Source organism: Streptomyces sp. NPDC043854, from assembly GCF_056436005.1.
Genome location: NZ_JBWKDK010000026.1, coordinates 38,525 through 96,195, shown reverse-complemented (window position 1 = coordinate 96,195; position 57,671 = coordinate 38,525). Strand labels below are relative to the sequence as shown.

Genomic DNA, 57,671 nt, shown 5'->3' with positions numbered 1-57,671 from the left:
GCGCGCGTCGCCGGGAAAACGAATCCGAATATGCGTTCGAATTCCTGGGGCCGGGTTCCGATTCGCCCATATCCTGATCCGAAGAGTCACAAAAAAAGTCGGTGATATCAGCCGGTTCGTGCGACACACCGGCCCAATTGGCGGATCCCCCCGGCCGTATCCCTCTACGGTGTGAGGTGTGAGCAGCAGCGGCCTCATCTACGCAGTCATCGTGGGGGCCTGGGCCGCCTACTTGGTGCCCATGTGGCTCCGGAGGCAGGACGAGCTGAACGAGGCCCGTCCGACGGAACGCTTCTCCACCGCCATCCGGCTGCTTTCCGGCCGGGCGGGAATGGAGCGCCGTTACGCCAAGGGGCTGCGTGAGCGCGCCGACCAGGAGGCGGAACCCCAGTACCTGGCGGATCCGGACGCCGCGACGGAAACGGTGAATTCCGTGGACGCCGACGCCCGGCCCGTCGGCCTGCCCGCAACCAGGACGGAACCGAGGTCGGCCGCGATGGAGCGGCAGGCCGTGGCGGAGCGGCAGCGGCGCCAGCAGCGCCTCCAGGTGCTCGCCCGGCGCCGGCGCACCACCGCGCTCCTCTTCCTGGTGTTCACGCTGGGCGCCGTCGTCGCCGCCGTCGGCGGCGTCGCGTACCTGTGGGCCCCGGGCCTGCCGGCCGTCCTGCTGAGCGCGTACATCGCGTACCTGCGCGCCCAGGAGCGGCGGCGCTACGAGTTCACCATGGACCGCCGGCGCGCCGAGGCGGCCGCCCGCCGGCTGCGCGAGAGCCGCCCGGGCCGCCGCGAGACCGAGGAGGCCCCGGGCGCCGAACCGGAGCCCGCACCGCCGGTCTCCCCGCAGGAGGCCGGACGGCGCGCCCTGGTCGAGCAGACCGACCACGCCGAGTGGGTGGACCAGCAGCGCGAACGCGGCCCCGGGCGCGGCGACAGCTGGGAGCCGGTCCCCGTCCCGCTGCCCACCTACGTGACGGCCCCGGTCGCCCCGCGCGCCACCGGCCCGGCGGTCCCGGACGCCTGGAGCGCCTCCCGCTCCAGCACGGCCGAGCCGACCGACCCCCGCCTGCGCGCCCAGCCCGCGGCCCCGGCCAAGCCGGACGCCGCCGCGCCCCAGCAGGCCGCCCGTCCGCGCGGCCGCGACCGCGGCCGCACGCCGCTGTTCGACCAGTACGAGAGCGACGACCGCCCCCGCGCGGCCAACGAATGACCGCCACGAGGCCGCTCAGGGAAGGGATTTTGGTGCAGCGACGCGGGGATGCTAATGTTTCACACGTCGCAAGGGCCTGTGGCGCAGTCTGGTAGCGCACCTCGTTCGCATCGAGGGGGTCTGGGGTTCAAATCCCCACAGGTCCACAAACGACAGTTCTCGGATAGCTACCGGGAATCGTCACGAGATCCCGTTCAGCCGAAAGGCTGGGCGGGATATCGGCGTTTCCGGGGCGTTTTCGAGGCGGTGTCCGACGTGGGAAGGGCCTTGGCGGTTGTCCGGCGGAGCCGCGGCCAGGTTCTCGGGGTGGTTCAGGTGCGTGGGGAATGCCGGGACTGCCGTGGGACGTGCGTGAGCCCGTTGAGTGGTGCTGGACCGTCAGCTGCTCGTGTCGACCGTCGCCGGCCGGGGCGGGGAATCTCGGCGGATGGGGGCCAGTGAGCAGCCGAAGGCCGGTGGAGTGGTCGGGTCGGGGTCAGTGCCGGCGGAGTTTCAGGCGGAACGACGGACAGGTGTCGGGGTCGAAGTCGTGGTAGAGGAAGACCCGCTTCGCGTCGATGCCTATGGAGAGCCGGTCGAGGGTATCGCTCGGGACGGCCTCGGCCTGGTCGTCGAACTCCAGCCGGAGCACGGCCCTGTCCCGGGGCGAGCGGCCGTTCTCCACCTGCCAGGTGCCGGAGCCGGTGAAGGGCTTGCCCGGCCGGGGGCCCCGGTGGTTCCCGGTGGGCCAGTTCTCCGCGGTGAGGGTGCCGCCGGTGGGTTCGCCGGGGGTGGGGGTGAGGGTGAGGCGGACGCCCTCGGCGTCGCGGGAGCCCACGTAGGTGCCGGCGAGTTCGCCGTCGGTCGCCGAGGCGGCGGCCACCGGGACGCAGCGTTCGAAGGCGTCCGAGCCGCAGGCGGTCAGCGAGCCGCCGAGCACGGCGAGGGCCGCCGCGGCGCGGGCGGTGCGGTGGGAGCGGTGGAGCACGGGATTTCTCTCCGTCCGTCGGAGGGCATCGCAGAGGATCCCGCCCGGTCGTCGGCCGGGCGGGATCCTGGAATGCGGCGGGCCGTCAGGTGAGGGGCTTGGCCATGCAGCGGCTGGACGCGTAGTCGCGGTAGTAGCCGAACTTCTCCGTCATGGCGTAGCCCGAGGAGAGGTAGAGGGCGATGGCCTCCGGCTGCTTGTCACCGGTCTCCAGGACCATGCGGGTGCGGCCGGCCGCGCGGGCGTCGGCCTCCAGCTCCGCCAGGATCCGGCGGGCGAGGCCGAGGCCGCGGGCCTCGGGGACGACGTACATGCGCTTCAGCTCGGCGTCGCCGTCCGAGTAGCCGTCGTCGTTCTCGTCCTGGGTGCGCCAGCCGCCGGTGGCCACCGGCGTTCCCGACGTGTCGTACGCCACGAGGTACAGGCCCCGCGGCGGGAGGAACATCGCCGGGTCGAGGTACGTGGCGTCGCCGTCGCCGTCGTACCGCAGCTGGTATTCGAGCTGTACCTGGTCGTTGAGCCTGATCGCGTCCGGGTGGTCGTACGGCACCGCGTGCAGGTCTATCCCGTGAGACATCAGGACATCGTACGGAAGGGTCCGGCTATGGTGCTGGGATGCTCACCGTGACCTCCGTGAATGTGAATGGGATCCGGGCCGCCGCCAAGAAGGGCTTCACCCCGTGGCTGGCCGACTCGGAGGCGGACGTCGTGTGCCTGCAGGAGGTACGGGCGGAGGAGGCGCAGATCCCGGACGAGGTGCGCGAGCCCGAGGGCTGGCACACCGTCTTCGCGCCGTCCGCCGCCAAGGGGCGGGCCGGGGTCGCCGTGTACGCGCGGCGGGAGCCCGAGCGGGTGCAGGTCGGGTTCGGGAGCGACGAGTTCGACGGCTCCGGGCGGTACCTGGAGGTCGACCTGCCCGGCGTGGTCGTCGCCAGCCTCTACCTGCCCTCCGGGGAGGCCGGGACCGAGAAGCAGGACGAGAAGTACCGGTTCATGGACGAGTTCCTGCCCTACCTGGCGGCCCTGAAGGAGAAGGCCGCGGCCGACGGGCGCGAGGTCGTCGTGTGCGGCGACTGGAACATCTGCCACCGGGAAGCGGACCTGAAGAACTGGCGGACCAACCGCAAGAGCGCCGGCTTCCTCCCCGAGGAGCGGGAGTGGCTCGGCAAGGTCTACTCCGAGGCCGGCTACGTGGACGTCGTACGGGAGCTGAACCCCGACGCGGAGGGGCCGTACTCCTGGTGGTCCTACCGGGGGCGGGCCTTCGACAACGACTCCGGCTGGCGGATCGACCTCCAGGTCGCGACACCGGGGCTGGCGGCGCGGGCCGTGAAGGCGTTCGTGGAGCGGGCCGGGACGCATCCGGAGCGGTGGTCCGACCACGCGCCGGTGACCGTCGTCTACGAGGCCGGTGTCTGAGCCTGCGGACCCTCCGCCGCCTCGGGCCGTGCCGGAGCGGACGCCGCGGCCAGGAGGCGGTCCATGGCCATGGAGAGCTCGGCCTCGACCACGCTCTTGGCCAGCGGCCGCAGGCGGGTGACCGCCTCCTCGCCCTCCTTGTCCCCCTTGCCCAGGTGCTCCGTGATCAGCCCGGCGAACAGCGCCGCCAGGGCGTCGGCGTGCTCGCGGACCCGGCGCCCGGTCTCCAGGACGGCGGCGAGCGGGACGCCCTCGCGCACCAGGGCCGAGGAGACGTCCAGCAGGCGGCGGCTGACGTGGACGATCTCGTCGCCGTCGGTGGCCACGTAGCCGAGGTCGAGGGAGGCCGCCAGGTTCTCCGGGGTGACCTCGCCCTCGAAGTAGTCGGCCAGCGCCTCCGGGGTCAGGCGTACGGGGGTCTCCTCGGACCAGCCGATGCCGAGCAGCTCGCCGAGCTGGCCGACGTCGCGGCCGCTCTCGAAGGCGGCGGTGAGCTCGGCGATGCCGCCGAGGGTGTGGCCGCGTTCGAGGAGGGCGGCGATGGTGCGCAGCCGGGCCAGGTGGTGGTCGTCGTACCAGGCGATCCGGCCCTCGCGGCGCGGCGGCGGCAGGAGTTTGCGCTCGCGGTAGAAGCGCAGAGTGCGGACGGGGATGCCGGCGGCCTCGGCCAGCTCCTCCGTGCGGTATTCGCGCACCGTCGTCCCCCTTCCCGTGTCTGCCACAGCCGAAGCCTATGGCGTACCGGCAGCAACTTTCCGGGTGCGACCCCTACCCAGCAGTACGGAGCTGCTCTACCCTCCCGATTGTGCCAGTGATTGCTGGCAGCGTGGCGCGATGGTGTGTTGGGGCGGCTGGGAGGCGGCATGGGCGGCACGGACAGGCACGAGGGCGGGCACGGACAGGAGAGCCGCGCGCAGCGGCGCGAGCATGTCCGGGTGGCGGTGATCGGGTCCGGCTTCGGCGGGCTCGGGGCGGCCGTCCGGCTGCGCCGCGAGGGGATCACGGACTTCGTCGTACTGGAGCGGGCCGACTCCGTCGGCGGGACCTGGCGGGACAACAGCTATCCGGGCTGCGCCTGCGACGTGCCGTCCCACCTGTACTCGTTCTCCTTCGCGCCCAACCCCGACTGGCCGCGGACCTTCTCGGGCCAGCCGCACATCCGGGCGTACCTGGAGCACGTCGCCGACACCTTCGGGCTGCGCCCGCACATCCGGCTGAACGCAGAGCTGCTGACGGCCCGCTGGGACAACGCCGAGCTGCGCTGGGAGCTCGAGACGTCCGCCGGCGCGCTCACCGCCGACGTCGTCGTCTCCGCGACCGGTGCGCTGTCCGACCCGAAGATGCCCGAGATCCCCGGGCTCGCCGGGTTCCCCGGCACCGTCTTCCACTCCGCGCGCTGGGACCACGGCTACGACCTGCGCGGCAAGCGGGTCGCCGTGGTCGGCACCGGCGCCTCCGCCATCCAGATCGTCCCGGCCGTCGCGCCCGACGTGGAGCGGCTCACCCTCTTCCAGCGCACCCCGCCGTGGGTGCTGCCCCGCACCGACCGGGCCATCAGCGCCGCCGAGCGCTGGCTGCACCGGCAGCTGCCGTTCACCGGGGCCGCGCGCCGCGGGCTGCTGTGGGGGATCCGGGAGCTCCAGGTCAGCGCCTTCACCAAGCGGCCGAACCAGCTCGGACTGATCGAGTCCCTGGCCAAGGCCAACATGGCGCGCTCGATCAAGGACCCGGCGCTGCTGGCCGAGCTGACGCCCTCGTACCGGATCGGCTGCAAGCGGATCCTGCTCTCCAGCGACTACTACCCGGCGCTCGCCCGCCCCAACGTGGACCTGGTCGCCTCCGGGCTGAAGGAGATCCGGGGCAGCGTCCTCGTCGCCGCCGACGGCACCGAGACCGAAGCCGACGCGATCGTCTTCGGCACCGGCTTCCACATCACGGACCTGCCGATCGCGGACCGCGTGGTGGGCGCGGAGGGGCGCACCCTCGCGGACCACTGGAAGGACGGGATGCAGGCGCTGCGCGGCACGACCGCCGCCGGCTTCCCGAACTGGATGACGATCATCGGGCCGAACACCGGGCTCGGGAACAGCTCGATGATCCTGATGATCGAGTCGCAGCTGAACTACCTGGCCGACTACCTGCGCCAGCTGAACGTCCTCGGCGGACGCGTCGCCCTCGCGGCCCGGCCCTCGGCCGTGAACCGCTGGAACCGGCAGATCCAGACCCGGATGGAGCGGACCGTGTGGAACACCGGCGGCTGCACCAGCTGGTACCTGGACGCGCAGGGCCGCAACACCACCGTCTGGCCGGGCACCACGGGGGAGTTCCGCAGGCTGACGCGGACCGTGGACCTGAGCGAGTACGAGGTCGTCCGCCTCCGGGAGCCCGGGCCCGGACGGGTCCCGGTCCCCGTCCCGGCCGCCGCTGCTGCCGAGACGGCTGCCGCCTCCGCCTCCGCCTCCGCCTCCGCCGAGGAGGGTGCCGCGTGAGCCGCCTGACGCACGTCGCCGGCGGCCGGTACGCGCCGCCCGCCGCCCGCCGCGAACTGGTCGCCGTATCCGCCGACGGGGCGCGGCTGCACGTGGAGGAGCACGGCGAGCCGGACGCGCCGCCCGTCGTGCTCGCCCACGGCTGGACCTGCTCCACCGCCTTCTGGGCCGCCCAGATCCGCGACCTCGCGGCCGACCACCGGGTCATCGCCTACGACCAGCGCGGCCACGGCCGCAGCCCCGCCGCCTCCGGCTACTCCACCACCGCCCTCGCCGACGACCTGGCCGCCGTGCTGCGGGCCGTCCTCGCCCCCGGCGAGCGGGCCGTGCTGGCCGGGCACTCCATGGGCGGCATGACGATCATGGCCGCCGCCGGGCGGCCCGAACTCGCCGAGCACGCCGCCGCCGTCCTGCTGTGCAGCACCGGCAGCTCCCGGCTGGCCGCCGAGGCGCTCGTGGTGCCGCTGCGCCCCGGACCCCTGCGGACCCGGCTGACCCGCGCGCTCCTCGGCTCCCGTGCGCCGCTCGGCCCGGTCACCCCGCCCGCCAAACGCGTGCTCAAGTACGCCACCATGGGCCCCGGTTCGGCGCCCGACAGGGTCGAGGCCTGCGCCCGGATCGTGCACGCCTGCCCCACCCCGGTCCGCCACGCCTGGTCGCAGGTCCTGGCCGAGCTCGACGTGGACGCCAACCTGGCCGCCCTCACCGCCCCCACCGCTGTCCTCGGCGGCACGGCCGACCGGCTGGCCCCGATCGTGCACGCCCGGCGCATCGCCGCCGCGCTGCCGCACTGCGTCGGGCTGACCGAGCTGACCGGGATGGGGCACATGACCCCGATCGAGGCCCCCGAGGCCGTCGCGGGCGCGGTGCGCGAGCTGACCGCCGCGTACCTCGGCGCCGGCACACCAGCCCCCGCCACCGGCGCCCCCGCCAGTGACACCGGCACCGGCACGCCCGCCACCGACACCGGCACCCCCGCGAAGGAGAAGACGCCGTGAGCCCGCGCAGGAGTCTGGAAGGCCAGGTCGCCGTCGTCACCGGCGCCGCCCGCGGCGTCGGCGAGCTGCTCGCCCGCAAACTGTCCGCGCGCGGCGCGCGGATCGCGCTGGTGGGACTGGAGCCGGAGGCCCTCAAGGAGGTCTCCGAGCGCCTGCACACCGACAGCGACCACTGGCACGCCGACGTCACCGACCACGAGGCCATGGCCCGGGTGGCGCAGGAGGTCAAGCAGCGCTTCGGCAAGGCCGACATCGTCGTCGCCAACGCGGGGGTGGCCGCGGGCGGCCCGTTCGCCGACTCCGACCCCGACGCCTGGCGCCGCGTGATCGAGGTCAACCTGATCGGCAGCGCCGTCACGGGCCGGGCCTTCCTCCCCGTCCTCACCGAAAGCCGCGGCTACTTCCTCCAGATCGCCTCGCTCGCCGCGATCACCCCGGCGCCGATGATGACCGCGTACTGCGCCTCCAAGTCCGGGGTCGAGGCCTTCGCCCACTGCCTGCGGGCCGAGGTCGCCCACAAGGGCGTCGGGGTGGGCGTCGGCTACCTGTCCTGGACCGACACCGACATGGTGCGCGGCGCCGACCGGGACGACGTGATGCGGGAGCTGCGGCAGCGGCTGCCGTGGCCGGCGAACCGCACCTACCCGCTGGGCCCGGCCGTGGACCGGATCGTCGCCGGGATCGAGCGGCGCTCGGCGCACGTGTACGCCCAGGGGTGGCTGCGCGGCATGCAGGGCGTACGGGGCTGGCTGCCGGGGCTGATCGCGGTCGGCGGCCGGCGGGACATGCAGCGGTTCGAGCCGCGGCTGGCCGGCGTCTCCAAGGGGCTCGTCGGGGCCGGCGGAGCCGCCGACGAGCGGGAGCGCGGCGGCAGTACGCCGGCCTGACGCCCGGACCGCCGTCCGGGGCCGCCCGGCGGCCCCGGACCCCGCGACCCGGCCCCAGCGCTCCGCTGGACGTCCGGTCATGAAACCGCGGGCCGGCGGGGGCTGGTCGCGCAGTTCCCCGCGCCCCTTGCGGGGCGCGGTACCCGCTCAGCGCGGCGGCAGCTTCGGCCGCCGCAGGTCGGGGACGTCCTCGTAGCCCGGCGGTACCGCGGCCGGCTCCTGCTCCAGGAGCTCCAGCGCCAGGTGCACGGCGTCGTCGAGCTCCCCGTGGCGTCCCTCCGCCCAGTCCAGCGGGGTCCGCAGGATCGCGAAGTCCGGCTCCACGCCGTGGTTCTCCACCGACCAGCCGTACTCCGGGAACCAGGCGGCGTTCATGGGCACCGTGATGACCGTGCCGTCGCCCAGGGTGTGCCGGCCGGTCATGCCGACGACGCCGCCCCAGGTGCGCTGGCCGACGACCGGGCCCAGGCCCAGCAGTTTGAAGGCCGCCGTGATCATGTCGCCGTCGGAGGAGGTGGCCTCGTCGGCCAGCGCCACGATCGGGCCGCGGGGCGCGTTGGAGGCGTAGCTCACCGGCTGGGCGTTGCGGGTGAGGTCCCAGCCCAGGATCGAGCGGGTGAGCTTCTCCACCACCAGCTCGCTGATGTGCCCGCCCGCGTTGCCGCGTACGTCCACGATCAGCGCGGGCCGGGACATCTCCATCCTGAGGTCCCGGTTGAACTGCGCCCAGCCCGAGCCGCCCATGTCGGGGATGTGCAGGTAGCCGCACTTGCCGCCGCTGACCTCGCGGACCACGGCGCGGCGCTTGGACACCCAGTGCTGGTAGCGCAGCGGCCGGTCGTCGATCAGCGGGACCACCGCCACCCGGCGGGCCGCGCCCTCGCCTTCCGCCGGCGTGAAGGTCAGCTCGACGGTGGTGCCGCCGGCCGCCGCCAGCAGCGGGTAGGGCCCGGTGACCGGGTCGACCGGGCGCCCGTCGACGTGGGTGAGCACCGCGCCCTCCCGGATGCCGCTGCCGGCCAGCGGGGAGCGGGCCTTGGAGTCGGAGGACTCGCCGGGCAGGATCCGCCGGACGACCCAGCCCCCGTCGCGGGGCACGAGGTCGGCGCCGAGCAGTCCGATGGGCCGCTGGTAGTGCGGCGGGCCCTCGTTGCGGCGGGCGGGGGAGACGTACGCGTGCGAGGTGCCGAGCTCGCCGAGGACCTCGCGCAGCAGGTCCGCGAACTCGTCGGGGGAGGCGACCCGTTCGACGAGCGGCCGGTACTGGCGCAGCACGCCGTCCCAGTCGATGCCGCACATGTCCGGCTCCCAGAAGTAGGCGCGGATCAGCCGGCCGGCCTCCTCGAAGGCCTGCCGCCACTCGGCCGCCGGGTCCGCCTCGTGGTGGATGCGCCGCAGGTCCAGGTATACGGTGGAGTCGCCGTCGCCGGCCTCGGTGGCCGGGACGGCCCGCAGGTCGCCGTCGTCGTTGAGGACGAGCCGGGTGCCGTCGCCGCTGACCGCGAACCAGTCCAGTCCGGAGGCCAGTTCCGTCTTGCGCGCCTTGGTGATGTCGAAGTGCTCCAGGGTGGGCTTGCCGCTGGTGTCGGCGGGGTTGGCGAAGGTCTCGCCGAGCGCGCCCGAGATGGGCCAGCGCAGCCACACCAGGCCGCCGCCGTGCACCGGGTACAGGGCCGAGTACTTGGACGCCGTCACCGGGAACGGGGTGACGCGGCTCTCCAGGCCCTCCACCTCCACGGTCACCGAGCCGTCGCCCTCCTCGCCGGTCTCCCCCTCCACCGGGTCGAGACCGCCCGCCGCGGGGCGGCCGTCGGGGGTGAACGCGAAGGGCGAGGGGGTCGCCGAGGACAGCGGCACCAGGTACGGGCGGCAGCCCAGCGGGAAGGACAGGTCGCCGGTGTGCACGTCGTAGACCGGGTCGAAGCCGCGCCACGACAGGAAGGCCAGGTAGCGGCCGTCGCGGGTGAAGACCGGGTTCTCGTCCACGAAGCGGCCGCTGGTGACGTCCACGATGTTCCGCGCGCCGGGACCGAAGATCCGGGCCATCTTGATCTGCCGCAGCGCGTGCCCGACGCCCGGGTGCGACCAGGTCAGGAACGACCCGTCCGGGGAGAACGCCAGGTCGGTGACGGGCCCGTTGACGGACCGGATCAGCTCGGTGACCTCGCCGGCCGAGTCCTCCGTCGCGTCGACGAGCAGCAGCCGGCCGTCCTGGGAGGCGATCGCGAGCCGCTCCCCGGCCGGGTCGGCCACCATCTCCAGTACGCGGCCCAGCTGCCCGGAGGCCAGCCGGCGCGGCTCCCGGTCGCCGGACGCCCGCGGCAGGTAGGCGATCTCGACCGCGTCCTCGCCCTCCGCGTCCGTGACGTACGCGACCTGCCCGCCCGTGCCGAGCATCTCGGGCTGCCGCACCCGTACGCCCGGGGTGTCGGCGATCGTCCGGGCGGGCCCGTCGCGGTGGGTGAGCCAGTACAGGCTGCCGCGCACGACGACGGCGCTGGCCCGGCCGGTGGTGTCGACGGACAGCGAGTCGACGTGGCTGCCGGCCGGCACCTGGTAGGTGCGCCGGCCCGCCCGCGGGCCGGCCAGGCGCACGTCGAGCCTGCGCGGGGCGGAGCCGGGGGCCAGCGACTCGACGAGCCAGAGCTCCCCGGCGCACTGGTAGACGACCCGGGAGCCGTCGCTGGAGGCGTGCCGGGCGTAGAACTCCTCGTGGTCGGTGTGGCGGCGCAGGTCGGTGCCGTCGGGCAGGCAGGAGTACAGGTTGCCGATGCCCTCGTGGTCGCAGAGAAAGGCGATCCGGCCGGCGACGAACATGGGCGCGTCGAGGTGGCCGCCGATGTCCTCCAGCAGCCGCTTGCCGTGCAGCCAGAGCCGTCCGGTGGCGCCGCCGCGGTAGCGCTTCCAGGCGGCGGGCTCGTGCGGGGGCTTGCCGGTCAGCAGCAGGGTGCGCCGCTCGCCGGGGCCGTCGCCGTCGTGCTCCTCCTCGTGCACGGCGATGTCCGAGACCGGGCCCCAGGGGAGTTTGCCGCCGGGGGAGCCGTCGGTGGGCAGCCTGTAGGCCCACGCGAAGTGGGAGAACGGCTGCCCGTGCGAGGAGACGGCCAGGATGTCGCTGTGGCCGTCCTTGTCGGGCGGGGTCCAGCCGCAGACCCGGGTGTCGGTGGCGCCCCAGTAGGTGAGCCGGCGGGCCGGGCCGCCTTCGACGGGGGCGAGGTGGACCTCGGGGTCGAGGCTGCGCCAGGTGGTGTAGGCGATGTGGCGGCCGTCGGGGGAGAAGCGGGGGTGGCCGATGCGGGTGCGGTCGACGGTGATCCGCCAGGCCCGGCCGGGGCTCTGCCCCTCGGGGACCAGCGGTGCGATCCACAGGTCGTCCTCGGCGGCGAAGCACAGCAGGTCGCCGTGGAGGTGCGGGAAACGGAGGTATGCGAGGTCGTGGCTCACCCCACAATGCTTTCCGCGCCAGGGGGGCCCGGCAACTCGTACAGGTGATCCACGCCACCCAGAAAGCGAAACGGAACGGTTTCGTTTCGCTCGCGCCGGGGGTATCGTCGTCCTTGTACGACGTGAAGTACGAAACGGTTTCGTTCGAAGGGAGGCGCCGTGGTGTCCGACGAGGTCTCGTCGCGGCGCAGCCGCATCACCCCCGAACGGGAGGCCGAACTCCACGGAGCGGTCCTCGACCTGCTGCGCGAAGTCGGCTACGACGCACTGACCATGGACGCGGTCGCCGCCCGCACCAAGTCCAGCAAGGCCACCCTCTACCGCCAGTGGGGGAGCAAGCCCGAGCTGGTCGCCCGGGCCCTGCGCTGCACGCAGCCGGTCTCCCTGGAGGAGATCGACACCGGCAGCCTGCGCGGGGACTTCGGACTCATGGTCCAGCACTCCGACGACGCGCAGATGGCCAAGGACACCGCCCTGATCCGGGGCCTGGCCCATGCCGTCCACACGAGCCCGGAACTCCACCAGGCTCTGCGGGAGCTGCTGATCGACCCGGAGATCACCGGACTCCAGGTGATGCTCCTGCGGGCCGTCGACCGGGGTGAGATCGCCCCGGACTGTCCGGCCCTGGATTTCGTACCGCACATGCTCATCGGGGCCTTCATCGCGCTCCCCCTCATCGAGGACCGGTCCGTCGACCGGGCCTTCCTCGGTGAGTTCATCGACGCCGTGGTCTTCCCCGCCCTCGGCGTCTGAGTCACCCGCGCACCGTTCCTGCTGCTCCTGACACGCCGCTCTCGTCGTCGGGCCGGCTCCCCACGCCCTGATCCGTACTCGGATACATCCCACGACCAGAACGGGAGACCGCCTCCGTGGCCACCTTCCTCTACCGTCTCGGCCGGGGCGCCTTCCGGCGCCGCGGCCTCGTCGCCCTCATATGGGTGGCGCTGCTGTTCGCCGCCGGCTTCGGCGCGGCGTCGGCCGGCGCGCCCACCTCCGGCTCGTTCTCGATGCCCGGCACGGAGGCCCAGAAGGCCTTCGACCTGCTCGACGAGAAGTTCCCGGGCATGTCCGCCGACGGCGCCTCCGCCCGTATCGTCATCAAGGCGCCGCAGGGCGCCAAGATCACCGACGAGGCGAACAAGGCCCAGGTCGAGAAGATCGTCTCCGGCCTCCAGGAAGGCCCGGGCAAGACCCAGATCGCCTCGGTCGCCGACCCCTTCCAGGTGCAGGCCGTCAGCCAGGACGGCTCCACCGCCTACGTGAGCGTCAAGTACACCGTCAGCGGCATGGAGCTGAAGGACGACACGCGCGAGGCGCTCACCGAGTCCGGCACCGCGGCCAAGGCCGCCGGGCTGACCGTCGAGATCGGCGGCGACGCCCTGATGGCGGCCCCCGAGACCGGCTCCGGCGAGGTCATCGGCATCGTGGTCGCCGCGATCGTGCTGGTCATCACCTTCGGCTCGCTGGTCGCGGCCGGGCTGCCGCTGCTGACCGCGCTGATCGGCGTCGGCATCGGCGTCTCCACCATCACCGCGCTCGCCAACGTGCTGGACCTCGGCACCACCACCTCCACCCTCGCGATGATGATCGGCCTCGCCGTCGGCATCGACTACGCCCTCTTCATCGTCTCCCGCTACCGCGTGGAGCTCGCCGAGGGCCACGAGCGGGACGAGGCCGCGGGCCGGGCCGTCGGCACCGCCGGCTCCGCCGTCGTCTTCGCCGGCCTGACCGTGGTCATCGCCCTGGTGGGCCTCGCCGTGGCCGACATCCCGATGCTGACCAAGATGGGCCTCGCGGCCGCGGGCACCGTGGTCATCGCCGTCCTCGTCGCCCTGACGCTGGTCCCGTCCATCCTGGGCTTCGCCGGCAGGAAGGTGCTGCCCGCGGGCACGAAGAGCAGGCTGTTCGGCAAGGGCCGCCCGGCCGGCGCCGAGCCCAAGGCGAACGTCGGCACCCGCTGGGCCCGCTTCGTGCTGCGCCGCCCGGTGATCGTCCTCCTCCTCGGCGTGATCGGGCTCGGCGCGATCGCGGTCCCGGCGGGCAAGCTGGAGATGGGCCTGCCCGACGACGGCTCCCAGCCGGTCTCCACCACCCAGCGCAGGGCGTACGACCTGCTGTCGGAGGGCTTCGGCCCCGGCTTCAACGGGCCGCTCCTGGTGGTCGTCGACGGCGGCAGGAAGCTCGCCGACGAGACCGGGGAGCGGATCAAGGGCCTGGAGGGCGTGGCCGTGGTCACCCCGCCGACGCCCAACCAGGACGGCACCGCCGCCGTGATCACCGTCATCCCGAAGGACCGCCCGTCCTCCACGCAGACCGAGGCCCTCGTCCGCGAGATCCGCGACAGCAGTGGGGACGACGTCCTCGTCACCGGCGCGACCGCGATGAACATCGACTTCTCGCAGAAGATGGACGAGGCGCTGCCGCCCTACCTGGCGCTCGTCGTCGGCCTCGCCTTCCTGCTGCTGATGGTCGTCTTCCGCTCCGTCCTGGTCCCGCTCAAGGCGGCCCTCGGCTTCCTGCTGTCCGTCGTCGCAGCCCTCGGCGCCGTCGTCGCGGTCTTCCAGTGGGGCTGGCTCGGCTCGGTCTTCGGGGTGGAGCAGACCGGCCCGATCATGAGCATGATGCCGATCTTCATGGTGGGCGTCGTCTTCGGCCTGGCCATGGACTACGAGGTCTTCCTCGTCACCCGGATGCGTGAGGCGTACGTCCACGGCGAGCGCCCGGGCCAGGCCGTCGTGACCGGCTTCCAGTACAGCGCCCGGGTGGTCGTCGCCGCCGCGGTGATCATGATCGCGGTGTTTGCCGGGTTCATCGGCGCCAGCGAGCAGATGGTGAAGATGATCGGCTTCGGCCTGGCCGTCGCCGTCTTCTTCGACGCCTTCATCGTCCGCATGGCCATCGTCCCGGCGGTGCTCGCCCTGCTCGGCCACCGGGCCTGGTGGCTGCCGCGCTGGCTGGACCGGCTGCTGCCGAACGTGGACGTGGAGGGCGAGACCCTGCGCAAGCACCTCGAGGCCGCCGGCTCCGCGGAGGGCCCGGGCAGGGACCGCGACCTGGTCAACGCCTGACTGCGAGCCGGTCAACGCCCGACCGGCGCCGAACACCGGTACGGGTACTGCTACCGGCACCGCGAGGCCCGGCACCGCACCCGGTCGATCCGATGGGATCGCCGGGAGCGGGGCCGGGCCTCCGCGCGTTCCGGCCCGGGGCGGCCCGTTACGCCGACCGGGTGGCGGGGGCGTACGTACGGCGCAGGAAGCGGCGCAGCGCGGCGCTGTCGAACTGGATGACCGCCACCCCCTCCGGGGAGTGGAACTCCACGACCGCCTGGACGCGGCCGCAGGGCCAGACGCGCACGTCGCCGGTCCCGCTCGGGGCTTGGAGCCCGGCCTCCAGCAGGGCCCGCGGGAAGACCCACTCGTTGTCGGTGCCCTCGGGGGAGAGGCCCGCGGGGAAGACGATCCGCACGGCGAGCGGCTCGGCGGGGGCGAACCGCAGGGCGACGGGGATCTTCCGGTAGAGCGGATCGTCGCTGATCACGCGGGCGGTGACGCGCTCCTCGACGGCAGCGACGGCGACAGCGGCGGTCGTGGTGGCGGTGCCGGCCGTGGCGGTGGCGGGCCCGGAGGGATTCTCGGCGGTGGCAGACATCGACAAGACTCCTCGAATCGGAACGAAGCAGTCCGTATTCCCTTCAGCCTCGCACATTCCGACGAAGCTGCGAACAAGTATCTGTGGTGACGCCGCTCTTGCCAGCGGTTTGCAACTAGGCCCTATTCTTGAGCGGATAAAGATTTTGTCAGCTCAAGGACCGCAGGAAGCGGAGCCAGCCTCATGCACGTGCCCGACGGATTCATCGACGCCCCCGTCTCCCTCGCCGCCGGCGCCGCCGCCGCCGGCGCGGTCGCCGTCAGCCTCCGCGGCGCCCGCCGCGAGCTCGACGAGCGCACCGCCCCGCTCGCCGGACTCGTCGCCGCCTTCATCTTCGCCGTCCAGATGCTGAACTTCCCCGTCGCCGCCGGCACCAGCGGGCACCTGCTGGGCGGGGCGCTCGCCGCGATACTCGTCGGGCCCTGGACCGGCGTGCTCTGCGTGTCCGTCGTCCTGCTCATGCAGAGCGTCCTGTTCGCCGACGGCGGGCTCACCGCCCTCGGCGTGAACGTCGTCAACATGGCCGTCGTGACCGTCCTCGTCGCCTACGCCGTCTTCCGCGGCCTGGCCCGGCTCCTGCCCCGCACCCGGCGCTCCGTCACCGTCGCCGCCTTCGCCGGGGCACTCGTCTCGGTCCCCGCCTCCGCCGCCGCCTTCACCCTCATGTACGCCGTCGGCGGCACCACCGACGTCCCGATCGGCAAGGTGCTCACCGCCATGCTGGGCGTGCACGTCCTCATCGGCATCGGCGAGGCGGCCATCACCGCCGCGACCGTGGGCGCCGTCCTCGCCGTACGGCCGGACCTGGTCCACGGGGCGCGCGGGCTGACGGTGCCGCTGAAGCTGCGCGTCGGCGGCGAGCTCGTTGACGCCCCGGCGCAGACCACCGCCGCCCCGGCCGCGCCCGCTGCCGCCGCCGCCCGTTCGACGAAGAAGGTGTGGGGCGCGGGCCTCGCCACCGCCCTCGTCCTGGCCGGCGTCGTCTCCTTCTACGCCTCCGCCGACCCCGACGGCCTGGAGAAGGTCGCCGCCGACCAGGGCATCGACCAGAACGTCCGCGAGCACGCCGCAGCCGGCTCCCCCCTCGCCGACTACGGCGTCAAGGACGTCGGGAACGCCCGCCTCTCCGGCGGCCTCGCCGGCGTGATCGGCGTCGGCGCCACCGTCGCCGTCGGCACCGGCGTCTTCTGGGCCGTGCGCCGGCGCCGCGCCGACGCCCCCGCGCAGGCCGCCGCCCCCACCCCCTCGGCCGGCTGACATGGGAGCGGGCCACGCCCACCGGCTCTACCGGCACGCGGACTCGCCCGTCCACGCGCTGCCGCCGCACTGCAAGATCGCCGGGGTCTTCGCGTTCGTCCTGGTCGTCGTGTCCACACCGCGCGAGGCGGTGTGGGCCTTCGGCCTGTACGCGGTCCTCGTCGCGGCCGTCGCCGCCGCGGCCCGGATCCCGGCGGGCGTCCTGCTGCGCCGGATGCTGATCGAGGTCCCGTTCGTCCTCTTCGCCGTGCTCATGCCGTTCGTGGCGGAGGGCGAGCGGACCGAGGTGTTCGGGCTGTCCCTGAGCGTCTCCGGCCTGTGGGGCGCCTGGAACGTGCTCGCCAAGGGCACCCTCGGCGTCGCCGCGTCCGTCATCCTCGCCTCGACCACCGAACTGCGGGAGCTGCTGCTCGGCCTCCAGCGGCTGAAGCTGCCGCCGCTGCTGGTGCAGATCGCCTCCTTCATGATCCGCTACGGCGACGTGGTCACCGAGGAACTGCGGCGCATGTCCGTCGCCCGGCGCTCCCGCGGCTTCGAAGCCCGCGGCGTCCGGCACTGGGGAGTGCTGGCCAAGACGGCCGGGGCCCTGTTCATCCGCTCCTACGAGCGCGGCGAACGGGTCCACCTCGCGATGGTCAGCCGCGGCTACACCGGATCCATGCCGGTGATCGACGAAGTCGTGGCCACCCGCGGCCAATGGGCGCGGGCGGCCGTACTCCCGGCGGCGGCCCTCGCCGTCTGTGTGATCGGATGGACCGTATGACCGCTTCCCCCGCCTCGACGGCAGCTCCTTCCCTGGAGGTCCTCGGCCTCGCCTACGCCTACCCCGACGGCCACCAGGCCCTCTTCGGCGTGGACCTGACCGTCGGCCGCGGCGAGCGGGTCGCCCTGCTCGGGCCCAACGGCGCCGGCAAGACCACCCTGGTCCTCCACCTCAACGGCATCCTCGGCGGCGGCGTCGGCACCGTGGCCGTCGCCGGCCTGCCCGTGGAGAAGCGGAACTTCGCCGAGATCCGGCGCCGGGTCGGCATCGTCTTCCAGGACCCCGACGACCAGCTGTTCATGCCGACCGTCCGGGAGGACGTGGCCTTCGGCCCGGCCGCGGCCGGAATGCGCGGACCGGAGCTGGAACAGCGGGTCCAGGACGCCCTGGAGCAGGTCGGGATGGCCGGCTTCGCCGACCGGCCGCCGCACCACCTGTCCTTCGGGCAGCGGCGGCGCGTCGCGGTGGCCACCGTCCTCGCGATGCGGCCCGAGATCCTCGTCCTCGACGAGCCCTCCTCCAACCTGGACCCGGCATCGCGGCGCGAGCTCGCCGACATCCTGCGCTCGCTCGACGTGACCGTGCTGATGGTCACCCACGACCTGCCGTACGCGCTCGAGCTGTGCCCCCGCTCCGTCGTCCTCAGCGAGGGCGTCATCGCCGCCGACGGACGCACCCGGGACCTGCTGTGCGACGAGGAGCTGATGCGCGAGCACCGCCTGGAGCTGCCCTTCGGCTTCGACCCGCGCTCGGTGCCGGTGGCATAACCGCAAGCCCGTGGTGGTTGCACCGCTCGTGAACATCCAGGGTCAGGTGGCGGAGGGCTTCGAGGCCGTCCGGGACGCCTTCATACGCAATTTCGAGGTGCTCGGCGACCGGGGCGCGGCGGTGGCCGTGTACCGGGACGGCCGGCGGGTCGTCGACCTGTGGGCCGGCGTGCGGGACGTGGACGCCGGCCTGGACGGCGGCCCGGACGCCGGTGCCGGTGCCGAAGCCGCGCCGTGGAGCGAGGGCACGGCGCAGGTCGTCCGCTCGGCCACCAAGGGTGTGGCCGCCGTCGTACCGCTGCTGCTGCACCAGCGCGGGCTGCTGGACCTGGATGCGCCGGTGGGCGCGTATTGGCCGGAGTTCAAGGCCGGCGGCAAGGAGCGGGCCCTGGTCCGGGACCTCCTCGCGCACCGGGCCGGCGTACCGGCGCTGGACGTGCCGCTCACACCGCAGCAGGCCGCGGACGGGCTGACCGGGGCGCGGGCCGTCGCCGAACAGCAGGCGTTCTGGGCGCCGGGCACGGCACACGGCTACCACGCGCAGACCTACAGCTGGCTGCTGTCCGAGCTGGTGCTGCGGGTCACCGGCGCCTCGCTCGGCAAATGGCTCGCCCAGGAGGTCACCGGGCCGCTCGGGCTCGACTTCTGGATCGGGCTGCCGGCGGCCGAGGCGGCGTCCGGGCGGGTCGGCCGGGTCGGCGCCGTCGAGCCGCCCGAGTCGGCGGGGGCGCTGCGGACGCGGCCGCGGCGAAACGTTTCCGAGGCCTACGCCGACCCGGAGTCGCTGACCCGCCGCGCCTTCCTCGCGATCACCCCGCTCGCCGACGAGAACGCCCCCGAATACCGGGCCGCCGAACTCCCCGCCTCCGCGGGCATCGGCACAGCCCGTGCCCTTGCCGGGCTGTACGCGGCGCTGCTCGACGACACCGAGGACGGGGCGCGCCTGTTCACGCCGCAGACGGTGGCCCTGGCAGGCGGGGAACTCTCGGCCGGCGCCGACCGGGTGCTGGTGGTGAACACCCGCTTCGGGCCGGGGTACATGCTGCACAGCCCGGCCTCGCCGATGCTCTCCCCGGCCTCGTTCGGCCACCCGGGCCGCGGCGGATCCCTGGCCTTCGCGGACCCCGAAGCCGGCATCGGCTTCGGCTACGTCACCAACGCCCTGGCCAAGTCGGTCACCGCCGACCCCCGGGCCCAGGCGCTGGTCCGCGCCCTCCGTACCTGCCTGTAACCCCCGTCGGGCCGCCTGCCCACGACGGCGCCGGGGCGCCGCTGCCCCGCGGCACGGCCGAGAGCGCCGGGCCCGCGTGATGCCGGGGGCGGGTGATCCCGAGGCCGGGCGCCCGCGGCCGAAGCCGGCGGGGCGGGAGCCCGCCGTGCCGGGCGGTGTGCGCGGCCCTGCGGGGCTGCTCCCCTGCCCGCCCTTCCCCCGTTCCCCGGGCTCTGCCCGGACCCGTCCCGGGCGGGGCCGAGGCCCGTGCTCGGCGGGCTCGGCCGGTACATGGAGCCTTGCCCAGAGTCTCGCCGGCGTTCGAGGCACGGGGGCGGGGGCGGGGCGGAGCCCCCCGGTCAGGGGAGAGCGGTGGCGCCGGGGGCGGGGCTCGTGGTGGTGCGGGTGGCTCGGCAGGTGCCCGAGGCTTCCAGGGCCGCGGCCACCTTGGCCGCCGCCTCCTCGTCCCGTACCAGGAACGCCGTCGTCGGGCCGGAGCCCGAGACCAGGCTCGCCAGGGCGCCGGCCTCCACCCCGGTGGCCAGGGTGCGCGCCAGGTCCGGGCGGAGGGACAGCGCCGCCGGCTGGAGGTCGTTGGCCAGGGCCGCGGCCAGCGCGTCCGGGTCGCCGGAGGCGAGGGCCGCCAGCAGGGCGGGGGAGGCCTGCGGCTCGGGGATGTCCCGTCCCTCGGCCAGCCGGTCGAACTCGCGGAACACCGCCGGGGTGGACAGCCCGCCCTCGGCGACCGCGAAGACCCAGTGGAACGCGCCCGCCTCGACCGGGGTCAGCAGCTCGCCGCGCCCGGTGCCGAGCGCCGCCCCGCCGATCAGGCTGAACGGCACGTCGCTGCCCAGCTCCGCGCAGATGTCCAGGAGTTCCCCGGTCGGCGTGTTCAGCCCCCACAGCAGGTCGCAGGCCAGCAGTGCGCCGGCGCCGTCCGCGCTGCCGCCGGCCATGCCGCCCGCCACCGGGATGTTCTTCGCGATGTGGATGTGGACGGCGTCGGAGCGGCCGGCGCGGGCCGCGAGGATCTGTGCCGCCCGCGCCGCGAGGTTGGTGCGGTCGAGGGGGACCTGGTCCGCGTCGGGGCCCGAGCAGGTCACGGTCAGCTCGTCGGCCGGGGTGACCGTCACCTCGTCGAACAGCGACACCGCGAGGAAGACGTTCGCCAGGTCGTGGAACCCGTCGGGCCGGGCCGCGCCCACCGCCAGCTGTACGTTCACCTTCGCCGGGACGCGTACCGTCACGCCCGCGCTCACAGGGCCGGCCGTTCGGCGTCGGCCGGCTTGTGTTCGGCGATCGCGGCGAACTCCTCCACCGTCAGCGACTCGCCGCGCGCCTGCGGCGAGACCCCCGCGGCGACGAGCGCGGCCTCGGCTCCCGCCGCCGAGCCGGCCCAGCCCGACAGGGCGGCCCGCAGCGTCTTGCGGCGCTGCGCGAACGCCGCGTCCACGACCGCGAACACCTCCGCCTTCGAGGCGGTCGTCTTGACCGGCTCGGTGCGGCGGACGAGCGACACCAGGCCCGAGTCCACGTTCGGGGCGGGCCAGAACACGTTGCGGCCGATGGCCCCGGCCCGCTTCACGTCCGCGTACCAGTTCGCCTTGACCGAGGGGACGCCGTACACCTTGCTGCCGGGCCGGGCGGCCAGCCGGTCGGCGACCTCGGACTGCACCATGACCAGGGTCCGCTCGATGCTGGGGAAGCGGTCCAGCATCGTCAGCAGCACCGGCACGGCCACGTTGTACGGCAGGTTCGCGACGAGCGCGGTGGGCGGCGGGCCCGGCAGTTCCTCGACGAGGAGGGCGTCGGAGTGGACGAGCGCGAAGCGGTCCCTGCGCTCCGGCATGCGCGCCGCGATCGTGGCGGGCAGCGCCGCGGCGAGGACGTCGTCGATCTCGACGGCGGTGACCCGGTCGGCGGCCTCCAGCAGCGCGAGCGTCAGCGAGCCCAGGCCGGGCCCGACCTCGACGACCACGTCGTCGGGCCGGACGTCGGCGGTGCGCACGATGCGCCGCACCGTGTTGGCGTCGATGACGAAGTTCTGGCCCTTCTGCTTGGTCGGGCGCACGCCGAGGGCGTCGGCCAGCTCGCGGATGTCGGCCGCGCCGAGGAGGGCGTCAGGGGTTCTGTCGGGCTGCTGCTCTGCGGTGCTCACCGGTAAAGCCTACGGCCGCAGTGCGGCCACGGACTCGCCCCCCGCTGCACGTACAGCTTCTTGGCCCGGTACGTCTGCTCCGCACCCGAGGCGTCCTGCGGGCGCCCGCTGCCGCCGAGGGCCTGCCAGGTGCGGACGTCGAACTGGTACAGGCCGCCGTAGGTGCCCGACGGGTCGGTCGCGTCGGGCCGGCCGCCCGACTCGCACTGGGCCAGCGCCGGCCAGTCGAGGCCGTCCGCGCCGGCGACGGAGGCCGGCAACGGCTTCGTACCGACCTTGACGAGCTGGGTGACGGGCTCGCGGACGGTCTCCTCGGCGACCTCGCGCGGTCTCTGCCGGACGCCGTTGACGGTGCGCAGGACGTACGTGACGCGCCGGGTGCCGGTGCGGCCGGGCCGTTCGACGACCTCGGCGCCGGCGAACAGGGAGTCGTCCTCGACGCGTTCGGTCTCGAACGGGATGCGCTCCTCGTGGACCTCGCGGGTGCCGGTGATGCGGAGCACGGTGACGGTCTGGCCGTCGCGGGGGAAGGAGTCGGGCGGGACGGAGGTGGTGTCCTGGCCGCTCAGGGTGATGCCGGCCTGGCCGAGGGCCTCCTGGACGGTGGCGGCGTTGGTGCGGATGGTGGTCTCGCCGCCGTCGGCCATGAAGGTGATGCTGCGTTCGGTGCGGACGGCGAGGGTGAGGCCGGCGCGGGGGACGGACGCGGTGCGGGGGGCGGAGAGGTAGGCGCCCTCGACGCGGATCCCGAACTGGCGCAGGGCCCCCTCGACGGTGTCGGCGGTGGTCCACACCTGGCGGCTCTGCCCGTCGAGGGTGAGCTGCAGGGGGCGGCCGTACCGGACGACGACCTCGTCGCCGTCGTCGAGGGCGGCCCCGCGGGCCGGGGCGACGAGGTCGTGGGCGCCGACGCCGAGGCCTTCGGAGGCGAGGAGCTCGCCGACGTCGCCGGCGAAGGTGTGGAGGGTGCGGGACTGCCCGTCGACGGTGAGGCGGACGGACTTGTCGGCGGCGACGAACGCGGAGGTGCCGCCGGCGAGGAAGGCGACGACCAGCGCCTGCGGAACGATCCGCCGCCAGGAGGCGGGTGCCGCGACGCGGCCGGGCACGGGGCCGGGGCAGGGTGCGGGCCCGAAGCCGGGGCCTGCGGTGGCGGGCTCGTCCCGGCCGTCCCGCTCGTCCCGATGGTCCGGCGAGGGGGCGCGGCGCCGGCGGCCGGTGCCGGGGGCGGCGGGGCCGGGGATGCCGGGCCCGGGCGGGCCGTCGGGCGGCGCGCCCGCGCGGCGGCGGCCGGTACCGGGCGCGGCCACGGCCAGGGCGGCCAGGGCCGCGGGGACGGCGGCCTCCGCCGCCCCGGCGCGCCCGCGGGCCCGCCGCCCCGGGACGGCCGCCTCCGGCGGCTTCCGCCGGCGTCCCGCTCGCTGCGGCCCCGGAAGGCCGCCCTCCATCGTCGCCGCCCCCGCCGGACCGGCGCCGCCGCCCGGGGCCGCTCTGGGGTCCCGTCCGGGGCCGCCGCCCGGATCCGCTCCGGCTGCGGGGTTCCACCAGGGGGCTGTGGCCGTGCCGTGGCGCGGGGCCGGATCCGGGCGCGGCCACGGATCGGCCAGCCAGGCCGGGCCCCCGTCCAGGATCGGCCCGGCCGGCGTCGCGAGGGCGGTTCCTCCGGGCCCGGGAGCCAGGGCGACGGCCGGCTCCGCGGCCGGGTCCGCGAGCCGGGCCGCGTAGGGCGGCCAGGGGAGGCGGGGGTCGGCGGCGGGCCCGTAGACCCCGGTGTAAGGACTCTCGCTCACGACGCTCGCTCCACTGGTCCGGCCCGCCTTCGGTTTCGGGCACGGCACCCTAGCGGAGCCGTCGTGACTCTCCCAATTCGTGCAGCTACCCAGCGTGTCGGAGCGGAGGAGGGGGTGCAGGGGCGGAGGGGCGGAGGAGGTGCAGGGGCGGAGGGAGGCTCAGTAGGCGAAGGCGCGGGCCGTGTTCGCCGCCAGGGCGGTGGCCATCGCGTCCTCGTCGATGCCCCGCACCGCGGCCATCGCCCGTACCGTCAGCGGAATGAGGTACGGCGCGTTGGGCCGTCCGCGGTACGGCGCCGGCGTGAGGTACGGGGCGTCGGTCTCGACCAGGACCAGCTCCAGCGGGGCCACGGCGAGGGCGTCCCGCAGCGGCTGGGCGTTCTTGAAGGTGACGGTCCCGGCGAAGGACATGTAGTAGCCGGCGGCCGCGCACTCCCGGGCCATGTCGGCGTCGCCGGAGTAGCAGTGGAAGATCGTCCGCTCCGGTGCGCCCTCCTCGCGGAGCACGCGCAGCACGTCCGCGTGGGCGTCGCGGTCGTGGATGACCAGTGCCTTGCCCTGCCGCTTGGCGATCTCGATGTGGGCGCGGAAGGAGCGCTCCTGCGCCGCCATGCCCTCGGGCCCGGTGCGGAAGTAGTCCAGCCCGGTCTCGCCGACGGCCTTGACGTGGTCGAGCTTGGCGAGCGCCTCGATCTCGGCCAGTGCCTCGTCGAGCGCGGCCTCGCCGCCCCCGGGCCGGGCGCCCTGGCGCGACCAGCCGTCGGGGTCGCCGAGGACGATGCGGGGGGCCTCGTTCGGGTGCAGGGCCACCGCCGCGTGGACGTTCTCGTACGCGGCGGCGGTCTCGGCGGCCCAGCGGGACCCCTTCACGTCGCAGCCCACCTGCACGACGGCGGTCACCCCGACCGAGGCGGCCTTGGCGAGTCCCTCCTCGACGGTGCCGGACTGCATGTCCAGGTGGGTGTGCGAATCCGCCACCGCCACGCGGAGCGGTTCCGGCAGCGGCGGCGGGGTGTCCCGGGCGTCCCGGTCGTTCCGGGTGCCCGTGGCGGAGGCGGAGGGGCTGGCAGGGCTCATACGGCCGATCTTATGACCGGCGCAGCTTCCGCAGCAGGCGGGCGAGCGGTCCGCGGCGCTCCAGCTCGGCGTCCACCGGCACCGGGCCGGGGCCCTCGTGCGACGGCTTGCCGTGCGGCTTCGGGGGCCGCGGCTCGTTCGCCCCGGCCGGCACCGGGCCGGCGATCCCGGGTGCGATGCGGTGGTGCCAGAGCTTGTCGATCGTGCCCAGCACGGACGAGACCTGCCCCTCGCGCATGATCCGGACCACGTGGCCGCCGCAGTTCTGGCAGGTCGGGTTCGACAGCGGCGAGGGCACCCGCTCGCCCTGCACCCGGTACAGGATGAAGGGCTGGCCCCGGCCGTCGGTGTGGTGCTCGATCTCGTAGCCCTGCTCCCAGACGAATCCGCACCTCATGCACGCGAACGAATAGGCCTCGTGCACGGTCCGCACACCGGGGGCCAGGGGCGGGGATGCCGGGGAGGGGACGGGTATCGAGGTGTCTGCGATCTCACTCATGCCAGCTCCTCTTGTTCCACTGTGCCATTGCCAGTGGACGCCTCTTCGGGCAGGAGCGCATCAGGCCATGTCTACTGTTGGACGGCCCTTGGGCGACTCATGCCCAAAGCGCCCGGTGCGCGGTCTGAGCTTTGCTTTTCAGATTAGCTCTTTACCTTCTCACGGCCTGTTTCCAGCCGCATTCTTTGCCGCGACGACCGCGTCGAAGACCTCCCGCTTGGGTACTCCGGCCTCGGCCGCGACCGCCGCGATGGCTTCTTTCCGCCGCTCTCCCGCCTCCTCGCGCACCCGCACCCGGCGCACCAGCTCCTCGGCGCCGACATCGCCGGGGCCGGCGGCGGGGGCGCCCTCCACCACGATGGTGATCTCCCCGCGTACGCCCTCGGCGGCCCAGGCGGCCAGCTCGCCGAGACCGCCCCGCTTCACCTCCTCGTACGTCTTGGTCAGCTCGCGGCAGACGGCGGCCCGCCGGTCGGGGCCGAACACCTCGGCCATGGCGGCGAGGGTGTCGTCGAGCCGGTGCGGGGCCTCGAAGTAGACGAGGGTGCGGCGCTCGCCCCCGACCTCGCGCAGCCGGCCGAGGCGCTCGCCGGCCTTGCGCGGCAGGAAGCCCTCGAAGCAGAACCGGTCGACGGGCAGCCCGGACAGGGCGAGCGCGGTGAGCACGGCCGACGGGCCCGGGACGGCGGTGACCCGGATGTCCTGCTCCACGGCGGCGGCGACCAGCCGGTAGCCGGGGTCGGAGACGGACGGCATGCCGGCGTCGGTGACCAGCAGCACCCGCTTGCCGTCCCGCAGCGCCTCCACCAGCTCGGGGGTGCGCGCCGACTCGTTGCCCTCGAAGTACGACACGACGCGGCCGGCGGTGTGCACGCCGAGGCCCTGGGTCAGCCGGCGCAGCCGCCGGGTGTCCTCGGCGGCGACCACGTCGGCCCGCTCCAGCTCGGCCGCCAGCCGGGGCGGGGCGTCGGCGAGGTCGCCGATCGGGGTGCCGGCGAGCACGAGCACGCCCGCACCGGAATCGGAGGCCCTGCCGGAGGCCCGGGAGGCGGCGGGGTGTGCGGGGTGCGCGGGGGTTTCGGAGCCGATGGGCTGGTCAGTCGTCACCCGTCCATCCTCTCAGCCGGGCCCTTCCGGCCGGGCCGGCCGCCCCCGCCCGTACGGCCGGGCACGGGCACCGGCCGTCTGCGGCACTGGGGTTCGCCCAGCCGCGTTCCCTACGATGACCCGGTGACCAGTACCGCGACGCCGCCGCCCAGCCCTGCGGGGGCCCCGCCCGCCCCGGTCGCGGGGCGCGAAGAACAGCCGTCCACCTGGCTGCGCCGCCTGCGCGGCTTCGGCTACGCGCCGCCCGCCGGCGCACGGCGGCCGGATGTCCGCGCCCGCCTGGTGCCCCCGTACGCCCGGCCCTCCGCGCAGCTGTGGGCGGCGCTGGGGATCCCCGCCTCGGCAGCGGACACCTGGCAGCGCGTGCTGGCGTGGGCCGGGCCGGTGCTGGTGGCGCTGGTCGCCGGGGTGCTGCGGTTCGTGAACCTGGGCAGTCCGAAGGCGGTGATATTCGACGAGACGTACTACGCCAAGGACGCCTGGGCCACGATCCGGCAGGGCTACGAGGCGAGCTGGCCCAAGGACATCGACAAGTCGATCCTCGCCAACCCCGACGGGGTCGCCCTGCCGGTGGATCCCGGGTACGTGGTGCACCCGCCGGTGGGCAAGTGGGTGATCGGGCTCGGCGAGTGGATGTTCGGCTTCAACCCCTTCGGCTGGCGGTTCATGACCGCCGTGCTCGGCACCCTTTCGGTGCTGATGCTGTGCCGGATCGGGCGCCGGCTGTTCCGCTCCACCTTCCTGGGCTGCCTGGCCGGCACGCTGCTGGCGGTGGACGGCCTGCACCTGGTGATGAGCCGAGCCGCCCTCCTCGACCTGGTGCTGATGTTCTTCGTGCTGGCCGCCTTCGGGGCACTGCTCGTCGACCGGGACCGGGCCCGGGCCCGACTCGCTGCCGCGCTGCCCGTGGACGCGGAGGGCCGCACCAGACCGGACGCCGCCGTCGCCGAGACACTCCGGCTGGGCTGGCGCCCGTACCGGATCCTGGCGGGCGTCTGCCTGGGCCTGGCCTTCGGCACCAAGTGGAACGGCCTGATCGCGCTCGCGTTCTTCGGTGTGCTCACGGTGCTCTGGGACGCGGCCGCGCGCCGCACCGCGGGAGCGGGTGCCCCGTACGCGGCGATGCTGCGCCGGGACGCGCTGCCGGCGTTCGTCTCGACGGTGCCGGTCGCGGTCTCGGTGTACGTGGCCTCCTGGACGGGCTGGATCCTCAGCCCGGACGACGGCAAGGGCGGCTACTTCCGCGACTGGGCCGCCAAGCAGGACCAGGGCAGCGCCCTGTCGTTCCTGCCGGAGTGGCTGCGCAGCCTGTGGCACTACGAGACCGAGGTCTACAAGTTCCACGTGGGCCTGACGTCCGGGCACACCTACGAGTCGAACCCGTGGAGCTGGCTGGTCCTGGGCCGCCCGGTCTCGTACTTCTACGAGTCCCCCGACCCCGGCACGGACGGCTGCCCGGCGACGGAGGCGGGCAAGTGCGCCCGCGAGGTCCTGGCCCTGGGCACGCCGCTGCTGTGGTGGGCGGGCTGCTTCGCGCTGCTGTACGTGCTGTGGCGGTGGTTCTTCCGCCGCGACTGGCGGGCGGGCGCGATCGCGTGCGCGCTGGGTGCGGGCCTGCTGCCCTGGTTCAACTACCAGGAGCGGACCATCTTCTTCTTCTACGCGGTGGTCTTCGTCCCGTACCTGTGCCTGGCGGTGGCGATGACGGTGGGCGCGCTGCTGGGCCCGGCGGGCTCGTCGGAGCGCAGGCGCGCGCTGGGCGCGATCGCGGCGGGCGTGCTGGTGCTGCTGATCATCTGGAACTTCATCTACTTCTGGCCGGTCTACACGGGCGAGACGATCCCGATGGACTCCTGGCGCAGCCGCATGTGGCTGGACACCTGGGTCTGACGGACGTGTAGCGGACGTGTTGCGAGGGGCCGGCGCCGTGGTGGTGCCGGCCCTTCGGAATATCACCCTCCAGTAACAAGATGTGCACAGCACGCGTACGCCGCGTAAGGTCCGTACCGAGGGGTCTTTGAACGCGTTCAGGGCCCGGGGGATCCGACGGGGAGGACGTGACGTGAACGGGGCTGCGAAGGGGGCCATCATCGGCGGGGTGTTCCTCGCGATGCTGGGCGGAGCCGGGTACGGGGCCTACACGCTGGTCGACAGCGCCGGCAGCGGCAACGGCAAGGGCACCACCACCCAGGCCGCGAAGGGCAGCGGCCCGATCACCGAACAGGAGGCCGCCCGCACCGCCAAGGCCTTCCTCGACGCCTGGGCCGCCGGGAACGGGGCCGCAGCCGGCCGGCTGACCAACAACGCGCAGGCGGCGCAGACCGCGGTGGCCGACTACCGGGACCAGGCCCGCGTGGCCAAGGCCGTCATCACACCGGGCGCCGCGACCGGGGCGACCGTCCCGTTCACCGTCGCCGCGGAGATCACCTACGAGGGCGCGAGCAAACCGCTCGCCTACGACTCCAAGCTGACCGTCGTCCGCAGCCCGACCAGCGGCAAGCCCCTCGTCGACTGGCAGCCCTCGGTCATCCACCCGCAGCTCGGCAAGGACGAGAAGCTGCGCGCGGGCGCCCCCGCCACCCCGCCGGTCAAGGCCGTCGACCGCAACGGCGAGGAGCTGACCGCCGAGAAGTACCCCTCGCTGCGCCCGGTCCTGGACCAGCTGCGGCAGACCTACGGCGCCAAGGCCGGCGGCCGGGCCGGGGCCGAGCTGTGGATCGAGCCGGCCGCTCAGGACGCGCCGAAGCGCACCCTGCTGACCCTCGCCGAAGGAGAGCCCGGAACGCTGCGGACGACGCTCGACGCGAAGGTCCAGGCCGCGGCGGAGAAGGCCGTCGCCCGGTACCCCGAGGCCTCGGTGGCCGCCGTCAAGCCGAGCAGCGGAGACGTCCTGGCCATCGCGAACCACCGCAAGGACGGCTTCAACGCGGCCATGGAGGGCGCCCGCGCCCCCGGCTCGACCATGAAGATCGTGACGGCGGCCATGCTGATCGACCGCGGCAGGGCGGGGGCGGACCAGCCGGCGGAGTGCACCAAGGAGGCCTCCTGGGGCGGCCGTTCCTTCCACAACCTGAACAACTTCGACCTGCCCGCCGACGCCACCTTCGCCACCGGCTTCGCCCGCTCCTGCAACACCTCCTTCATCAAGCGGATCGACGACGTCCGCGACGACGCGGCCCTGTCGAAGGAGGCCCGCGAGGTCTTCGGCATCGGACTCGACTGGAAGACCGGCGTCCGCTCCGCCGACGGCAAGGTCCCCGAGGCGACGGGCGCGGCCGCCGCCGCGGCCTACATCGGGCAGGGCCGGATCACCATGAACCCGCTCAACGTCGCCTCCCTCACCGCCACCGCCCGCGCCGGCCAGTTCCACCAGCCGGTGATCGTCGCACCGGACCTCGACGGCCGCCCGATCGCCCGGGCCGAGCGCCGCATGAAGCCCGCGGTGGCCCAGCAGGTGGTGCGGATGATGAAGCTGACCGCCACCAGCGGCACCGCCGCCGAGGTGATGGGCACCGTCCGCGGCTCCGACAAGGGCGCGAAGACCGGCTCGGCCGAGGTCGACGGCGCGGGCAGCCCCGACAGCTGGTTCACCGGCTTCAGCGGCGACATGGCCGCGGCCGCGATGGTCGAGGCCGGCGGCCACGGCGGCGACGCGGCCGGCCCCATCGTCGCGGCCGTCCTCAACTCCTGAACCCGCGGACAACTCCTGAACTCCCGAACTCCCGAACTCCCGAACTCCTGAGCTCCTGAGCTCCTGGATTCCCGACGGAATCCGCGCCCGGGGCACGGCGGTACCCAGACCGGAAATGAGTAGCAGCGCTCTGGTCCGGGGCCCCGGGCGCGCGGGAGCGTACCGGCATGGACATGAGTGCACGGGACCTGGCCGAGGCGACCCCCGCGACGCGGGACCGGTACGTCGATCTGCTGCGCGTCGCCTCGCTGGCCACCGTCGTGCTCGGGCACTGGCTGATGGCCGCGGTGAGCGGCGACGGGATAGGGAACCTGCTCGCCCTCGTCCCGGAGCTCCAGCTGCTCACCTGGGTGCTGCAGATCATGCCGGTGTTCTTCTTCGTCGGCGGGTTCTCGCACGCCCTGTCGTACCGCTCGCTGGAGCGGAGGGCCGGCGGCCGGGGCGTCTACGCCGCGTTCCTGCGGGCCCGGCTGCGGCGGCTGCTGCGGCCCACCCTCGTCTTCGTCCTCGTCTGGACGGCTGCCGCGCTCGCCGTCCAGGCCGCCGGCCGCGGGGACGGCCGGCTCTCCGGAGCCGCCCTCAGGCTGGTCACCCAGCCGCTGTGGTTCATCGGCATCTACCTCGCCATGGTCGCCCTCACCCCGCCCCTGCTCAGGCTGCACCGGCGGTGGGGCTGGGGCGCCTTCGCGGCGCTCGCCGCGGCCGCCGCAGCCGTCGACCTGCTCCGGTTCGCGGCCGGCGTGCCCTACGTGGAGTTCCTGAACTTCGCCTTCGTCTGGCTCGCCGTGCACCAGCTCGGCTTCCTGCGCGCCGACGGCCGCATCACCCCCGGCCGCCGCCCCGGCACCCCCGGCCGCACCCGCCTCCTGCGTCCCGCCGCCCTCGCCGCCGCCGGGCTCGCGGGCGCCGCGCTGCTCGTCGCGTACGGGCCGTACCCGCTGTCCATGGTCGGGATGCCCGGCGAGAAGGTGTCGAACATGGCGCCGCCCACCCTCGCCCTGCTCTGCCACGGGCTGTGGCTCGTCGGGGCCGTCGAGCTGCTCGGGGCGCCCGCCGCGCGGCTGCTGGCCCGCCCCCGCGTGTGGCGGGGCGTGGTCGCCGCCAACGGGATCGCCATGACCGCCTTCCTGTGGCACCTCACGGCCATGCTCGCCGTGTACGCCGCCCAGCTCGCCCTCGGGCTGCGGCTGCCCGAGCCCGCCTCCGCCGCCTGGTGGGCCCAGGTGCCCGTACGGCTCCTGCTCGCCGCCGCGCTGACCGGGCTGCTCGTCGCCGCCTTCCGCCGCTTCGAAACCCCCGCCCCCGCCCCCACCCCCGCCCCCACCCCCACCCCCGCCCCTGCCCGCTCCCGTACCCCCGCCCCGGCCGCGGCGGACGGCGCCCCCGCCCCGGCCGCGGCGGACGGCGCCCCCGCCCCGGCCGCGGCGGACGGCGCCCCCGCCCCGGCCGCGGCGGACGGCGCCCCCGCCACGGCCCCCGCCGGCTCCTCTCCGCGCGCCGCCGCCGGCATCACCCTGTCCCTGCTGGGCGTCCTCGGCCTGTCCATGACCGGCCTCGGCGGCCTCTTCGAGGGCCACAGCGCCACCCTCGTCGCACTGCCCGTCACCGCGCCCGCCGCCATCGCCATGGCACTCGGCGGCTGGTACCTGGTGGAACGCTCCGCCCCGTCCCGGAGAGTTAGGCTGAGGGGCTGATCCACACCCTCCCCCGGGCCCCGTCCGGGGGTACCCCACCTGGAGCGCGTCTGATGGCCGTCAATCTGGTCAATGTCGAGGCAGTCAGCAAGGTGTACGGCACCCGTACCCTGCTCGACGGCATCTCCCTCGGCGTGTCCGAGGGGGACCGGATCGGTGTCGTGGGCCGCAACGGCGACGGCAAGACCACCCTGATCCGGATCCTGGCCCGCCTGGAGGAGCCCGACGGCGGCCGGGTCACCCAGAGCGGCGGCCTGCGCATGGGCGTCCTCACCCAGCACGACTCGCTCGACCCCGCCACGACGATCCGCCACGAGATCATCAAGGACATGGCCGACCACGAGTGGGCCGGCAACGCGAAGATCCGCGACGTCCTGACCGGCCTGTTCGGCGGCCTGGACCTGCCCGGCTTCGACCGGGGCCTGGACACCGTCATCGGCCCCCTCTCCGGCGGCGAGCGCCGCCGCATCGCCCTCGCCAAGCTGCTCATCGAGGACCAGGACCTCATCGTCCTCGACGAGCCCACCAACCACCTCGACGTCGAAGGCATCTCCTGGCTGGCCGAGCACCTCCGGCAGCGCCGCTCCTCCCTCGTCTGCGTCACCCACGACCGCTGGTTCCTCGACCAGGTCTGCACCCGCATGTGGGACGTCCAGCGCGGCAGCGTCTACGAGTACGAGGGCGGCTACAGCGACTACGTCTTCGCCCGCGCCGAGCGGGAGCGGATCGCCGCCACCGAGGAGGTCAAGCGGCAGAACCTGATGCGCAAGGAGCTGGCCTGGCTGCGCCGCGGAGCCCCCGCCCGCACCTCCAAGCCGCGGTTCCGCATCGAGGCCGCCAACGCCCTCATCGCGGACGTGCCGCCGCCGCGCGACACCTCCGAGCTGATGCGCTTCGCCAACGCCCGCCTCGGCAAGACCGTGTTCGACCTGGACAACGTCACCGTCCAGGCCGGGCCGAAGACCCTGCTCAAGCACCTCACCTGGCACCTCGGCCCCGGCGACCGCATCGGCCTCGTCGGCGTCAACGGCGCCGGCAAGACCTCGCTGCTGCGCGCCCTGGCCGAGGCGGCCCGCACCCAGGGCGACGTCCAGCCCGCGGCCGGCACCGTCACCGTCGGCAAGACGGTCAAGCTGGCGTACCTCTCCCAGGAGGTCGGCGAACTCGACCCGTCCCTGCGGGTCCTGGAGGCCGTGCAGCGCGTCCGCGACCGCGTCGACCTCGGCAAGGGCCGCGAGATGACCGCCGGTCAGCTGTGCGAGCAGTTCGGCTTCACCAAGGAGAAGCAGTGGACGCCGGTCGGCGACCTCTCCGGCGGTGAGCGGCGCCGCCTGCAGATCCTGCGGCTGCTGATGGACGAGCCGAACGTGCTCTTCCTCGACGAGCCCACCAACGACCTGGACATCGAGACCCTCACGCAGCTGGAGGACCTCCTCGACGGCTGGCCCGGCTCGATGATCGTGATCTCGCACGACCGGTTCTTCATCGAGCGCACCACCGACACGGTGATGGCGCTGCTGGGCGACGCCACCCTGCGGATGCTGCCGCGCGGCCTCGACGAGTACCTGGAGCGCCGCCAGAAGATGATCGAGGCGGCCGCGCCCGCGCCCGCCCCGGCCGCGCCGAAGTCGACCTCCGCCGGCGACGCCCGCGCCGCGAAGAAGGAACTCCAGCGGATCGAGCGTCAACTCAACAAGATGGCCGACCGCGAGACCAACCTGCACGCCCAGATCGCCGAGAACGCCACGGACTTCGCGAAGGTGGCCAAGCTCGACGCCGAGCTGCGCGAACTCATGTCGGAGCGGGACGAGTTGGAGATGCGCTGGCTGGAGCTGGCCGAGGAGGCCTGACGGTTCGCAGGCGCGGAGGCCGACTGGCCTGATAACGACGCTGTCACGGGCCGGTCCGCCCTTGGGAACAGGGGTGCGACCGGCCCGGTCCCGTTGCGGCGGCAGTGGTAGAAAGGTGATCTCCCCGCACCCACACCCGACGCCGAAGGTACGCGCTGATGACCGAGCAGCCCCAGCCGCCGAACCAGCCGCCTGCGCCGGACGGTTACGGGCACCTCCCCGGTCCCCCGCAGCCCTCGTACGGCATGCCCCCGCAGGGATCCAACCCGTACGCCCAGCCGCAGCCCCCCACCACCCCGATGGGGCAGCCTCCCACCACGCCGACGGGGCAGCCCGCGTACGCCTTCCCGCCGCAGCCCGGCGCCCCCCAGGGCCCGGGCCAGGGCCGGGTTCCCGGCACCCGGCCGGGCCGCCGCACCACCGTCATCGCCGCGGCCGCGGTCGCCGGCGTACTCGTCCTCGGCGCCGGCGGGTACGCCCTCCTCGCCGGTGGCGGGGAGAACGGTCCGGACGCGCCGGCCGCCCAGAGCTCCCCGCCCGCCGGCCCCGAGGCCTCCGGCACCCCCGACAAGGGCGACGGCAGCGGCAACGGCTCCCAGGCCGCCGAGGACCTCAACGCCGGCCGCAAGCAGGGCGAGGACAAGGTCCTCTGGCTCAAGACCGCCAAGATCGACGGCCCCGGCATGGGCGTCGACGCCGAAGGGCAGTGGGTCGTCGGCGAGACCGTCGTCAAGAGGGCGTGGAACAACCTCACCGCGTACGGGGCCGCCGACGGCAAGGAGAAGTGGACACTCGCCTTCCCCGCCCCGATCTGCTCCGTCACCCCGCAGACCACCGCCGACGCCAAGACCGTCGTCCTGTACAAGGAGAGCCAGTCCGAAAGCGCCCTGTGCAACCGGATGCGGATGGTCGACCTGAAGACGGGCAAGGAGGGCTGGTCCAAGGAGATCCCCAAGGAGGGCCACTTCGACATCATGACCAGCCCCACCCTGGGGATGGCCGGCGACACCGTCGCCGTCAGCCGCAGCGGCAGCGCCAGCGCCTTCAAGATCAGCACCGGTGACAAGCTGTTCGGGAGCGGGTCCGCCGAGGGCTGCAAGCCCGACGCGTACGTCGCCCACCACAACAAGATGATCGCGATCGCCGGCTGCAACGACAAGGACGGCAAGGACGAGGTCTCGGACGCCGACCCGGTCACCGGCAAGAAGACCTGGACCTACCAGCTCCCCGACGGCTACAAGGTCACCAGCGTCCACTCCCTCGACCCGATCGTCCTCGACATCGGCAACGAGCAGAAGAAGGAGCGCTCCATCGTGGTCCTCGGACCCGACGGGAAGCAGCGCGCCACCGTGAGCGGCGAGGGCAAGTTCGCGACCGAGTGCAACCATGCGGCGCTGGGATCCTACGAGGTCTGCCGCACCAGCGTCGTCGACGGCGGCACCCTCTACCTGCCGACCGTCGCGGAGTCCGGCAAGGCCAACGAGATCGTCGCCTTCGACCTGGGCACCGGCAAGGCCAAGTGGCGCACCCCGGCCGGCGACAGCCGCACCCTCACCCCGATCAGGGTCGAGAACGGGCAGCTGATCGCCTACCGGTCCGCCGAGGCCGACAAGGGCGGCGAGGTCGTCGCCGTCCCGGCCGCCGGGGGCGCGCCCACCGCCCTGCTGCGCCACCCGTCCGGCGCCGCCGCCCCGATCGAGAGCGCCTTCTACACCCCGCAGATCGACTACGCGGGCGGCCGCTTCTACATCTCCGTCGTACACCTGCGCGCCCAGGGCAAGGACGAGAAGCTCCTGATGGTCTTCGGCAAGTGAACGAGTCGACGAGAGGCAACAGCAACCGATGAGTACCCCGCCGCCCCCTCAGCAGCCGCCCGCCGGCGGCTTCGGCGCGCCGCAGGATCCCCCGCCCGGGGGCTACGGCACGCCCCCGCCGCCGCCCGTCCCGCCGCAGCAGCCCCCGGCCGCCGCCCCGCAGCCGCCGGCGGACCCCCGGCAGCCGGCCGCCGCACCGCCGGCCGCACCGCCGGCCGCGCCGCCCGCCGTGCCGCCGACCGTGCCCGCCGGCGGGCCGGCCGTCCCGCCGCAGGCACAGCCCGGGCAGCCCGCCTACGGCTACCCGCAACAGGGCTACGGCTACCCGCAGCAGGGGCCCGCCGCCCCGAACCCGTACAGCGCCCCCACGGCCCCCATGCAGACGGCCCAGCCCCAGCCGGGCCCGTCCGGCACGGGCGGCGGTGAGAAGCGCACCCAGATGATGATCATCGGTGCGGCGGCGCTCGCCGTCGTCCTGATCGTCGCCGGCGGCCTCTGGTACGCCTCCGACAACGGGCCCGTCGACGAGCCCGACGCCAATCCCACGGCCAGTGCGAGCAAGGCCCCGGCCGGCACGCCCGGCTCGGAGAAGGTGCCCGCCAACACCAAGTCGCGGCCGCTGTACAACCACCCGAGCCCCGCACCGGAGGAGATCACCTCCGTTCCCGGCTCCTGGCTCACCGACTCCACCTACGTCAAGACCGACCTGTCCAAGGTCGTCGGCTACAACCTGGTCGACGGCGGCAAGAAGTGGGAACTGCCCTTCCCGGGCGAGGTCTGCGGCGCGACCAAGCACATCACCGACAACAAGACGGCCGTGCTGTTCAAGCCGACCGCGGCCACGCCGGAGAACAAGTACCCGCCGTGCACCGAGGTCGGCGTCATCGACCTGAACACCGGCAAGCTCGTCTGGTCCGGCAACGCCAAGGGCAGCGCCACCGGTGACAAGCCCGCCCCGCTCGGCGAGGTCACGATCAGCGGCCAGACCGTCGCCGCGGCCGGCACCAGCGGCGGCGCCGCCTGGAACCTCGCCGACGGCAAGCCGCTGTGGACGCCCAAGGCCGACGCCCAGGGCTGCTACGACGCCGGCTACGCGGGCGGCGAGGGCCTCGCCGTCATCCGCAAGTGCGGCCGCCACCCCAACCAGACCCTGTACGCGCAGAGCCTGGACCCGGCCACCGGCGCGCCCACGGCCTCGTACAAGCTCTCCGAGGGCATCGAGTGGGCCTCGATCATCTCCACCAAGCCGCTGGTCGTCGCCGCCGACGTCGGCGACACCGCCAAGAACGCCACCGGCATCAGCGACCTGTTCGTCGTCGACCCCAAGGGCGAGCTGAAGGCGCGCATCTCGCTCGCCTCCGGCAACTTCGGCGGCAAGTGCAAGGCGACCGAGGTCGAGAAGTGCACCAACATCGTGGTCGGCAACGGCAAGGTCTACCTGCCCTCGGTCGAGCACCAGGGCAAGGACTCCTCCATCGCCCGCACCAACGAGCTGCTCTCCTTCGACCTGGAGACCGGCAAGCAGACCAGCGACCGCGCCGACGCCGGTGAGCGGTACACCATGTTCCCGCTCCGCATGGACGGGTCGAACATCATCGCCTACAAGGTGCCCCCCTACGACAAGGGCGGCCAGATCGTCTCCATCGACGGCACGACGATGAAGGAGACCCTCCTCATGGAGAACCCGGCGGAGAAGGCGAGCCGCACCGCCGAGACCGGATTCTCGCCCGAGTACTCCGAGTTCCGGTACCGGGGCGGCAAGCTCTTCATCTCCCGCACGAACGTGAAGAAGCCGTACTCCGACAAGCAGGATCCGGAGTACCTGTTCGTGTCCTTCAGCGCCAGCTGATCCCCGGCCGTATCCGCAGCCGCCGGAAGCCCCGGAAGCCCCCGGAAGGTCCGCCTTCCGGGGGCTTCTGTGCCGTATCCGCCGCACGCCGTCGAACAAGCGTGTAGCTTGCCGGGTCAGAAGGGGAGAGGGTGGGGGCCCAATGGGCGTACGGGTCATGGTGGTCGACGAGCACCGGCTGCTGGCCGAGGCGCTCGCCTCGGCCCTGAAACTGCGCGGACACCGGGTGCTCGCCGCGGCCGCACCGGCCGCCGGCGCCGCCGACCTGGTCATCAGCCGCGCTCCGGAGGTCTGCCTGCTGGGCACGGCCACCCCCGCCGAGCCGGGGGTCTTCGAGCCCGTCGTCCGCATCAGACGGGAGCGCCCGCAGACCGCGGTCGTGGTCCTCGGTCCGGTGCCGAGCCCGCGCGGGATCGCCGCCGCCTTCGCCGCCGGCGCCTGCGGGTACGTACGCCAGGACGAGCGGATCGAGGGCGTCGAGCGGGCGCTGGCGAAGGCCCGGGCCGGGGAGGCCGCGATCTCCCCGCAGCTGCTCCAAGGGGCGTTCGCGGAGCTCCTCAACCCGGCGGCCGCACCCGACGACGAGGGCAGCCGGCTGCTGCGGCTGCTCACCCCGCGCGAGGTGGAGGTGCTGGTCCGGGTCTCCGAGGGCGAGGACACCCGGCTCATCGCCGCGGGCATGGAGATCGCGCCGAGCACGGCGCGCACGCACGTGCAGCGGGTGCTGATGAAGCTGGGCGTCGGCTCGCGGCTGGAGGCGGCCGCGCTGGCCGCCCGGACCGGCCTGCTGGAGCGGGCGGCACTCCCGCGGACCGACGCCGATTTCCCCGGAAGCCCGTAATCCGGTAAGTCAGTGACCGGCATGTGCACCGTCGCGCGTGCGTTCCCCTGCGAGAGGTAGTAGGCCAGTGAGCAAGACGCCGTCTTCTAAGTACATGGTCACCGGCGGCGCCGGATACGTCGGCAGCGTCGTCGCGGCGCACCTGCTGGAGGCCGGACACGAGGTCACCGTCCTCGACGACCTCTCCACGGGCTTCCGCGAGGGCGTCCCCGCCGGGGCCGCCTTCATCGAGGGCCGCATCCAGGACGCCGAGCGGTACCTGGACCCCTCCTACGACGCGGTCCTGCACTTCGCGGCGTTCTCGCAGGTTGGCGAGTCCGTCGTGAACCCGGCCAAGTACTGGGACAACAACGTCGGCGGCACCCTCGCCCTGCTGGGCGCCATGCGCGCGCACGGCGTGCGCAAGCTGGTGTTCTCCTCCACCGCCGCCACCTATGGCGAGCCCACCGAGAGCCTGCTGACGGAGGAGTCCGCCACCCGCCCCACCAACCCGTACGGCGCCTCCAAGCTGGCCGTGGACCACATGATCACCGGTGAGTGCGCGGCCCACGGCGTCGCGGCGGTGTCGCTGCGCTACTTCAACGTCGCCGGCGCGTACGGGCAGTACGGCGAGCGCCACGACCCCGAGACGCACCTGATCCCGCTGGTGCTCCAGGTCGCCCTGGGCGAGCGGGAGTCGATCTCGGTGTTCGGCGAGGACTACCCGACCCCGGACGGCACCTGCGTGCGCGACTACATCCACGTCGCCGACCTCGCGGAGGCCCACCTGGCCGCCCTGGACGCCGCTACCGCGGGCGAGCACCTGATCTGCAACCTGGGCAACGGCAACGGCTTCTCGGTCCGCGAGGTCGTCGAGGCCGTCCGCAAGGTCACCGGCGAGGACATCCCGGAGGTCGTCGCCCCGCGCCGGGCCGGCGACCCGGCCGTGCTCGTCGCCTCCGCGAAGGCCGCGCACGAGAAGCTCGGCTGGACCCCGTCCCGCCCCGACCTCGAGGGCATCATCGCCGACGCCTGGAACTTCACGCGCGCCCTGCGCGGCTGACCGCCCCACCGCGGGCGCCCCACCGCGGCCGCCCCACCGCGCCCGGGCCTCCGCCCGCTCCACCGGCTCCGCCCGCGCCACTGCCGTCACCGCTTCCGCCGCGCCCCCCGCACCCCGTCGTGCGGGGGGCGCGGTGCCTTGCCGGGCGGGCGTCGGGGGAGCGCGCCCGCGCCCGGAAGCGCTGCGGGCAGGCGCAGTGCGCGGGCGCCCGGCGTGCACACGCCGAGTGAAATGTCCCCCGTGCATCTGCCCGGAGCACCTCCCGGGCCGGAACGGCCCTTACGCGACCTGCGAACCGCTCGATTCAGGCCACACCGGAGGCCCTTCGGGATGGCCCCAACCGGAAAATCGCTCGGAAAACTTCTGCTATTCGGCCAACTGCGGGCCGCACCCCGCTCTACGCTGATGCGTGACACCGGTGGGGGCCGGTGTTGATTCAGGGGTCGAGAGACGCCGGGTACGGCGTCCGGTCCGGGGTAATGCAGAGATGTCTCGGCGGCGGCCGCGGCAGCTTCCATCACCCGGTCCGGGCGCCGTACCCGCAGTCGTCCGTCCCTGACCCTTGGGGGTTTTGTGGTTCGCATCCGAGTTCTCGTGGTCGACGACCACCGCATCTTCGCCGAGTCGCTGGCCGCCGCGCTCGCGGCCGAGCCGGACGTCGACGTGTCCGCGGCCGGCAGCGGCCCGGCCGCCCTGCGCTGCCTGGAACGCGCGGTGGCGGAGGGGCGCCGCTTCGACGTGCTGCTGGTCGACGCCGACCTCGGCGCCGCGGCCGGGCCAGTGCCCGCCCAGCGGGAGCCGGGGTCCGGGCCGCCTCCGCCCGGCTCCGACGGGATCGCGCTCGTCGCCGGCGTACGGGCGGCCCACCCCGCGGTCCGCACCGTCGTCCTCGCCGAACGCGACGACCCGCGCCGGGCCGCGTACGCCCTCCAGGCGGGGGCCTCGGGCTGGGTGGCGAAGGACTGCTCGCTCTCTCGGCTGCTGGCCGTCATCCGGGGGGTCCTGCGCGAGGAGACGCACCTGCCGCCCGCTCTGCTCACCGGCGTCCTGCGGGAGTTGACCGCCGCGCGCAAGCACCGCAGCGACAGCGAGCGGCTCGTGGAGTCCCTGACGCCGCGCGAGCACGAGGTGCTGCGCTGCATGGTGGCGGGGCTGGGCCGCAAGGACGTGGCGGCCCGGCTGTTCCTGTCCCCGCACACCGTCCGCACGCACATGCAGAACGTGCTGGGCAAGCTCGGGGTGCACTCCACGCTCGCGGCCGTGGCGCTGGCCCGGCGGGCGGGCGTACGGCCGGCGGACCTATCCGGGGATGTTGTCGAACGGAGCGGTCAACTGGCGTAGCAGGGCGGCGAGGTCGGCGCGCTGGCCCTGGGAGAGCCGGCCCAGGATCGCCCGCTCCTGGGCCAGCAGCCCGGCGAGGGCCTCGTCGGCGCGGTCGCGGCCCTCGGGGGTCAGCCGGACTAGGACCCCGCGCCGGTCGCTCGGGTCGGGCAGCCGCTCGACGAGCCCCTTCTTGGCGAGCCGGTCGATGCGGTTGGTCATGGTGCCCGAGGTGACCAGAGTCTGCGTCAGCAACTGGCCGGGGGAGAGCTGGTAGGGCGTGCCGGCGCGGCGCAGCGAGGTCAGCACGTCGAACTCCCACGGCTCCAGGCCGTGCTCGGAGAAGGCCAGCCTGCGGGCGCGGTCGAGGTGGCGGGCGAGCCTGCTCACGCGGCTCAGCACTTCCAGCGGTTCCACGTCGAGGTCAGGGCGTTCCCGCCGCCATGCCGCGACCAACCGGTCGACCTCGTCCTCCATGCCGATCAGTGTAAGGGGTATGTCGACGTGAAGTCTCTTGAATGCGAGAGTTTCGGAGAGGTGTATCTTGAAGGCATGAATCTTGATGTCAAGATATATTTGGGGTGATCGCGGGCATGGAGCGGCCGGGGCCGTAAACGGCCTCCGCTCCCGACCCCCACCAGCAGCAGGGAGGCTCCACCATGCATTCCGACACGCGCCAGACGGCACGGATCCCCACCGCCACCACCAGCGCCGCACCCACCTGGGACCCCCAGCAGTACCTCCGGCACGCGGGACACCGCACCCGCCCCTTCCTCGATCTCCTGACCCGCGTGCCCGAACTCCCCGCCGACCCCGCCCGCATCGCCGACCTCGGCTGCGGCCCCGGCAACGTCACGGCCCTCCTCACCGAACGCTGGCCCCGGGCCCACATCACCGGCTTCGACCTCTCCGCGGAGATGCTCCACCGCGCCGCCGCCGAACACGCCGGACCCACCCCCGGCGGCGGCACCCTCGACTTCCACCGTGCCGACATCGCCGACTGGCTCCCCGACGAGCCCTACGACCTGATCGTCTCCAACGCCGCCCTCCAGTGGGTCCCCGCCCACCCCGGCTCCTTCGCCGCCTGGATCAACGGGCTGCGGCCCGGCGGCACCTTCGCCTTACAGGTCCCCGGCAACCACGCCGCCCCCAGCCACGCCCTCCTCGCCCGGCTCTGCGACAGCCCGCGCTGGCGCGACCGGCTCGCCGGCCACGGCTCCCGCTACACCCACGTCCTCGACGCCGCCGAGTACCTCGACCGGCTCACCGAGCTCGGCTGCGCCGCCGATACGTGGGAGACCACCTACTTCCAGCTGCTGCCCGGCGACGACCCCGTCCTCGGCTGGGTCAAGGGCACCGCCCTGCGCCCCGTCCTGACCGCCCTCGAAGACGACCCCCGGGCCGCCGACGCCTTCCTCGCCGAATACCGCGACCTGCTGCACACCGCCTACCCGACCGGCCCGCGCGGCACCGTCTTCCCCTTCCGCCGCATCTTCGCCGTCGCCGTCAAGGAGCACTGACCAACGCGACGGCGCCCCGCCACCGCAGCCGCGGCGGCGGGGCGCCGCACCCTGCGCGGGCTCCCAGCGGGGCCCGCGCGGCCTCAGCTCTTGCGGTGGCCCACCAGCCGCGGCTTCGACTCCAGCCCGTCCAGCCCGTGCCAGGCCAGGTTCACCAGGTGCGCCGCGACCTCCGCCTTCTTCGGCCGCCGCACGTCCAGCCACCACTGCCCGGTCAGCGCCACCATCCCGACCAGCGCCTGCGCGTACAGCGGGGCCAGCTTCGGATCGAACCCCCGCGCCTTGAACTCCAGACCCAGGATGTCCTCGACCTGCGTGGCGATGTCGCTGATCAGCGACGCGAACGTACCCGTCGACTGGGCCACCGGCGAATCCCGCACCAGGATCCGGAACCCGTCCGTGTAGGACTCGATGTAGTCCAGCAGGGCGAACGCCGCCTGCTCCAGCAGCTCCCGCGGATGACCGGCCGTCAGCGCACCCGTCACCATGTCCAGCAGCTGGCGCATCTCCCGGTCCACCACGACCGCGTACAGGCCCTCCTTGCCGCCGAAGTGCTCGTACACCACCGGCTTGGACACCCCGGCCTTCGCCGCGATCTCCTCCACCGACGTGCCCTCGAAGCCCTTCTCGGCGAACAGGGCCCGGCCGATGTCCAGCAGTTGCTGGCGCCGCTCCGCGCCCGTCATCCGAACCCGGCGGCCACGCCTGGGCTTGTCGCTGCTGGAAGTGCTGCCGTCGATCACCACGCCCCCCATCATGCCGCGTGTGACGCGTTTTCCCTGCGTCGGGCGTCGATCCGGGCACCCGACGGCCAGCGCACGTCCGTCGCCCAGCCCGCCAGCTCGAACCAGCGGATCAGCCGGGCACTGGAGTCCACCTGGCCGCGCAGCACCCCGTGCCGCGCCGAGGTCGGGTCCGCGTGGTGCAGGTTGTGCCAGGACTCCCCGCACGACAGCACCGCCAGCCACCACACGTTCCCCGACCGGTCCCGGGACCGGAACGGACGCCTGCCCACCGCATGGCAGATCGAATTGATCGACCACGTCACGTGGTGCAGCAGCGCCACCCGTACCAGGGAACCCCAGAAGAACGCCGTGAACGCACCCCACCACGACATCGTGACCAGACCGCCCACCAGCGGCGGGACCGCCAGCGACAGCACCGTCCAGAACACGAAGTCCCGCGAGATCCGCCGCAGCGCCGGATCCTTGATCAGATCGGGGGCGTACTTCCGCTGATCGGTCTGCTCCGTGTCGAACAGCCAGCCGACGTGCGCCCACCACAGGCCCTTCACCAGCGCCGGCAGGCTCTCCCCGAACCGCCACGGCGAGTGCGGGTCGCCGTCCTGGTCGGAGAACCGGTGGTGCCTGCGGTGATCGGCCACCCAGCGCACCAGCGGCCCCTCCACCGCCATCGAACCCATGACCGCCAGCACGATCCGCAGCGGCCGCTTCGCCTTGAAGGAGCCGTGCGTGAAGTGGCGGTGGAAGCCGACCGTGATCCCGTGGCAGGTCAGGAAGTACATGAACGCCATCAGGCCGAGGTCCAGCCAGCTCACCCCCCACCCCCAGGCCAGCGGCACCGCCGCGAGCAGGGCCGCGAACGGGACGGTGATGAACAACAGCAGCGCGATCTGCTCCACCGACCGCTTGTGCTCACCGCCGCGGGTCGCGGACGGCAGCGGGGCGCCGGACGGGGCGCCGGACGGGGAATCGGAGGACGGGGCGGAGGACGGGGCAGAGGGCGGATCGGAGGGCGTGGAGACGCCCTCGATCAGATCGGGACCGGTGGTCATGGGCGTCCCCTGAAGGGTGAGGGAGAAGGCAGGCACCCCGGCTACGGATGCGTAACCTACGGCAACGTAAGTATGGCAAAGCACAGCCCCCCGACAAGAGGAGCGCACCAACACGACACGGCGCACCACAGGCGTCCGCGCCCCGCCCGCACGGCGCACAGCGCCCGCCTGTCGAGACATTTACCGAGGCACGAGGCCCGGACACCTATCCTGGTGTCGTCGGACAGCGCGGTCCGCACGGGCAGCCGAGCTGCGCCGCAGAGGGCACCCCCGGAACACCGGTCCGGGCGGCGGTACCGCCACGCGCGCACGCCGGAGCCCACCTCCCCGTAGCGCTCGACCACTGCAAGGAGCCGCACCTGTGAGCAGTGCCGACCAGGCCTCCACCGCCCACACCCCGGGCCGGGCCCCGTCCGCCGTCGCCGCCGTCAACGCAGATCTGCGCGCGGACATCCGCCGCCTCGGCGACCTCCTCGGCGAAACCATCGTCCGCCAGGAAGGCCGAGAACTCCTCGACCTCGTCGAGCGCGTCCGCGCCCTCACCCGCACCGACGGCGAGGCCGCCGCCGCCCTTCTCGGCGACACCGACCTGGAGACCGCCGCCAAGCTCGTACGCGCCTTCTCCACCTACTTCCACCTCGCGAACGTCACCGAGCAGGTGCACCGCGGCCGCGAGCTGCGCGCCCACCGCGCCGCCGAAGGCGGCGTCCTCGCCCGCACCGCCGACATGCTCAAGGACGCCGATCCCGAGCACCTGCGCGAGACCGTGCGCAACCTCAACGTCCGCCCCGTCTTCACCGCCCACCCCACCGAGGCCGCCCGCCGCAGCGTCCTGAACAAGCTGCGCCGCATCGCCGCCCTCCTCGAGGAGACCGCCGCGGGCACCGGCGACCGCCGCCGCCAGGACCTCCGCCTCGCCGAGAACATCGACCTCGTCTGGCAGACCGACGAACTGCGCGTCGTCCGCCCCGAGCCCGCCGACGAGGCCCGCAACGCCATCTACTACCTCGACGAGCTCCACGCCGGCGCCGTCGGCGACGTACTCGAGGACCTCGCCGCCGAACTCCAGCGCGTCGGCATCGAACTCCCGCCCGGCACCCGCCCCCTCACCTTCGGCACCTGGATCGGCGGCGACCGCGACGGCAACCCCAACGTCACCCCCGACGTCACCCGCGAGGTGCTGATCCTCCAGCACGAGCACGGCATCACCGACGCCCTGGAACTCATCGACTTCCTGCGCAGCCTGCTCTCCAACTCCATCCGCTACACCGGAGCCACCGAGGAACTCCTCTCCTCCCTCCAGGCCGACCTCGAGCGCCTCCCCGAGATCAGCCCGCGCTACAAGCGGCTGAACGCCGAAGAGCCCTACCGCCTCAAGGTCACCTGCATCCGGCAGAAGCTCCTCAACACCCGCGAACGCCTCGCCAAGGGCACCCCGCACGAGGAGGGCCGCGACTACCTCGGCACCGCCGAACTGCTCACCGACCTCACCCTCATCCAGACCTCCCTGCGCGAGCACCGCGGCGGCCTCTTCGCCGACGGCCGCATGGACCGCACCATCCGCACCCTCGCCGCCTTCGGCCTCCAGCTCGCCACCATGGACGTCCGCGAACACGCCGACGCCCACCACCACGCCCTCGGCCAGCTCTTCGACCGCCTCGGCGAGGAATCCTGGCGCTACTGCGACATGCCCCGCGAGTACCGGCAGAAGCTCCTCGCCAAGGAACTCCGCTCCCGCCGCCCCCTCGCGCCCACCCCCGCCCCGCTCGACGCGGCCGGCCACAAGACCCTCGGCGTCTTCCTCACCATCAAGGACGCCTTCGAAAAGTTCGGCCCCGAGGTCATCGAGTCCTACATCATCTCCATGTGCCAGGGCGCCGACGACGTCTTCGCCGCCGCCGTCCTCGCCCGCGAGGCCGGCCTCGTCGACCTCCACGCCGGCTGGGCCAAGATCGGCATCGTGCCGCTCCTCGAAACCACCGACGAGCTCCGCGCCGCCGACGTCATCCTCGACGACATGCTCGCCGACCCCTCCTACCGGCGCCTGGTCTCCCTCCGCGGCGACGTCCAGGAGGTCATGCTCGGCTACTCCGACTCCTCCAAGTTCGGCGGCATCACCACCAGCCAGTGGGAGATCCACCGCGCCCAGCGCCGCCTGCGCGACGTCGCCCACCGCTACGGCGTCCGCCTGCGCCTCTTCCACGGCCGCGGCGGCACCGTCGGCCGCGGCGGCGGCCCCTCCCACGACGCCATCCTCGCCCAGCCGTGGGGCACCCTCGAAGGCGAGATCAAGGTCACCGAGCAGGGCGAGGTCATCTCCGACAAGTACCTCGTCCCGTCCCTCGCCCGCGAGAACCTCGAACTCACCGTCGCCGCCACCCTCCAGGCCTCCGCCCTGCACACGGCGCCCCGCCAGTCCCACGACGACCTCGCCCGCTGGGACGCGGCCATGGACATCGCCTCCGACGCCGCCCACGCCGCCTACCGGGCCCTCGTCGAAGACCCCGACCTGCCCGCCTACTTCTTCGCCTCCACCCCCGTCGACCAGCTCGCCGACCTCCACCTGGGCTCCCGCCCCTCCCGCCGCCCCGACTCCGGCGCCGGCCTCGACGGCCTCCGCGCCATCCCGTGGGTCTTCGGCTGGACCCAGTCCCGCCAGATCGTCCCCGGCTGGTACGGCGTCGGCTCCGGCCTCAAGGCCGCCCGCGACGCCGGCCAGGAGAACGTCCTCACCGAGATGGGCGAACGCTGGCACTTCTTCCGCAATTTCCTGTCCAACGTCGAGATGACCCTCGCCAAGACCGACCTGCGGATCGCCCGCCACTACGTCGACACCCTCGTCCCCGACGAACTGCGCCACGTCTTCGACCGCATCCGCGCCGAACACGAACTCACCGTCCGCGAGGTCCTGCGCATCACCGGCGGCGAACGCCTCCTCGACTCCCAGCCCGTCCTCCAGCAGACCTTCGCCGTACGCGACGCCTACCTGGACCCCATCTCCTACCTCCAGGTCTCCCTCCTGGCCCGCCAGCGCGCCGCCTCCGCCCGCGGCGAGGAACCCGACCCGGTCCTCTCCCGCGCCCTGCTCCTCAGCGTCAACGGCGTCGCCGCCGGCCTGCGCAACACCGGCTGACCGGCCCGCAGCAGCCCGTACACACGACAGGGCCCCCGCACCACAACGGTGCGGGGGCCCCGCCGCATCACCGAAGGCACCCGGCCCCCGGCTCACGAGAGCCTCAGCCCTCGGCACCGGCCTTCCGGCGGCGCACCACCAGCACGGCACCGGCGGCAACCAGCGCACCCGCCAGCCCGGCGAGCAGGCCGACCGGCGTGTCCGAACCGGTCTGCGCCAGGTCACCACCGGTCGTCCCACCCGACGGAGACACGGACGGAGCCGGCGAGGACGCAGAACCCGACGGCGACGCACTCACCGACGACGACGGGCTCACGCTCGTCGAAGACGACGGCGACGCCGACGTCGACGTGCTGGAGCTCGGCGACACCGACGTCGACGGCGAGGTGCTCGGCTTCGTCGACGTCGACTGCGACGGCGAAGGCTGCGTGGTCGCCGTGGACGGGCACGTGTGCGACAGGATGAACCGGTCCACCGACCCGCCCTTGACCTCGGCCGAAGCCGCCGTCAGCTTGGCACCCGGAGCCGAACCCACGAACGCGTGCTTGCCCGTCGGCGGCCCGAAGACCACCACCTGCTGCTGGCCACCGGGCTCGAAGGTAACCGTCACCTTGACGAAATCCGTCGAGTTGCCGGGCAGCACGAAGTGCCAGCCGTCCTGCGTCGCAGGTATGTTGCCGCAGGTCTCGCCCGGCTTGCCCTTGAACTGGGCCGCGAACAGCGGAAGATCCTTCGCCTGGTGCAGCGGCACCGTGTACGTGTCGGCAGCGAACGCCGGACCGGCACTCGCACCGAGAACCAGCGCAGCGGCAACCGCCGCCCAGCGCTTACGGGAATGGAGCATGTAGACACCTCTGAGGGAGGGAAGAAGTGTGGCCGATTGGGGGGCGGCGGGCGCCAGCTTGCTGATCCGACACCACCCCGGTCAAGGGGCAGTCATGCACATTCGCCATGAGCTGCCCCCTCTGGAGCCACTTGTCCCAAGTAACGATGCGTCTACGGCCTACGCGTTGTACGCCGACTGCGCCCGCTCCAAACCCTCCGTGATCAAACACTCCACCGCGTCCGCCGCCCGGTCCACGAACCAGTCCAGCTCCTTGCGCTCCACGGCGGAGAAGTCCTTCAGCACGAAATCCGCCACCTGCATCCGCCCCGGCGGACGCCCGATCCCGCACCGCACCCGGTGATAGTCCGCGCCCATCGCCTTCGTCATCGACTTCAGGCCGTTGTGCCCGTTGTCCCCGCCACCCAGCTTCAGACGCAGCGTCGCGTAGTCGATGTCCAACTCGTCGTGGACCGCAACGATCCGCTCCACCGGCACCTTGTAGAAGTCCCGCAACGCCGTCACCGGACCACCCGACAGGTTCATGAAGGACATCGGCTTCGCCAGCACCACCCGCCGGTTCGCCGGCCCCGGCGGCCCGATCCGCCCCTCCACCACCTGCGCCCGCGCCTTGTGCGCCTTGAACTTCCCCCGGATCCGGTCGGCCAGCAGGTCGACCACCATGAACCCGATGTTGTGGCGATTGCCCGCGTACTCCGCCCCGGGATTCCCCAGGCCGACGATCAGCCAGGGCGCCGCGTCGTCCGACATCACACAGCTCCTCAACGTCGACGACCGCCGTCCTGCTCCAGTGGAACAGAACGGCGGCCGTTCGGCATCAGCGAGAAGAAAACGACGAGGCTCAGGCCTCGGCGCCCTCGGCCTCACCCTCGGCGGCCGGCTCCTCGACCTGGGCGGCGACGACCTGGAGGACGACGGCGTCGGCCTCGGTCACCAGGGTGACGCCCGACGGCAGCGCGATGTCCTTGGCGTGGACCGAGGCACCGGCAGCCAGGCCCTCGACGGACACCGTCAGCGACTCGGGCAGGTGGGTGGCCTCGGCCTCGACCGACACGGCGGCCAGGACGTGCTCCAGCAGGTTGCCGCCGGCGGCCAGCTCACCCTCGGCCAGGACCGGAACCTCGACGGTGACCTTCTCACCCTTCTTCACGGCGAGGAAGTCGACGTGGTCGACGGTGCGCTTGATCGGGTCCTTCTGGACGGCCTTCGGGATGACCAGCTCGGTGCCGTCACCCGCGATGTCCAGGGAGATCAGGACGTTCGGGGTCTTCAGCGCCTGGGTGAGGGCGTGGCCCTCGACGGCGACGTGCTTCGGGGCCTCGCCGTGGCCGTAGATGACCGCGGGGATCTGCTTGTTGCGGCGCGTGGCGCGGGCGGCACCCTTGCCGAACACGGTACGGATCTCAGCGGAGAGCTTGACCTCGGACATGATCACTCCTCGTGGGGTGACGGAAAACGGACAACGGTCACCCGGCCACGAAACGGCCTGCTACGAAGAGCGCGTCGATAACGGAGCCCCGGCACCTTCACGAAAAAAGGCGCGGCCTCCCTCGCCGAGCAACTCATCGAGTCTACCCGGCAGGGAGGCCGCACTCAAAAGGATCTACCGCAGAACAAAGGATCTACGCAGGACCAGCAGCGGGACCCGCCGCCCGACCCCTACTGCTGCTCCTCGAAAAGGCTCGTCACCGAACCGTCCTCGAACACCTCGCGCACGGCACGCGCGATCGTCGGGGCGATCGACAGCACCGTGATCTTGTCGAGCTCCAGGTCCGACGGGTCCGGCAGCGTGTTCGTGAACACGAACTCGCTCACCTTCGAGTTCTTCAGGCGGTCCGCCGCCGGGCCGGACAGGATGCCGTGCGTCGCCGTCACGATGACGTCCTCCGCACCGTGCGCGAACAGCGCCTCGGCCGCAGCACAGATCGTGCCACCCGTGTCGATCATGTCGTCGACCAGAACGCAGACCCGGCCCCGAACCTCACCGACGACCTCGTGGACGGTCACCTGGTTGGCGACGTCCTTGTCACGGCGCTTGTGCACGATCGCCAGCGGCGCGTCCAGACGGTCACACCAGCGGTCGGCCACACGCACACGGCCGGCATCCGGAGACACGATCGTCAGCTTCGTGCGGTCCACCTTGGCACCCACGTAGTCCGCAAGAACCGGAAGCGCCGACAGGTGGTCCACCGGACCGTCGAAGAAGCCCTGGATCTGGTCCGTGTGCAGGTCGACCGTCAGGATCCGGTCCGCACCCGCCGTCTTCAGCAGATCCGCCACCAGACGCGCCGAGATCGGCTCCCGGCCCTTGTGCTTCTTGTCCTGGCGGGCATACCCGTACGACGGGATGATCACCGTGATCGAGCGGGCCGACGCACGCTTCAGCGCGTCCAGCATGATCAGCTGCTCCATGACCCACTTGTTGATCGGAGCCGTGTGGCTCTGGATCAGGAAGCAGTCCGCACCACGCGCCGACTCCTGGAAGCGGACGTAGATCTCACCGTTGGCGAAGTCGAAAGCCTTGGTCGGCACGAGCTGGACGCCCAGCTGGTGCGCAACCTCCTCGGCCAGCTCGGGGTGGGCGCGGCCGGAGAAGAGCATCAGCTTCTTCTCGCCGGTCGTCTTGATCCCGGTCACAGCACAGTCTCCTCAGACGTGTTGAAAGCTGCTCGCCCCCCTGTGCGTCCGTCCCGCACACGGTGAGCCAGCCGATTGCGTGCACCTATCACGGTACGCCGTCTCCGGCGCACCTGTTTCCGGACAGTTCACCCGGAAGGACTTGCTCAGCCCTCCGCGGACCCCTCCCGGGCGACCGACTGCGCCGCCGACGCAGCCGCACTCCCCGGACGCTTACGAGCCACCCAGCCCTCGATATTCCGCTGCTGGCCGCGCGCCACGGCCAGTGCGCCGGGCGGCACATCCTTGGTGATCACGGACCCGGCCGCCGTGTAGGCACCGTCCCCGATCGTGACAGGCGCCACAAACATGTTGTCCGAACCCGTCTTGCAATGTGAGCCGACCGTCGTGTGGTGCTTGTGCTCACCGTCATAGTTCACGAACACGCTCGCCGCACCGATGTTCGTGTACTCACCGATCGTCGCGTCACCCACGTACGACAGGTGCGGGACCTTCGTCCCCTCACCGATCGTCGCGTTCTTCATCTCCACGTACGTACCGGCCTTCGCCTTCAGGCCGAGGCTCGTACCCGGGCGCAGATACGCGTACGGACCCACCGACGCCGACTCGCCGACCACCGCGGAGTCCGCCACCGTGTTGTCCACCCGCGCCCTCGGACCCACCTGCGTGTCCTTCAGCCGCGTGTTCGGACCGACCTCGGCACCCTCCGCGATGTGCGTGGCACCCAGCAGCTGCGTACCCGGGTGGATCAGCGCGTCCTGCCCGAACGTCACCGTCACATCCACGAACGTACTTGCCGGATCCACCACCGTCACACCCGCCAGCATCGCCCGCTCCAGCAGCCGCGCATTCAGCAGCGCCCGCGCCTCCGCCAGCTGCACCCGGTTGTTGATCCCCAGGATCTGCCGGTGGTCACCGCCCACGGCCGCACCCACGCGGTGACCGGCCTCCCGCAGGATCCCCAGCACGTCGGTGAGGTACTCCTCGCCCTGGCTGTTGTCCGTCCGCACCTCGCCCAGGGCCTCGGCCAGCAGCGCACCGTCGAAGGCGAAGACCCCGGAGTTGATCTCCCGGATCGCCCGCTGCTCCTCGGTGGCGTCCTTGTGCTCGACGATCGCGGTGACCGCACCGGTCTGCGCGTCGCGGACGATGCGCCCGTAGCCGGTGGAGTCCGGGACCTCGGCGGTCAGGACGGTGACCGCGTTGCCGTCGGCGCCGTGCGTCGCGACCAGGGCCGACAGGGTCTCGCCGGTCAGCAGCGGAGTGTCGCCGCAGACCACGACCACGGTTCCCTCGACGGACCCGCCGAGCTCCTGGAGCGCCATGCGGACGGCGTGGCCGGTGCCGTTCTGCTCGTACTGGACGGCCGTGCGGACGCCGGCGTCGATGTCGGCGAGGTGCGCGGCGACCTGCTCGCGGGCGTGGCCGACGACGACCACGAGGTGCTCGGGGTCCAGCTCGCGCGAGGCGGCGACGACGTGTCCGACGAGCGACCGCCCGCAGATCTCGTGCAGGACCTTGGGAGTGGCCGACTTCATGCGGGTGCCCTCACCCGCTGCGAGTACGACGACGGCTGCCGGGCGGTTGGCGCTCACGGGTGTGCCCTTCGGCTTCGGGTGGTGGACTTCCGAAGGATACCGGGGGGTCGGGGGCCGTAAACGAGGGCGGGTCCTGACCTTCCGGTCAGGACCCGAACCTGCATAGCTCCCCTGCCAGGATTCGAACCCGGACATAAGGTACCAAAAACCTCAGTGCTGCCATTACACCACAGGGGATGGTAAATCACCCAAAATCGGACATCTCGCCCTTCCGATTCAGGCTGACCGCCCCTACTATGCCGCACCAAGCGCCCTCAATGCGACGGTAGATGTCTGCGCTTCGGCTGACGTAAAGAGTGAGGCAGCCGCGGTAGTTCTCGTCGACGTTCTTCCGGCTGGTCACCGGATTGCGCTTCTTCAGGGTCGTCCTGGCCAGCTGTGTGATGTCGACGCCGACCAGCTCCGCCCAGTACCTCTCGGCGGCCGTGACGTCGGCGGACTCGTGAATCATCACGCGATAGCTGATCCGCTGCCTTTCGACACCGATGAGGTCCAGCCAGGCCAGGAAGACCTGGATGACCCCCGGGTCGCTGTTGATGAACTGCACCTTCTCGCGGCGGTCGTACGCCTTGTCCTTTGCTCCCTCGGCCCAGTACAGCGCCACTCCCGTCATGAAGAGCTCCCTCGTGCTGAGGTCGCCGATCCCGATCCGTGCCGCCTCCTTGGCCTGGGTTCGCTGCTCGTCCCGAAGAGCGGTTTCGTGGGTCCACCGCTGTTCCGAGGCGAATCGGGCCTGCTCGGAGGGGGTTCGGCGGGGCGTCGGCTTCGGGAGGTCGCGGACCCAGAGGGAGATCGAGCTCTTTGAGCAGCCCAGCTCCAGCTGGATCTGGTCGTAGGTCATGCCCTGGAGGCGGAGTTCCCGGGCGCGGGTGCGGAGGTCGTCCTTGGCGTTGGGGCGCTTGGTCCATTCCGGGGCCGGCTCGCCTTCGAGGAGGCGGTTGAGGATGTCGTTGTTGTGGACGTGGAGGCGGTCGCGGATCTGGCGGCGGCTGAGGCCTTCGCGGCGGAGGGCGACGGCCTGGTCGCGCAGGGATTCGAAGGTCGCGGCTCCGGTGCGGAGGCCGCCCGTGCCGTCGCCGGGGCGACGTCGAATTTCGGTCATGGGGCCACTGTCGTCCGGAATGTGAGATTCAGGTCCCGCTCAGCGGACGGTTCAGTCGTAGGTGCGATCACCCGCGGTTTGCGGGAATTCCGGTCGCGGGTGTGCTGGGGCCGCTGCGTAGGCTGGGCGGCATGACCAGTTCGGGGGAATTGCAGGGCGGGGCCGGGCGGGACGGGCCCCTGTGGTGGGAGCGGCCGCGGTCGGCGGTGCTCGACGGGGGGATCGCGGCGGTGTCGGCCGCCGAGTGCGCCGCCGAGGGGGTGGCCTTCGCGCGGGAGACCGGGATCCCGGTGGCCCTGGGGGTGCTGTTCGGGGTTCTGGTCGGGTCGGTGGTGCTGCTGCGGTGGCGCTGGCCGGTCGCCGTGGTGCTGGTCGGGATCGCCGTGGCACCGGCGGCGATGGGGATGGTGCTCGGGGTCGTCGGGCTGTACACGCTCGCCGCCAGTGAGGTGCCCCGCCGGATCACCGCGACGCTGACCGTGCTGGCGCTGGCGGCGACCTTCGTCGTGCTCTACGTGCGCACGAGCGGGGATGTCGGGGCCACCCACGGGGTGGTGCTCGTGCTGTCCGGGGTCCTGGCGGTGGCGCTGAACGTGGTGCCGGTCCTGCTCGGCCTCTACATGGGGGCGCGGCGGCGGTTGATGGAGAGCCTTCAGGAGCGGGCGGACTCGCTGGAGCGGGAGCTGCTGTTGCTGGCGGAGCGGGCGGAGGAGCGGGCCGAGTGGGCCCGCAGGGAGGAGCGGACCCGGATCGCCCGGGAGATGCACGACGTGGTGGCGCACCGGGTGTCGTTGATGGTGGTGCACGCGGCGGCGCTGCAGGCGGTGGCGGCGAAGGATCCGGTGAAGGCGGTGCGGAATGCGGCGCTGGTGGGGGACATGGGCCGGCAGGCGCTGACGGAGCTGCGGGAGATGCTGGGGGTGTTGCGGGCGCCGGTGTCGGCGAAGCCGGCGGTGTCCGGGGTGGCGTCGGTTCCGGCGGCTGCGGTGGAGCCGGTGGCGGTGGCAGTGGCGGTCGCGTCGGGGGGTTCGGAGGACGGGCCGACGCTGGCGGAGCTGGAGGTGCTGGTGGGGCAGTCCCGGGCGGCGGGGATGGTCGTGGACCTGGATGTCCGGGGTGCGGTGGGTGCGTATCCGGCCGAGGTGGAGCAGACGGCGTACCGGGTGGTGCAGGAGGCGCTCACGAACTGCCACAAGCATGCGCCGGGCGCGGAGGTCGTGGTGCGGCTGGCTCATCGGGAGGGTGAGGTGGCGATGCAGGTGGAGAACGGGCCGGGTGCGGCGGACGTGGCGCGGCCCGAGCTGCCGAGTGGGGGGAACGGGCTGGTCGGGATGCGGGAGCGGGTGCTCGGGTTGGGCGGGGTGTTCGTGTCCGGTCCGACGGATGCGGGTGGTTTCCGGGTGTCGGCGGTGCTGCCGGGGGTCGCGGGGCAGGGGTAGCGGCCGGGTTTCCCGCCGGGCTCGGTGGTGGGCTTTGCTGTCGCGGCCTGGGCCGCCGTCCCCGCTGCCGTTGCCCCGTTGCTGCCGGTTCCGGCGCCGGGGGTGTCTGGTGCGCCGGGGCGGGTGGGGTCAGTGGGCGGCGGTGAGGCGGGCGGGCTGGAGGCCGGTCAGGAGGAGGGTGAGGGCTTCGTCCATGCCGGAGCCGAGGTACCAGTCGCCGGTGTGGTCGATGGCGTAGACGCGGCCTTCGCGGTCGATGGCGAGGTGGGAGGCGCCGTCGGAGTCGACACCCAGCGGGCAGAGCTGTGTGGACAGGGCGCGGCCGAGGTCGGCGAAGGTGCGGGCGAGGTGCAGGCCGGTGAGGGGGTCCAGGCGTACGGGGACGGGTGCGATCTGGCGGCCGGGCCCGGAGGGGGTGATCTTGAGGCCGCCGAACTCGGCCCAGGCTTCGACGGCGGCGGGGAAGACCGTGTGGCGGTGTCCGGCGGGTGTGGTGTGGTCCCGGAGTGCGTCGGCCCAGTACTCGGCCTGCTTGATGTCCCAGCGGCCGGGTTCCCAGCCGGCGGTGCGCAGGGCGGTGTCGACGGTGGTGGGGAAGCGGGTGGCCGAGGAGCGGTCGTAGGAGGCGGAGGAGGTGGTGGTCATGGTGGCGGGGGTCAGGCCCTCTCGGAGGCGGGTGTGAGGTCGACGGGTCGTACGCCGAAGTGGGCGAGGAGGGCCTCGCAGGAGCGGCAGGGGGGTGCGTAGCTGCCGTGGAGGGGGTCGCCGTCTTCGCGGATGCGGCGGGCGGTGATTTTGGCGTGTTTGAGGGAGCGGCGGGCTTCGCCGGCGGTGAGGGGTTTGCGGGAGGCGCGTTTGCTGCGGGCCTTTTCGGTGGCGGTGAGGTGGCGGGAGAGGAGGATGGCCTCGGGGCAGCGGCCGGTGAAGCGTTCGCGCTGGCTGCTGGTCAGGGTGTCGAGGAAGTCTTGTACGAGGGGGTGGAGGGCGGGCGGCTGGTCGGCTTTGCCGGCGGTGCCGGTGAGGGTTTCGCCGCGTACGGAGAGGGCGGCGGCGACGGTGGGGAGGATGCCGTCGCGGCGGAAGCGGGGCACGGGCGCGGCGGTGTGGTTGCCGGTGGTGCTCCAGCGCAGGCGCGGGTCCGAGGCGGGGCCGGCGGCTTCCGGTCCGGTGTCGGCTGCCGTTGTGCGTGTTGCCGTGTTCTGCATGGTCGCGTCTTCCCTCCCGTTGGCTGCGGTGATGGCCGCTGTCGCGCACGCCCCGTGCTGTGGGGACAGCCTGTCAAATGTCCCTCGCGGTGTGGAACGGGGGTCGAATATTCGTATCAATTCGGATGTTCCCGGCCGTTGGGTGGGTGCGTGGCTCGGGGGCGGGTGCCCCTCTTGCCGGAGCACATAGGCTGTGGTGAACCAGCCAGATCCAGCAGGGGGCTACCGCCATGACGACAGGTCGGCTCGGCCAGCACGCCGCGCCACCCAACGCCGCGTACTCGGGGCAGGTCGTGCATTTCCCGGACCCGGTCCGGGCCGCTCGGCATCCCCAGGGCGTGCGGATGGGCGCGCAGGGGCATCCGGACTTCACCGCGTACGCGCGGGCGGCGGTGGAGATCGCCGAGCCGCCCGAGGGCTTCGGTGTGGACGAGTTGCGGTTGACGGACTATGTGTCCGCGAACGCGGCGATGCGTGCGGCGGGTCATCCGTTGTGGGACACGGTCGGTCCGGTGGCGACGCCGCACGGCTGGACGTGGCACCACGTGGCGGGGACGCGGCGGATGGAGCTGGTTCCGGTGGAGGTCAAGGCTTTGCTGCGGCATCATGCCGGGCTGGCGACGGCGCCGGTGGACCATGAGAAGCGGGGGACGCGGCCGCTTCAGGAGGTGCGGCCGGTGCACCTGGGGCTGCCGAAGTCGGTGGTTTCGGTGTCGGAGCAGCAGGTGCAGGGGATCGAGGAGGATCTCGGGTACCGGTTGCCGGAGGCGTACCGCTCGTTCCTGAAGGCGGCGGGCGGCAGTGCGCCGGTGGGCGTCGGTCTGGATGTGGATCTGGGTGTGCTGGTGGACCAGCCGTTCTTCACGGTGCGTGAGGAGGCGGCGGTCAATGACCTGGTGTACGTCAACAAGTGTCTGCGTGATCACCTGACGAAGGATTACCTGTGCGTTGCGTTCGCGCAGGGCGGGCTGCTCGCGGTGAAGGTGAAGGGCGAGGGCATCGGTTCGGTGTGGTTCTCCCCGTACGACGACGGGCGGGACCGGGACGGCTGGACCGTCCAGGAGCGCGTGGAGCGGCTGCTGTTGCCGTGCGGTGCCGATTTCGATGCCTTTCTCGAACGACTGGCCGGAAATCCACCGGAGTTGGAGACGGTGGCCGGTCTGATGGTGGACGGCGGATTCGCACGCTCGGTTCCCGTGGAGGGGCCGGTTCCGGTGCCGGGTGCGGCGCCGGTGGAGGGATGACAGCGCGATGGTGACGTTTGCGCAGGCGCAGGAGCGTGCCGAGGAGTGGATCAACGGGGACGTGCCTCCGTACCAGCACCGTGAGGTGCGGGTGCGGGAGTTCGGGCTCGGGTTCGTGGTGTGGGCGGAGGACCGTCCGGGCGGTCCGGTGTCCGGGGGTGGCCGGCAGCGGCTGGTCATCGCGCGGGACAGCGGCGAGGTGACGCTGTGGCCGGGGTTGCAGGTGGGTGAGGTGATCCGCCGGTACGAGGAGGAGTACGGGGCTGCGGCCGCTCCGGCGGCGGAGGCCTCGGTGCCGTCGCCGCGGATCGACTCGGAGCAGACGTCGTTCATGCTGAGTCCGCCGGAGTGGCTCCAGGAGGCCGCGGACCGTGCGGGGATCCCGGGGGGACCGGGGTCTTCGGGTTCCGGGGCGGGCTCGGTGTCGGGTGCGGGGGCCGGGTCTGCGGCTGCGGCGGGGCCGGTTCCGGCTGGCGCTGCCGTGGAGGAGGCCGCCGGGTCCGCGCCGGGTACGTCGGCGCCGGCGCCTGCGGCGGGGCCGGAGCCGGTGCCGTTGCGGCGTGAGGTGCCGTACGAGCCGACCGCCAACGACGGGGTGCCCACCGGGGCGACGCCGTGGGCCGGGACGGACGTGAACCCGGGCGCGGACGAGGGGTCGGTGGCACTGCCCGCGACCGTGTTCGCGCCGCCGCTGTCCGGGTCGGACCTGGAGGAGCTCGCGCCGTCCGGGGGTGTCTCCCCGGAGGCCAAGACCACGCTGATGGCCGGGGGCAGCCAGCTGCCGAAGACGGCGATCGCGCCTGCCGTGAACCTCGGGGCGGGGGCGCCGCCGGTGCCCGCGCCCGGGTCCCCCGAAGCGCTGGCCCAGGAGCCCACGGGCCGGGCCCCGGTGACGCCGCCCGGGGTCCCGCCGGTGCCGCCCGCGCCCACTGCCGCGCCCGCGCCTGCGGGCGGGCCTGCGTACGCCACCGCGGAGGCGCTGGCCCAAGAGCCCACGGACCGGGCACCCGTCTCGCCTCCGCCCGCGCCGCCTGCCGCTCCTGCTGCGCCTGCCGCTCCTGCGCCGGGCCAGCCGCCTGCTCCTCCCGGTCCGCCGGGTGCTCCGGGTTCGCTCGGCCGGGGGCTGGACCATGCCGCGACGATGCTGGCGGGTCCGGCTGTGGTGGCCGGTGGTCCTCCGGCGCCTCCTGGTCCGCCGGGTGTTCCGGGTGGGTCGAACGGTTCCGGTGCGGGTCAGCCGCCCGCTCCTCCCGGTCCGCCGGGTGCCCCGGGTTCGCTCGGCCGGGGGCTGGACCATGCCGCGACGATGCTGGCGGGTCCGGCTGTGGTGGCCGGTGGTCCTCCGGCGCCTCCTGGTCCGCCG

Annotated in this window: 46 protein-coding genes, 2 tRNA genes and 1 pseudogene; 26 read left to right on the top strand and 23 right to left on the bottom strand. The window is 73.1% G+C overall.

All coding sequences use genetic code 11. The features are described from left to right. The first annotated feature begins 178 nt into the window (after nt 1-178). Both sepX and AC068A_RS23365 read left to right on the top strand, forming a co-directional pair. Entirely contained in the window at nt 179-1,207 is a 1,029-nt protein-coding gene (gene sepX, locus AC068A_RS23370) for a divisome protein SepX/GlpR (RefSeq protein ID WP_478587777.1), read from the top strand. A 72-nt stretch (nt 1,208-1,279) separates the two neighbouring features. Further along, a tRNA-Ala gene (locus AC068A_RS23365) sits at nt 1,280-1,353 on the top strand. A gap of 329 nt (nt 1,354-1,682) precedes the next feature. Here AC068A_RS23365 and AC068A_RS23360 read toward each other — a convergent pair. Further along, nucleotides 1,683-2,174 (bottom strand): hypothetical protein, encoded by a 492-nt coding sequence (locus tag AC068A_RS23360; RefSeq protein ID WP_478587775.1) that lies wholly within the window; start codon nt 2,172-2,174, stop codon nt 1,683-1,685. Nucleotides 2,175-2,259: 85 nt separating this feature from the next. After that, nucleotides 2,260-2,751: a GNAT family N-acetyltransferase gene (locus AC068A_RS23355; protein ID WP_478587773.1), complete on the bottom strand. Its 492-nt coding sequence runs from the start codon at nt 2,749-2,751 to the stop codon at nt 2,260-2,262. Between the two features lie 38 nt (nt 2,752-2,789). Between AC068A_RS23355 and AC068A_RS23350 the strand changes: the two genes are divergently transcribed. Next, entirely contained in the window at nt 2,790-3,593 is an 804-nt protein-coding gene (locus tag AC068A_RS23350; RefSeq protein ID WP_478587772.1) for an exodeoxyribonuclease III, read from the top strand. Here the strand turns inward: AC068A_RS23350 and AC068A_RS23345 are convergent. Further along, nucleotides 3,575-4,315, bottom strand: a complete 741-nt coding sequence (locus tag AC068A_RS23345) for a MerR family transcriptional regulator (RefSeq protein WP_478587770.1) — start codon at nt 4,313-4,315, stop codon at nt 3,575-3,577. The genes AC068A_RS23350 and AC068A_RS23345 overlap by 19 nt on opposite strands. Before the next feature lie 141 nt (nt 4,316-4,456). Here AC068A_RS23345 and AC068A_RS23340 point away from each other — a divergent pair, with 141 nt between their 5' ends. Genes AC068A_RS23340 through AC068A_RS23330 form a run of 3 tightly spaced genes read left to right on the top strand, consistent with a single transcriptional unit; the run spans nt 4,457 to nt 7,967 of the window. Beyond that, entirely contained in the window at nt 4,457-6,082 is a 1,626-nt protein-coding gene (locus AC068A_RS23340; protein WP_478587768.1) for a flavin-containing monooxygenase, read from the top strand. Next, on the top strand, nt 6,079-7,080 hold the full coding sequence (locus tag AC068A_RS23335; RefSeq protein WP_478587766.1) for an alpha/beta fold hydrolase: 1,002 nt from the start codon (nt 6,079-6,081) through the stop codon (nt 7,078-7,080). The genes AC068A_RS23340 and AC068A_RS23335 overlap by 4 nt, the downstream gene beginning before the upstream one ends. Beyond that, nucleotides 7,077-7,967 (top strand): SDR family oxidoreductase, encoded by an 891-nt coding sequence (locus AC068A_RS23330; RefSeq protein WP_478587764.1) that lies wholly within the window; start codon nt 7,077-7,079, stop codon nt 7,965-7,967. Before AC068A_RS23335 ends, AC068A_RS23330 begins: the two co-directional genes overlap by 4 nt. A gap of 147 nt (nt 7,968-8,114) precedes the next feature. On the opposite strand, the gene AC068A_RS23325 is transcribed toward AC068A_RS23330, so the two are convergent. After that, nucleotides 8,115-11,411: a S41 family peptidase gene (locus AC068A_RS23325; RefSeq protein ID WP_478587762.1), complete on the bottom strand. Its 3,297-nt coding sequence runs from the start codon at nt 11,409-11,411 to the stop codon at nt 8,115-8,117. Between the two features lie 162 nt (nt 11,412-11,573). On the opposite strand from AC068A_RS23325, the gene AC068A_RS23320 reads away from it, so the two are divergent. Beyond that, nucleotides 11,574-12,164, top strand: a complete 591-nt coding sequence (locus AC068A_RS23320; protein ID WP_478587760.1) for a TetR/AcrR family transcriptional regulator — start codon at nt 11,574-11,576, stop codon at nt 12,162-12,164. A 116-nt stretch (nt 12,165-12,280) separates the two neighbouring features. Then, nucleotides 12,281-14,479, top strand: a complete 2,199-nt coding sequence (locus tag AC068A_RS23315; RefSeq protein WP_478587758.1) for an MMPL family transporter — start codon at nt 12,281-12,283, stop codon at nt 14,477-14,479. Nucleotides 14,480-14,627: 148 nt separating this feature from the next. On the opposite strand, the gene AC068A_RS23310 is transcribed toward AC068A_RS23315, so the two are convergent. Beyond that, nucleotides 14,628-15,062, bottom strand: coding sequence for an SsgA family sporulation/cell division regulator (locus tag AC068A_RS23310; RefSeq protein WP_478587756.1), 435 nt, complete (start codon nt 15,060-15,062; stop codon nt 14,628-14,630). 183 nt (nt 15,063-15,245) lie between these two features. Here AC068A_RS23310 and AC068A_RS23305 point away from each other — a divergent pair, with 183 nt between their 5' ends. Genes AC068A_RS23305 through AC068A_RS23290 form a run of 4 tightly spaced genes read left to right on the top strand, consistent with a single transcriptional unit; the run spans nt 15,246 to nt 19,080 of the window. After that, entirely contained in the window at nt 15,246-16,319 is a 1,074-nt protein-coding gene (locus AC068A_RS23305; protein ID WP_478587754.1) for an energy-coupling factor ABC transporter permease, read from the top strand. A gap of 1 nt (nt 16,320) precedes the next feature. Next, the gene (gene cbiQ, locus AC068A_RS23300; RefSeq protein WP_478587753.1) at nt 16,321-17,082 is read left to right on the top strand and encodes a cobalt ECF transporter T component CbiQ; all 762 of its coding nucleotides are present in this window, start codon (nt 16,321-16,323) and stop codon (nt 17,080-17,082) included. Then, nucleotides 17,070-17,849 (top strand): energy-coupling factor ABC transporter ATP-binding protein, encoded by a 780-nt coding sequence (locus tag AC068A_RS23295; RefSeq protein ID WP_478587752.1) that lies wholly within the window; start codon nt 17,070-17,072, stop codon nt 17,847-17,849. Before cbiQ ends, AC068A_RS23295 begins: the two co-directional genes overlap by 13 nt. Nucleotides 17,850-17,877: 28 nt before the next feature. After that, nucleotides 17,878-19,080 carry a serine hydrolase domain-containing protein gene (locus tag AC068A_RS23290; protein ID WP_478587810.1) on the top strand — a complete coding sequence of 401 codons (1,203 nt, stop codon included), beginning with the start codon at nt 17,878-17,880 and terminating at the stop codon, nt 19,078-19,080. 338 nt (nt 19,081-19,418) lie between these two features. Here the strand turns inward: AC068A_RS23290 and AC068A_RS23285 are convergent, their stop codons facing one another. From AC068A_RS23285 to rsmI, 6 genes are all read right to left on the bottom strand, one after another. Next, nucleotides 19,419-20,318, bottom strand: a complete 900-nt coding sequence (locus AC068A_RS23285) for a 4-(cytidine 5'-diphospho)-2-C-methyl-D-erythritol kinase (protein ID WP_478587750.1) — start codon at nt 20,316-20,318, stop codon at nt 19,419-19,421. Continuing rightward, nucleotides 20,315-21,217: a 16S rRNA (adenine(1518)-N(6)/adenine(1519)-N(6))-dimethyltransferase RsmA gene (gene rsmA, locus AC068A_RS23280; RefSeq protein ID WP_478587748.1), complete on the bottom strand. Its 903-nt coding sequence runs from the start codon at nt 21,215-21,217 to the stop codon at nt 20,315-20,317. Before rsmA ends, AC068A_RS23285 begins: the two co-directional genes overlap by 4 nt. Beyond that, nucleotides 21,214-23,007, bottom strand: a complete 1,794-nt coding sequence (locus AC068A_RS23275; protein WP_478587746.1) for a ubiquitin-like domain-containing protein — start codon at nt 23,005-23,007, stop codon at nt 21,214-21,216. The genes rsmA and AC068A_RS23275 overlap by 4 nt, the downstream gene beginning before the upstream one ends. A 159-nt stretch (nt 23,008-23,166) precedes the next feature. Continuing rightward, complete coding sequence (locus AC068A_RS23270) at nt 23,167-24,084, bottom strand: TatD family hydrolase (RefSeq protein ID WP_478587744.1); 918 nt, start codon at nt 24,082-24,084, stop codon at nt 23,167-23,169. Nucleotides 24,085-24,094: 10 nt separating this feature from the next. Continuing rightward, nucleotides 24,095-24,583, bottom strand: coding sequence for a hypothetical protein (locus AC068A_RS23265; protein ID WP_478587742.1), 489 nt, complete (start codon nt 24,581-24,583; stop codon nt 24,095-24,097). A 159-nt stretch (nt 24,584-24,742) separates the two neighbouring features. Next, the gene (rsmI, locus tag AC068A_RS23260; RefSeq protein ID WP_478587809.1) at nt 24,743-25,591 is read right to left on the bottom strand and encodes a 16S rRNA (cytidine(1402)-2'-O)-methyltransferase; all 849 of its coding nucleotides are present in this window, start codon (nt 25,589-25,591) and stop codon (nt 24,743-24,745) included. Nucleotides 25,592-25,813: 222 nt separating this feature from the next. On the opposite strand from rsmI, the gene AC068A_RS23255 reads away from it, so the two are divergent. The 9 genes from AC068A_RS23255 (at nt 25,814) to AC068A_RS23215 (ending at nt 39,812) form a co-directional block, all read left to right on the top strand. Beyond that, on the top strand, nt 25,814-27,580 hold the full coding sequence (locus tag AC068A_RS23255; protein ID WP_478587740.1) for a dolichyl-phosphate-mannose--protein mannosyltransferase: 1,767 nt from the start codon (nt 25,814-25,816) through the stop codon (nt 27,578-27,580). A gap of 172 nt (nt 27,581-27,752) precedes the next feature. Further along, nucleotides 27,753-29,381, top strand: coding sequence for a penicillin-binding transpeptidase domain-containing protein (locus AC068A_RS23250; RefSeq protein WP_478587738.1), 1,629 nt, complete (start codon nt 27,753-27,755; stop codon nt 29,379-29,381). Between the two features lie 167 nt (nt 29,382-29,548). Then, nucleotides 29,549-31,075 (top strand): acyltransferase family protein, encoded by a 1,527-nt coding sequence (locus AC068A_RS23245; RefSeq protein ID WP_478587737.1) that lies wholly within the window; start codon nt 29,549-29,551, stop codon nt 31,073-31,075. 53 nt (nt 31,076-31,128) lie between these two features. Further along, complete coding sequence (locus AC068A_RS23240; RefSeq protein WP_478587735.1) at nt 31,129-32,925, top strand: ABC-F family ATP-binding cassette domain-containing protein; 1,797 nt, start codon at nt 31,129-31,131, stop codon at nt 32,923-32,925. Nucleotides 32,926-33,083: 158 nt separating this feature from the next. Then, nucleotides 33,084-34,739 (top strand): outer membrane protein assembly factor BamB family protein, encoded by a 1,656-nt coding sequence (locus tag AC068A_RS23235; RefSeq protein ID WP_478587733.1) that lies wholly within the window; start codon nt 33,084-33,086, stop codon nt 34,737-34,739. A gap of 28 nt (nt 34,740-34,767) precedes the next feature. Continuing rightward, on the top strand, nt 34,768-36,588 hold the full coding sequence (locus tag AC068A_RS23230) for an outer membrane protein assembly factor BamB family protein (RefSeq protein ID WP_478587731.1): 1,821 nt from the start codon (nt 34,768-34,770) through the stop codon (nt 36,586-36,588). A 142-nt stretch (nt 36,589-36,730) separates the two neighbouring features. Next, nucleotides 36,731-37,429 (top strand): response regulator transcription factor, encoded by a 699-nt coding sequence (locus tag AC068A_RS23225; RefSeq protein WP_478587730.1) that lies wholly within the window; start codon nt 36,731-36,733, stop codon nt 37,427-37,429. 94 nt (nt 37,430-37,523) lie between these two features. Next, the gene (galE, locus tag AC068A_RS23220; protein WP_478587807.1) at nt 37,524-38,471 is read left to right on the top strand and encodes a UDP-glucose 4-epimerase GalE; all 948 of its coding nucleotides are present in this window, start codon (nt 37,524-37,526) and stop codon (nt 38,469-38,471) included. A gap of 573 nt (nt 38,472-39,044) precedes the next feature. Further along, entirely contained in the window at nt 39,045-39,812 is a 768-nt protein-coding gene (locus tag AC068A_RS23215) for a LuxR C-terminal-related transcriptional regulator (RefSeq protein WP_478587728.1), read from the top strand. Here the strand turns inward: AC068A_RS23215 and AC068A_RS23210 are convergent. Continuing rightward, entirely contained in the window at nt 39,771-40,268 is a 498-nt protein-coding gene (locus tag AC068A_RS23210) for a MarR family winged helix-turn-helix transcriptional regulator (protein ID WP_478587726.1), read from the bottom strand. The genes AC068A_RS23215 and AC068A_RS23210 overlap by 42 nt on opposite strands. A 182-nt stretch (nt 40,269-40,450) precedes the next feature. Here AC068A_RS23210 and AC068A_RS23205 point away from each other — a divergent pair, with 182 nt between their 5' ends. Beyond that, on the top strand, nt 40,451-41,311 hold the full coding sequence (locus AC068A_RS23205) for a trans-aconitate 2-methyltransferase (RefSeq protein WP_478587724.1): 861 nt from the start codon (nt 40,451-40,453) through the stop codon (nt 41,309-41,311). Between the two features lie 83 nt (nt 41,312-41,394). Here AC068A_RS23205 and AC068A_RS23200 read toward each other — a convergent pair whose 3' ends face one another. Together AC068A_RS23200 and AC068A_RS23195 are read right to left on the bottom strand one after the other, a co-directional pair. After that, a complete protein-coding gene (locus AC068A_RS23200) occupies nt 41,395-42,069 on the bottom strand; it encodes a TetR family transcriptional regulator (protein WP_478587722.1) in 675 nt (224 codons plus the stop codon). Further along, a complete protein-coding gene (locus AC068A_RS23195) occupies nt 42,066-43,106 on the bottom strand; it encodes an acyl-CoA desaturase (RefSeq protein WP_478587720.1) in 1,041 nt (346 codons plus the stop codon). The genes AC068A_RS23200 and AC068A_RS23195 overlap by 4 nt, the downstream gene beginning before the upstream one ends. Before the next feature lie 361 nt (nt 43,107-43,467). Between AC068A_RS23195 and ppc the strand changes: the two genes are divergently transcribed. Next, a complete protein-coding gene (ppc, locus tag AC068A_RS23190) occupies nt 43,468-46,239 on the top strand; it encodes a phosphoenolpyruvate carboxylase (RefSeq protein WP_478587718.1) in 2,772 nt (923 codons plus the stop codon). Between the two features lie 103 nt (nt 46,240-46,342). Here the strand turns inward: ppc and AC068A_RS23185 are convergent, their stop codons facing one another. From AC068A_RS23185 to AC068A_RS23155, 7 genes are all read right to left on the bottom strand, one after another. Then, nucleotides 46,343-47,083 (bottom strand): LPXTG cell wall anchor domain-containing protein, encoded by a 741-nt coding sequence (locus AC068A_RS23185; RefSeq protein ID WP_478587716.1) that lies wholly within the window; start codon nt 47,081-47,083, stop codon nt 46,343-46,345. A gap of 159 nt (nt 47,084-47,242) precedes the next feature. Further along, nucleotides 47,243-47,833 (bottom strand): aminoacyl-tRNA hydrolase, encoded by a 591-nt coding sequence (gene pth, locus AC068A_RS23180; RefSeq protein WP_478587714.1) that lies wholly within the window; start codon nt 47,831-47,833, stop codon nt 47,243-47,245. A gap of 91 nt (nt 47,834-47,924) precedes the next feature. Next, nucleotides 47,925-48,512, bottom strand: coding sequence for a 50S ribosomal protein L25/general stress protein Ctc (locus tag AC068A_RS23175; protein ID WP_478587712.1), 588 nt, complete (start codon nt 48,510-48,512; stop codon nt 47,925-47,927). Nucleotides 48,513-48,742: 230 nt separating this feature from the next. Then, the gene (locus AC068A_RS23170; protein ID WP_360630674.1) at nt 48,743-49,720 is read right to left on the bottom strand and encodes a ribose-phosphate diphosphokinase; all 978 of its coding nucleotides are present in this window, start codon (nt 49,718-49,720) and stop codon (nt 48,743-48,745) included. A 146-nt stretch (nt 49,721-49,866) separates the two neighbouring features. Then, nucleotides 49,867-51,315 carry a bifunctional UDP-N-acetylglucosamine diphosphorylase/glucosamine-1-phosphate N-acetyltransferase GlmU gene (gene glmU / locus AC068A_RS23165; protein WP_478587710.1) on the bottom strand — a complete coding sequence of 483 codons (1,449 nt, stop codon included), beginning with the start codon at nt 51,313-51,315 and terminating at the stop codon, nt 49,867-49,869. A 109-nt stretch (nt 51,316-51,424) separates the two neighbouring features. Continuing rightward, nucleotides 51,425-51,495: transfer RNA gene (locus tag AC068A_RS23160), tRNA-Gln, on the bottom strand. A gap of 7 nt (nt 51,496-51,502) precedes the next feature. Next, a complete protein-coding gene (locus tag AC068A_RS23155) occupies nt 51,503-52,420 on the bottom strand; it encodes a hypothetical protein (protein WP_478587708.1) in 918 nt (305 codons plus the stop codon). A 131-nt stretch (nt 52,421-52,551) separates the two neighbouring features. Between AC068A_RS23155 and AC068A_RS23150 the strand changes: the two genes are divergently transcribed. Beyond that, the gene (locus tag AC068A_RS23150) at nt 52,552-53,859 is read left to right on the top strand and encodes a sensor histidine kinase (RefSeq protein WP_478587706.1); all 1,308 of its coding nucleotides are present in this window, start codon (nt 52,552-52,554) and stop codon (nt 53,857-53,859) included. Nucleotides 53,860-53,988: 129 nt separating this feature from the next. Here the strand turns inward: AC068A_RS23150 and AC068A_RS23145 are convergent, their stop codons facing one another. Beyond that, nucleotides 53,989-54,504 carry an SUKH-3 domain-containing protein gene (locus AC068A_RS23145; protein ID WP_478587704.1) on the bottom strand — a complete coding sequence of 172 codons (516 nt, stop codon included), beginning with the start codon at nt 54,502-54,504 and terminating at the stop codon, nt 53,989-53,991. Between the two features lie 11 nt (nt 54,505-54,515). After that, a complete protein-coding gene (locus AC068A_RS23140; RefSeq protein WP_478587703.1) occupies nt 54,516-55,064 on the bottom strand; it encodes a YwqJ-related putative deaminase in 549 nt (182 codons plus the stop codon). A gap of 230 nt (nt 55,065-55,294) precedes the next feature. Here AC068A_RS23140 and AC068A_RS23135 point away from each other — a divergent pair, with 230 nt between their 5' ends. Beyond that, nucleotides 55,295-56,308 carry an SMI1/KNR4 family protein gene (locus tag AC068A_RS23135; RefSeq protein WP_478587701.1) on the top strand — a complete coding sequence of 338 codons (1,014 nt, stop codon included), beginning with the start codon at nt 55,295-55,297 and terminating at the stop codon, nt 56,306-56,308. Between the two features lie 7 nt (nt 56,309-56,315). Then, nucleotides 56,316-57,671 (top strand): annotated as a pseudogene (locus tag AC068A_RS23130) (SUKH-4 family immunity protein); the annotation flags it as partial.

Excerpts from the sequence above, each read along its gene's own strand:
- AC068A_RS23200 (WP_478587722.1), bottom strand. The coding sequence starts at position 42,069 with ATGATGGGGGGCGTGGTGATCGACGGCAGCACTTCCAGCAGCGACAAG.
- AC068A_RS23265 (WP_478587742.1), bottom strand. The coding sequence starts at position 24,583 with ATGAGTGAGATCGCAGACACCTCGATACCCGTCCCCTCCCCGGCATCC.
- AC068A_RS23270 (WP_478587744.1), bottom strand. The coding sequence starts at position 24,084 with ATGAGCCCTGCCAGCCCCTCCGCCTCCGCCACGGGCACCCGGAACGAC.
- AC068A_RS23185 (WP_478587716.1), bottom strand. The coding sequence starts at position 47,083 with ATGCTCCATTCCCGTAAGCGCTGGGCGGCGGTTGCCGCTGCGCTGGTT.
- AC068A_RS23145 (WP_478587704.1), bottom strand. The coding sequence starts at position 54,504 with ATGACCACCACCTCCTCCGCCTCCTACGACCGCTCCTCGGCCACCCGC.
- AC068A_RS23135 (WP_478587701.1), top strand. The coding sequence starts at position 55,295 with ATGACGACAGGTCGGCTCGGCCAGCACGCCGCGCCACCCAACGCCGCG.
- AC068A_RS23205 (WP_478587724.1), top strand. The coding sequence starts at position 40,451 with ATGCATTCCGACACGCGCCAGACGGCACGGATCCCCACCGCCACCACC.
- AC068A_RS23350 (WP_478587772.1), top strand. The coding sequence starts at position 2,790 with ATGCTCACCGTGACCTCCGTGAATGTGAATGGGATCCGGGCCGCCGCC.
- AC068A_RS23305 (WP_478587754.1), top strand. The coding sequence starts at position 15,246 with ATGCACGTGCCCGACGGATTCATCGACGCCCCCGTCTCCCTCGCCGCC.
- AC068A_RS23240 (WP_478587735.1), top strand. The coding sequence starts at position 31,129 with ATGGCCGTCAATCTGGTCAATGTCGAGGCAGTCAGCAAGGTGTACGGC.
- AC068A_RS23230 (WP_478587731.1), top strand. The coding sequence starts at position 34,768 with ATGAGTACCCCGCCGCCCCCTCAGCAGCCGCCCGCCGGCGGCTTCGGC.
- AC068A_RS23355 (WP_478587773.1), bottom strand. The coding sequence starts at position 2,751 with ATGTCTCACGGGATAGACCTGCACGCGGTGCCGTACGACCACCCGGAC.
- AC068A_RS23195 (WP_478587720.1), bottom strand. The coding sequence starts at position 43,106 with ATGACCACCGGTCCCGATCTGATCGAGGGCGTCTCCACGCCCTCCGAT.
- AC068A_RS23225 (WP_478587730.1), top strand. The coding sequence starts at position 36,731 with ATGGGCGTACGGGTCATGGTGGTCGACGAGCACCGGCTGCTGGCCGAG.
- AC068A_RS23150 (WP_478587706.1), top strand. The coding sequence starts at position 52,552 with ATGACCAGTTCGGGGGAATTGCAGGGCGGGGCCGGGCGGGACGGGCCC.
- AC068A_RS23155 (WP_478587708.1), bottom strand. The coding sequence starts at position 52,420 with ATGACCGAAATTCGACGTCGCCCCGGCGACGGCACGGGCGGCCTCCGC.
- cbiQ (WP_478587753.1), top strand. The coding sequence starts at position 16,321 with ATGGGAGCGGGCCACGCCCACCGGCTCTACCGGCACGCGGACTCGCCC.
- AC068A_RS23140 (WP_478587703.1), bottom strand. The coding sequence starts at position 55,064 with ATGCAGAACACGGCAACACGCACAACGGCAGCCGACACCGGACCGGAA.
- AC068A_RS23340 (WP_478587768.1), top strand. The coding sequence starts at position 4,457 with ATGGGCGGCACGGACAGGCACGAGGGCGGGCACGGACAGGAGAGCCGC.
- AC068A_RS23310 (WP_478587756.1), bottom strand. The coding sequence starts at position 15,062 with ATGTCTGCCACCGCCGAGAATCCCTCCGGGCCCGCCACCGCCACGGCC.
- AC068A_RS23175 (WP_478587712.1), bottom strand. The coding sequence starts at position 48,512 with ATGTCCGAGGTCAAGCTCTCCGCTGAGATCCGTACCGTGTTCGGCAAG.
- AC068A_RS23210 (WP_478587726.1), bottom strand. The coding sequence starts at position 40,268 with ATGGAGGACGAGGTCGACCGGTTGGTCGCGGCATGGCGGCGGGAACGC.
- AC068A_RS23245 (WP_478587737.1), top strand. The coding sequence starts at position 29,549 with ATGGACATGAGTGCACGGGACCTGGCCGAGGCGACCCCCGCGACGCGG.
- AC068A_RS23295 (WP_478587752.1), top strand. The coding sequence starts at position 17,070 with ATGGACCGTATGACCGCTTCCCCCGCCTCGACGGCAGCTCCTTCCCTG.
- galE (WP_478587807.1), top strand. The coding sequence starts at position 37,524 with ATGGTCACCGGCGGCGCCGGATACGTCGGCAGCGTCGTCGCGGCGCAC.
- AC068A_RS23235 (WP_478587733.1), top strand. The coding sequence starts at position 33,084 with ATGACCGAGCAGCCCCAGCCGCCGAACCAGCCGCCTGCGCCGGACGGT.
- pth (WP_478587714.1), bottom strand. The coding sequence starts at position 47,833 with ATGTCGGACGACGCGGCGCCCTGGCTGATCGTCGGCCTGGGGAATCCC.